This is a genomic window from Sphingobacterium sp. GQ94 (genome assembly GCF_059758715.1).
Genome location: NZ_JCAXEC010000019.1, coordinates 1 through 57,671, shown reverse-complemented (window position 1 = coordinate 57,671; position 57,671 = coordinate 1). Strand labels below are relative to the sequence as shown.

The following is a 57,671-nucleotide window of genomic DNA, read 5'->3' as shown; positions in this document are numbered from 1 at the left end:
GTAACCATTTCTTTGATCCTCTCTATAGCCTGTTCTCTCCAGGATTCATCGAAAGTTCTTAAAGTACCTGCAATACTCACTTTATCGGGAATGACGTTGGCAGCCCCAGCTGCAATCACTTTTCCAAAGGATAACACTGTTGGAATTCGGGGGTCAGCGTAGCGGGAGCAGATTTGTTGCAAACTGACGAGTATCTGAGCAGAAACAATCACTGGATCCTGGTTTAGTTGGGGTTGAGCTGCATGACCTCCTTTGCCTAGGATGTCGATGTATATCTCATCGCTAGAGGCCATGAATGACCCTGAGCGGAATCCAAACTCACCAACATGAAGTCCTGGTGCTACGTGCTGCCCTATAACACCAATGAGATTTTCTACATCCAGAACTCCTGAGTTGACAATTTCAATGGCTCCTCCTGGGATTTTTTCTTCTGCAGCTTGAAAGATGAGCAGGACTTGTCCGTCTAATTGATTTTCCATTTTTTTAAGAATGGCGGCAGTCCCTAATAAGTTTGCCGTGTGAAAGTCATGACCACAGGCGTGCATGATGCCTGGCTTTGTTGATTTATAGTCAAGGTCATTCTCTTCAACTATTGGCAGCGCGTCAATATCGGCTCTTAAAGCAATTGTTTTATTGGTTATTCCATTTCCCCTGATAAGTCCAATAACACCCGTTTTAGCCACTGATTTGTATTCAATATTTAACTCCTCGAGCCTTTCCTTAATAAAGGCAGTGGTTTGAACCTCATCAAAGGACAGTTCAGGATAACGGTGAAGGTGTCTGCGCCATTCAATGGCTTTCTTTAGGGATTCCTGTAAGTCTACCGGGTCTATTTGGAGTTGATTTTCCATGAGTATAAATGTATCAATTAAAAGCTTTTTTTTTGAGTAATTCTAAGAATAATTCTTTCCTTTTTAAAACCTAGCGCTGCCACGCTCATTCGTGCTAGAAATTTATGGTCTGTATCAACCAAGCGCTCACTAGTTTTGGCATTGGTTATAGGCGATAACTGGCCGTAAAGCAAGTTTTCAAATATTTTATTGAAAATAATTTGCTGTTATCAAAAATAATCATCAACTTCGGGTACGTACACAAAAGGTGTAAGTGATAGAACTAAATTATTCGTGGATAATAACCCCACGCCTTATAAATCTAATATGCAAGTAATCGATTATATAGTAATTATAGCTTTTTTTGTTACGCTCGTGGGAATAGGGGTGTATAGTTTTAAAAAGGTATCCTCTTCTGCTGATTTTTTTACCGCTGGAGGAAAATTACCTTGGTGGTTATCGGGAATTTCTCATCATGTCTCAGGATACAGTGGAGCTGTATTTGTGGCGTATGCTTCCATTGCCTACACCCATGGTCTGACCATGTATATCTGGTGGGCCTTGACCATCGCTGTTGCGATGATTGGGACAATCTTTTTTATTGCTCCTCGGTGGGCGCGCTTAAGAACTCAAACAGGTATTCAATCCCCGACCGAATATTTAGCAACTCGCTATAACATCCCTACCCAGCAACTCATGGCCTGGAGTGGTGTATTGGTCAAGCTTTTTGATGTGGGAGCGAAATGGGCCGCTATTGGAATCTTATTGAATGGTTTTACCGGAATTCCAGTTTCCTATGGTATTCTGTTAGCCGGAGTAATTTCGATGGCTTATGTGACTTTAGGCGGTTTATGGGCTGATGTACTGAATGATTTTGCATCCTTTGTTATTCAGGTGGCTTCCGGTTTGGTGATGTTTGTGATGATACTCATTGAACTCGGAGATGGCCCCTCAGGCGTATTTAGTATGTGGGACCGACTGCCACCAGAGAATTCCCAATTATTTAATTCCCCATACACAGCTGGATTTGCAATGGCTTTTTTGGTGATTAATTTCTTTAGTTATAGTGGAGGAACCTGGAACTTAGCGACACGCTTTATTTCCTCCTCTACAGGTAAACAAGCAAGAAAAGCAGCTATACTTTCTTCGGTATTGTACTTGATTTGGCCATTGATTTTGTTTTACCCGATGTTTGCGGCTCCTATCTTTTTTCCAGATTTGAGTAACCCTGAGCAATCCTATACAATCATGGCGATGAAGTTTCTTCCTCCTGGACTCTTGGGACTTTTAGTGGCTTCCTTGTTTTCAACGACTCTGACGATGACAGGATCAGATTCCAATACCATCTCAGCGGTCATCACAAGGGACATTCTTCCTGTCTTTTACAAAAAGATACGGCAATTTGATAAAAAGAAAATGCTCATTCTGGCAAGAATAACTACATTTAGTTTTATTCTTTGTACCATCTTTATTTCCTTTAATGCGGATAGATTTGGCGGGGTAGTGGGTTTGATTATCACCTGGTTTGCGGCACTCTTGGGACCAATATCTATTCCGATGATTTTGGGTTTACTCCCTGTCTTCAGACGAAGCGGAAGTACGGCCGCTTTACTCTCGATCATCAGTGGCCTATTCACCTTTATGGCGATTAAGTTGTTTGAAATTCAAGTGGGCTTGGCCCTGGAGTTATCAGCTCCACTAATGGTCTCATTAATCATTTATATAGGGTATGGTTTACTTAGTCGAAAGAAGGTTTCTCCCCAAGTCAACGCGTTGCTAGATTCTCTTGATAAGGATTAGGGAAGGAAAATTTTAGACATTAGATGGGCTAGTTTAAAAAAATAAAAAAACAAAAATAACCAAAATAGAAATCATGAAAAACGTTAATAGAAGAGATTTTCTGCGCTTAGCTGCTTTGAGTGGAGTTGGAGCTGGACTAAGTATGCCGTTATTAAGTCAGTCATTCCCAAGGAATCTAGGATCCATGAATGGGAAAAGGGTTGGAATTATTGGACTGGATACTTCTCATAGTCTTGCTTTTGCCAAATCACTTAATTCAAAGGAAGCTGGCGATCGTTTCAAAGGATTTAAAGTGGTAGCCGCTTATCCCCAAGGCAGCAAGGATATAAAGTCTTCTGTAGAGCGGGTGCCAAAATACATTGAAACCATTAAGGAATACGGCGTTAAGATCGTTTCTTCTATTGAGGATCTATTGAAACAGGTCGATGTAGTCCTGTTGGAAAGTAATGATGGAAGGGTTCATTTGGAACAGATAACGCCGGTTTTAAAGGCGAAGAAACCAGTCTTTGTCGATAAACCTATTGCCGCCTCCTTTAAAGATGCAAAAGCGATATTCGATCTTGCTGCAAAAAACAACACACCTATTTTTTCATCTTCCTCTCTTCGTTATATGGAAGCGATACAAACGCTCAAGTCAGGTAACATTGGCGGTGTTTTAGGTGCAAATACGTTTAGTCCGGCTCATTTAGAGGCTACCCATCCTGATATGTTCTGGTATGGAATACATGGTGTGGAAATGCTTTTTGCAATTATGGGAACAGGGTGTGAGTCTGTAACGCGTTTTCATACGGCTGATGCTGATCTCATTGTGGGACAGTGGAAAGACAACCGAATTGGTACCTTTCGCGGAACGCGCAAGGGAAAATCGGACTACGGGGGCACTGTGTTTGGTGAAAAAGGAAATGTGACTCTTGGTAACTTCAAAGGCTATGATCCTCTTCTTGAGCGAATTGTAGAGTTTTTTGAAACAGGTATTCCTCCCGTTGATCAAAATGAAACCTTAGAGATTTGTGCCTTTATTGAAGGGGCGGATATCAGCAAGCAAAATCAAGGACAAAGAGTGTCTTTGAGTCAATTTTTAAACCAATAATAAATCAAATCTTATGAAAAACTCAAGACGTGATTTTATAAAGAAAACAGTCATCGGAGCATCAGCTCTTTCCTTTGGTGGTATACTGCCAGGCTTTAGTGCGAAGAGTTATGGCAATATTATAGGTGCCAATGAGCGTATCAATATCGCCATGATGGGGGTAAATGCGCGCGGAAAGGCGTTAGCAAGTAATTTTGCAATGCAACCCAATTCAGTGATTACCCATTTATGTGATGTGGATTCCAGAGCGATAGAGAAGTGTATGGTATCGGTGATGGAGCGACAAAAAAGTCAACCAAAAGCGGAAGGCGATTTTCGCCGTGCGTTAGAGGACCCATCCGTAGATGCGCTGGTTGTAGCAGCTCCGGATCATTGGCATGCTCCTGCAGCAATTCTGGCCTCACAAGCAGGCAAGCATGTGTACCTGGAAAAACCGTGTAGTCACAATCCACGTGAAGGTGAACTATTGGTTCAGGCTGTAGAAAAATATAAGAACGTTATTCAAATGGGTAACCAGAGACGTTCTTGGCCAAATGTAAAGGCTGCAATTAGTGAATTACATCAGGGGGTTATCGGACGTGCATATTATGCCAAAACCTGGTACGCGAACAACAGACCATCGATTGGTATAGGTAAAGAAGTCGCCGTACCTGAATGGTTGAACTTTGATTTATGGCAAGGACCAGCGCCAAGACAGGCTTATAGAGATAATATTCTGCATTACAACTGGCATTGGTTTTGGGATTGGGGAACAGGAGAGGCCTTAAACAATGGAACTCATTTTGTGGACATAGCACGCTGGGGTCTTCAGGTGGATTACCCAACAAGGGTGAGCTCCACAGGTGGAAGATACCGATACCAAGATGATTGGCAAACACCTGACACCCAAAGTATCGGGATAGAGTTTGGAAATAAAGCCACCATTACCTGGGAAGGCAGAAGCTGCAATGGGTTAGCGAGTGAGGGTGCAACAGTCGGCGTTATTTTTTACGGTGAGAATGGATCACTGCAAATTGATTCTGGAAATGCTTACAAGATTTATGATCTTAAAAACAAGTTAATCAAGGAAGTTAAAAATGATGTCAAAGTGGACGCTACCAGTCTTACTAATCCATCTCAAACCTTAGACGCAATTCATATTCAGAACTTCTTTTCTGCTATAAAAGACGGTAAACCATTGAACTCTGATATTCTTGGAGGACATCAAAGTACGCTTTTGGTTCAATTGGGAAATATTGCTCAGCGAACAGGAAGGAGCCTGAAAATTGATCCAAATAACGGACGCATCTTGAACGATAAACAAGCGATGACGGATTTTTGGTCTAGAGATTATCAAAAAGGATGGGAAGTAAAAGTCTAATTCCCTTATGATACAGATATGACGCCACTCATTAAAATATACAATGCACAACTGATTACCGCTCATCAGGTGATTGATCAAGGGACTGTCCTGTTAAAGGATGGCAAGATTGATTACATCGGAGGTGAGCAGATCGATGTACCCCAAGGTAGCATAGAGATTGACGCGCGGGGACAGTATGTTTCTGCTGGATTTATTGACATCCATGTTCATGGAGGCGGCGGAGCGGATTTTATGGATGGTTCTGTAGCGGATTTTTTGACTGTGGCACAGTCTCATGCGCGTTATGGGACCACCTTGATGAATCCAACGACACTGACCAGTGAAAAATCAGGACTCTTTGACACGCTGGAGAATTATCAGAAAGCTCTGGAGTTAAATACCAAAGGTGCTTCTTTTATGGGAATGCACCTCGAGGGACCTTATTTTGCAAAATCTCAGGCCGGAGCTCAAGATCCTAAATACATTAGAAACCCAAATCCTGAGGAATACAAAGAGGTCATTTCGCGTTATGGTGGACTCATCAGCAGATGGAGTGCTGCGCCAGAACTGCCCGGGGCGTTAACTTTTGGACGTTACCTTATTAAACATGGAATTCTTGCTGCTTTAGCGCACACCGATGCAATCTATGAACAGGTCATTGAGGCTACAGACAATGGGTATTCTTTGGCAACACATTTGTATTCAGGGATGTCCGGGGTTACGCGCAGAAATGCCTTCCGTTATGCTGGAGTGATCGAGAGCGCTTTTTTAATCGATGAAATGGATGTGGAGATTATTGCTGATGGCGTACATCTTCCTGCACCTTTATTGAAACTGATTTACAAGATTAAAGGAGCGGACCGAATTGCCCTGATTACCGATGCCATGCGTGGAGCAGGAATGCCCCCAGGGGAGAGTGTGTTGGGGAATAAAGATACAGGTCTAAGGGTTATTGTTGAGGATGGTGTAGCGAAGCTTCCAGATCGTAGTGCTTTTGCCGGAAGTGTGGCAACGACCAACAGATTGGTTAAGAACATGGTTCAGTTGGCTGAAGTTCCACTAGTCCAGGCGATCAGGATGCAAACATTAACACCTGCAAGGATCATGGGGGTACAGGATACCAAAGGATCACTTACGGTAGGAAAAGATGCTGATGTGGTTATTTTTGATCAAGATTTCGAGGTTTTATGGACCATAGTCGGGGGTCGGATTGTCTATCAATCTACTTGATTTTTAAAGCCTTGATTGGAAGTTCAATATATTCGTTATTTTTGGTGATTCTGAATAAGCAATATTTATGGAGAAAGAGGAGAAAAAATTAGTAGGTGTCAAAGAAATAGCCCGTAGAGCGAATGTTTCCATTGCAACCGTGGATCGTGTTTTACATGAAAGAACGGGTGTTTCTGAGAAGACTAAACAAAAAATTAAGGACATTATTAAGGAATTGGATTACAAACCCAATATTCTTGCTCGTCGGTTGGCTTCTGCTAAAACGATGCACCTTTTCACCTTAATTCCTTCGGTATCTGAGGAAACAGATTATTGGGAAGTACCTCTAAATGGCATTATTCAAGCTGAAAATGAAATTAAATTGTATGATGTAGAAGTCACAAAACTCTTCTACGACATGAACAATAAGGAGTCTTTTATAAAGCAAACTGAGCTTATATTAAACCAAAAGTCTGTGGATGGTGTATTAATAGCACCGGCTTTTATCCCTCAGGCTATTGATTTCTCTCAAAGCTGTCAAAAAAGAAATATACCGCTTGTTTTTATAAACTCCGATATTCCTGATCAGAAGCGCCTGTGTTATTTTGGACCTGATTTATTTTACAGTGGATATTCAGCGGCTCATTTGGTTCATTACCTTTTAGCAAAAAAGGATAAAATTGTATTGATGAACATTGCCAAAGATATTGAATCGGATCACCACATTCTTCGAAAAGAAGAGGGTTTTTTGGATTACTTTGCAAAGAAAAACAGAACTATTTTAAAAAGAAACATTCGCAAAACCGATTACAAGTCGGTGCAGAAGAATTTGACAGAATTATTTGCTGAAGCCCAGGATATCCGTTTAATATTTATTACCAACTCCCGTGTTTCATTAGTTGCACAATATTTAGAATCTATCGGTAAACAGGATGTTATTTTAATTGGTTATGATTTTTTAAGTAGAAATATTGAATTTCTGAACAAAGGAATTATTGACTTCTTAATTTGCGAAAAACCCCAGGAACAGGCGTACAGAGGAATTAAAGCCCTTTACCGAAAATTGATGTTTGATGAGAAGAGTGAGCAAACCTATTATATGCCTATTGATATCATCCACAAAGAAAACCAAGGATATTACAGAAATTAAAAAAGTTCCCAACCTGTAATGGATACTATGTTTAAGTAACGGGTACCTACCCATTATTTATAGAGGGAATATGGCAGCGTTTTAGCTTTAATTTATTTAGGAAATGATAGTAGAAGAAAGAAAGATTGATAATTTATATATACGAAAATATGTTAGCCGCAGGGACCTGGGTCAGGATGCAGCCAGACTGGTTGGTGAAAAAATAGTTGAGTTGCAGGCTCATCAAGACCAAATACATATGATTTTTGCTTCTGCTCCTTCACAGAATGAGTTTCTAGTTGCTTTACTAGAAAATAAGACAATTGATTGGACGCGAATTGTTGCCTTTCATATGGATGAGTATATCGGATTATCGACACATCATGAACAGAGTTTTGGTGATTTTTTAAGAAAAAAGCTTTTCGATTTGGTGCCTATTAAAAAGGTACATTACATTCAGGGAGATGCTCAGGATATCCAGCAGGAATGTAGGCGCTATGAAGCGTTGTTAAAAAGTCATCCTATTGATTTGGTTTGTATGGGCATAGGTGAGAATACGCACATTGCCTTTAATGATCCGCATGTGGCTGATTTTGGCGACAAGCAACTTGTCAAAATAATTGACCTAGACATCAAGAGTCGTCAGCAGCAGGTCAATGACGCCTGTTTTGAGCGTATCGAACAGGTTCCAACTCACGCTGTAACCTTAACCATTCCGGCGTTATTCTCCGGGCGTTATCTTTTTTCGATGGTTCCCGGGACCAATAAAGCAAAAGCTATTTACCAAACTTTACACGAAGAAATAAGCCCTAATTTTCCATCCACTGTGCTTAGAAATCACCAGGATGCTATCTTGTTTATCGATGAACAGAGCGGAGAATTATTAGGACATAACTAATAGTCAAGTAAATCGGCACGGATTTCTGCATGCGCTGATCCTCAAAGAATTGTAGCTGAGCTTATACTCCATATAGGAGAGTTGTTGTATACTTTCAGTGGGATAAGCTCAATTCATCCTGCTCCCAAGCCCTTTACGCCAGGACCTGCTATCACGAATTATCGCGGTATTATTCGCTTAACCGGTCATAAGTATGTTACAATAGAGGAGTGCTATTGGGTGAATTTATTCCTTAAAATACGCCTGTAATTAGCCTGAATAATTTTATGTCTTATTCCATCGCATTCTTTACAATTAATCTGTAAATTGGGGGAATAAACCATATCAATCATATATTTCTATAGCTATCTCTGTTTACTATTTACTATTTCTTTGACTATGTATTCAAAAATAAATGCTGAAAACTTTAAAGAGGTGTTTTATACATACTATGATAGACTATATTCCGGATTTTATAAAAAAACGGAATCCCATGAAATTGCTCAAGATTTAACCCAACAAACGTTTATTAAATTTTGGAGGTATCGGGATTCCTATACTCCGGAGCTCTCGGTTGAAATTCAGTTGTTTCGAAAGGGGAAATTAATTTTTATTGATTGGTTACGCAAGGAGTCAAAAGACAGGCAAATGATCAATAACCTTAAACAGGAAAAAATTCCTCTCAATGAGCTCTCGCTTGAAATAAGGGATTCATTACACCATGCTATTGATGGGCTGTCACCTATTCGCAAACAAGTTTTTAATCTAGCTTACATTGAAGGTTTTAGTCATAAAGAAATTGCTGAAAGACTCAATGTTTCCGTGCGTACGGTAGAAACCCATGTCTATAAGTCTGTTAAACAATTAAGGAAGGTTCTGGCGCTTATTTTCATTCTGGCGCATCTTTAAAAATATTTTTTTTGGCTGGTACGTAGTTTTTGAGTTAGGAACGTATATACTGACAAAAGAACCTAATTAATACATTGTGAATCCGGATATTTTAAAAAAATTCTTATCCAATGAATGCTCCTACAAGGAGTGTGAAGCTGTTGCTGAATTCCTTGAGAATAATCAGCAAGCCTTGGACGAGATTGATCTTTTCGAAGATATCAGCCCGGATGAAATGATTCACGTCCTAGACTTTGAGAAACAAGAAGTTTTGGCCCAAGTCCTCAGGCGCCAGATTTTTACGCTGGGTATTAAACAGTTTCTTGTTGCCGCAGCCGTGTTAATTGTGGGCATTTTCTCTTTCTACAAAATTGGCCTTGAGGATTTTCGAAAGCTGGGATCAGATCAGCTTTCTTTTACCATTTCCAATACCACTGAGAACAGCAAATGGTATTTTCTTCCCGATAGTAGCCGGGTTAAGTTAGAACCTAATGCGCAATTGAGCTACCCTGCAGATTTTTTGGTGGATAGGGAGCTAACCCAAATTCAGGGGCAGGTAACCTATTATGTCTATCCGGATACCACGCGCCCATTTCGGGTCGTATATCAAGGGGTGCAGACGCAAGCCTTAGGTACTATATTTTCTATTCGCAATCATACCTCAGATAAACTGCTCATTGAGTTGCTGGAGGGTAAAATTCTTCTTGAGGATCACAAAAAAGAATTGAAGAACAAGATTTTTCTAAAAGACCATCAGGCGATTATCTTAAATAAGGAGGATATGAGTTATTCCCTTGTTGAGAAATCAAGCACTAATTACAAGGAGTCCTGGGATCTTGAAAAAAAGAAAAGCATTGTGAATTATCCAAAAAGCTCGATTGCCTGGTCTAATAAAATTGTTGTCTTCAAGGGGGTTTCAAATCCAGACCTCTTTAGCATTATGGAACGTTTGTATGCGGTTACCATTGATATCGAAAATAAGGAAATTCTGAACGGGAATTTTACCGGAGAAATCTATCACCAGGACAATTTAGAGGTGCTGCTTCGTAATTTTTGTCAGATCAATGGATGTGAATTTTCTATTGAAGGTGAGATAGTTGTGATTAAGTAAGTGTTTTTTAATAACCAATAACCATTTATAAATTAAACTTAATAACTATGAAGAGTAAAGTAATTTACCCATTGCTAATTTATGGGCTATTCACACTTTTTCATCAATCTTTTGCGCAAACCCATACGCGTGCAACAGGTAAGGTGATCTCAAGCGATGGCGTTGCTATCCCGGATGCGACGATAGAAGTACTTGATGTAAAAAGTCAGCAGAAAAAAACTTTTGGATCCGATGAACAGGGTATATTCAATCTGAATGACCTTACCGTTGATGGTGTTTATCATATTTATGTACATCATGTGGGCTTTGAGCGGGATTCAATATTGAATTTCGTGGCGAAAATAAATCAAACCAACAGCATCTTAGTTCGTTTAAAACCGGATGATACTCAGCTCGATGAGGTCGTTGTGATTGGGTATGGTACAGCCTTAAAAAAAGACGTAACGGGTGCAATATCTTCGGTAGAGGGGAAAGATATTGCGATTAGAAAAACAACCCAATTATCTCAAGCTCTTCAAGGTGCAATTCCTGGAGTGATGGCGACACGTTCAAACAGTGCTCCAGGTGCATCCACAACGGTACGCGTTCGGGGTATTACTACCATTACCGATGGTGGGCTGAATCCATTGGTGATTCTCGATGGGGTGCCTATCGGAAGCATAGATCAGGTAAATCCCAATGATATTGAGAATGTAACGGTTTTAAAAGACGCCGCATCAGCCTCTATTTATGGTTCAAGAGCGGCCGCTGGGGTTATTCTAATTACGACCAAAAGGGGAAAGGAAGGTCAGTTATCGCTGGATTACAACACCGATTTTGGCTTTGAAACCCCAACCGAACTTCCTGAATACGTTGGCGCTCAACGTTATTTACAATTAGTGAACGAATTGCGGTGGAATGATAACAACAACAATGAGAATGAATACCCCATTTATGCCAAAGACCTTGTCGATAATTACCTTTCTTTAAACAAAGAAAATCCAAATCTTCATCCCATTACTGATTGGCAAGATCTAATTTTAAAAGATCGAGCCAGTAGAGAGAGTCATCAGCTCTCGGTTGCCGGAGCTGGAAAACACCTTCAGACCCGGTTCTCATTAGGGTTTGATAATACGGATGCATTATACGTGCATCGTAATTATGAGCGGTTAACCTCAAGATTAAACAACAACATCATCGTCAATGATTTTCTATCTGCAGTTGTGGATGTTAATTTTAAACGGACCACCGACAACCGCCCTTATGTAAACCGGGTTTCTGCCGATGGTGAACCGATGTATCGAATGGGAATAACAGCACCAATCTATGCTGCAACCTGGGATGATGGAAGACTAGCCTCGGGTAAAGACGGGGATAACATTTATGGCATGTTGAATTTTGGGGGGAATAACAAATACCAATACAATCAACTCGGGGGAAAAATTGGCCTTGATCTTAAACCCCTTGATGGGTTGACTCTGACTGGCGTAATTGCACCCATTTTTAACTTCGATCGCACCAAAGAGTTTAAAACAAAGGTTCCTTATACTGCCTGGGATGATGCGGAACAAACTTTAGGGTATATCAATGGTCATGATGCAACCAAGTTAAATGAGGTAAGAGTTGAAAGTTACCAGTATACAACCCAATTTCTGGCCAATTATTTAAAGGGATTTGGTCAACATAATCTTAATTTATTGGCTGGTTATGAGTTCTTTTACTATTACAATGAAAACTTAAGTGCTTCCAGGGATCAGTACTTGCTTGATGGCTATCCGTATTTGAATATAGGGCCGTTGGAGTTTCGAGACAATGGTGGTTCAGCGTACGAAAATGCCTATCGTTCGTATTTTGGTCGGGCGATGTATAATTATGCGAATAAATATTTTCTTCAAGCAAACATCCGTTACGATGGATCATCTCGTTTTGCCAAAGAATACCGTTGGGGAGTATTCCCTTCGGTTTCCGCTGGTTGGGCCATCTCTCAGGAAAACTTCATGAAAAATATACCATGGTTGAACTTTTTAAAACTTCGGGCTTCTTATGGAACCTTAGGCAATGAGCGGATTGGGAATTATCCTTATCAATCACTCATCGAGTTCTCCAATGGAGCACTTTTTTACAATGGAAATGAACCGGTATCGGCTCAGTCAGCCTCCCAATGGCAATATGCCATTCGGGATATTACGTGGGAGAAAACAGAATCTTATGATGTGGGATTGGATTTTGCGGGCTTAGATAACAGGTTGAATGCCACATTCGATGTATACAACAAAATAACAAGCGATATGTTGCTCGCCCTACAGATTCCAATTTATATTGGCTTTGAAAACCCCAATCAGAATACCGGAAAGATGAGTACAAAGGGTTGGGAATTGGCTTTAGGCTGGAAAGAAAAGTTGGGTAAATTTAATTATGGAGTTTCCTTTAATATCTCTAATTTCAAGTCAGTGATGGGCGACCTTGGGGGTACAGAATTCTTAGGTAGCCAGGTGAAAATGCAGGGCAGTGAGTTTAATGAATGGTATGGCTATGTTTCTGATGGAATTTATCAAAATGAACAGGAGGTTAGCAATTCTGCGGTTTTAAATGCAAATGTAAAACCTGGTGATATTCGCTATAAGGATATTAGCGGGCCCGATGGAACCCCAGATGGACTAATTTCTCCAGAGTATGACCGGGTGTTACTTGGTGGTTCCTTACCTCAATATCTCTATGGAGGACAAATTAATATGGGTTACGCCGGATTGAATTTAAATGTTGTCGTGCAAGGTGTAGGAAAGCAAAACACACGTCAAACCACGGATATGATTCGACCATACCAACAAAATTGGGGAAATTTCCTTTCTATTTTAGATGGGAACACCTGGAGCCATTACAATTCTGAACAGCAAAATCAGCAAGCCAAATATCCCCGATATTCCAATACATCGGCCGGGAATAATTATGCAATGTCCGATTTCTGGATGATTAATGGAGGTTATTTCCGTTTAAAGTCTGTGAATCTTTCTTACCAAATTCCTGAAACATTTTTAAACAAGTACCATGTAAAAGGTATGGGCGTTTCTTTCACTGCAAATGATATATTGACGGTGAATAAATTCCCTAAGGGTTGGGATCCTGAGATGACCTCCTTCACCTATCCGATAACCGCTTCCTTTTTATTTGGTATTAATGTGAAATTTTAAAAGCATCCTCATGAAACTAAAATTAATATATATAGGCCTTTCAATCAGCATGTTCTCCTGTCAGAAATTAGACATGAACCCGCTGTCCCAAGGTTCAAGTGAAACTTGGAATTCCAATGCAGATGAATTGGTTATGTCCTTAAACGACCTTTACCGGGAAGCACTTTGGTTAAAAGATGCTGATGATTGGACGGATGATTGGATTTATCGGGACGGATTAACGGACATAACAAATGCCACCATTAACGGCCAATCTTCCTTTGTCATTACCAATTGGCAGAACACCTACAAGGCAATCTCTAGAGCAAACACGGTCCTACAGGATATGCATAGGGTAGAGGGTGTGCTCTCGGAAAATCAAATTAATGCCTATACGGCAGAAGCTCGTTTTGTGCGAGCATGTATGTATTCGTATTTGCTCAGTCACTATAGAAATGTGGTGTATTCCGATAAAACAATGAGCATAGAGGAGGCGTATGAAGTTGGCCAAATGGACCCCCAAGAGCTTTTAATGAAAATTTATGAAGATTTTGATTTCGCCAGCTCGAACTTGAAGGAATCGTATAGTTCCTCTGAATTAAAACGGGCAACAAAAGGAGCTGCCTTAGCGATGAAGGCAAGGATTGCACTTTACATGGGGGATTTTCAGACGGCAAAAACTGCCTCTAAAGCTTGTATAGATTTGGGTTTATATAGCTTACATCCTGATTTTTCGAATTTATTTTTGTCAAAAACAAAACAGTCTGCCGAATCGATTTTTCTTTTACCACGATCCATCACCTTGGGTGTGGCTCTTGGAGATCGTCAAAACTTTGTTCCCAGAAATAATGGAGGATGGGCCGCCAAGGATCCATCTTGGGATTTATTATTTTCCTTTTATTGCAAAGATGGGTTACCTGTTGATGAATCACCCTTTTTTGATCCTAAAAATCCTTTTCAAGATCGGGATCCTCGCTGCAAGGCCACCATTGCTGCCTTTGGTGAACCCCACTTAGATTACATCTACAATCCGCATCCGCTTGCCCTGACAACAAAAAGGATATCCACTGGTGCTCAGGTGAAAAACAATGACAATAGAGCAAATGCGCAATATGCCTCCTTCAACGGTTTGGTTTGGAATAAGGGGGTTGATGGGGATTGGATGTTAAATTCATTCCGTACCGAGCCGGATAATATTATTATCCGATATGCAGATGTTTTGTTGATTTACGCTGAGGCTAAAATCGAATTAAATGAGCTTGATGCCACTGTTGTAGACGCCATCAACCAAGTTCGTGCTCGGGCCTACAAGGTAGATGCTTCCTCGGCGCTCTACCCGAAGGTTCTCCTAGGCACCCAGGCGCAGATGCGTAAAGTACTCCGGGCCGAGCGAAGAATGGAATTCGCCCTTGAGGGGTTAAGGTATATGGATATAATTCGATGGAAGCTTGCCGAGAAGGTTTTAAATAAACCCAATTATGGTCTTTTGGATCCTGCGGACCTAGTGGCAAAAGTGGTTAACCCAGGAAAATGGTTTTTACCCTCTGCCCCCGAGATAGACCAAGATGGCGTTGCTGATTTCAGTCCTTTTTTCGCCCAAGGCCTAATTAAGCAAATTGCCATTAGAAAATTTGATGCCGATAAACAATACATCTGGCCAATTCCCTCAACAGAGGTGCTAACGAGTGGTTTAACACAAAATCCAAATTATTAAAAATGCGAAATAGAAATTATTATCACTGGACATGGCTTGTAGGTCTATTGTTGAGTCAAATGAGTCTATACGCTCAGCACAAAAGCTATAGTGGGATTTACCCAAACCTAGCGATGTATAACTTGGAGGGAGAATGTGGAACAGGCGCGCTGGTGAGCTGGAACGATAAATTATATGTGGTGACTTATGGACCACATCTTCCCTTAGGTTCCTCGGATAAATTATACATCATCGGCAAAAACAAGGACGTTCAGGTTTATGATCATTCGGTTGGCGGAACCCCCGCCAATAGAATGATTCATAAGGAATCAAAACAATTATTTATTGGTCCGTACATCGTTGATGCTAACAATAAGATCACTGTTATTGATCCAAAGGTGATGCCCGGACGCCTAACGGGCATGGCCAGACATTTGCATGATCCTGAGCATAAGGTGTATTATGCCACCATGGAGGAGGGGTTTTATGAATATGATTTAACAACCAAGAAGGTTACCGAACTCTATACGGATGTGAACCTAAAATCAGAGACTTACCGTTCTAAATTACCAGCGGAGCGAAAAGCACAAAAACAACACTTTGCAGATTTATTTGGTGTTCATGGTAAGGGCCTGTATAGCGGACAAGGGGTACTGGTTTATTCGAATAATGGTGAGCCAGGTGAGTTGGCCTTAAAGCAATACGATATCCCTGCTGGTTCTTTATCTGAGTGGAATGGTAAGGATTGGAAATTGATTCGCCGTAACCAGTTTGTTGAAATTACCGGACCTGGAGGAATCTACGGGAATACGAATTCTAAGGACCCGATTTGGGCCACAGGATGGGATCATAAATCCGTTATTGTGGGTCTAAGAGATCAGGACAAAGGATGGCAATTTTTTAGGCTACCTCGAGCGAGCCGGAGTTATGACGGGGCGCACGGCTGGAACACTGAATGGCCAAGAATTCGGGACATTCAGGATGGTTCCTCTGATTATTTAATGACCATGCATGGAATGTTTTGGAAGTTTCCTAAAACATTCTCGGCAAACAACACCAAAGGAATTAGACCCAGATCTTCGTATCTAAAAGTGATTGGGGATTTTACCCGCTGGAGGGACATGTTGGTCTTTGGAACTGACGATTCAGCCCAAAAGGAATTCTTAAATAAACGAAAAATTAAAGGAGACCTTCAAGGGGCTGGTCAATCGCATTCTAACTTATGGTTTCTTAAAGATCAGCAGTTAGATCACCTGGGATCCACGACCGCCGAGGGCGCTGTGTGGGTTGAAGATGAACTAAGCGATAAGTTGATCTCCGAACCTTTTTTAATTGCCGGCTGGAAACACCGAAATGCCTGGTTAAAGAACCACAATAATTTTCCCGTGGAATTTGAATTGCAGATTGATGCGCAAGGAACACAGGATTGGCGGTTGTTAAAAAAAATCAGCCTAGCTGCTGGAGGCTCTCTACAGGATGCTATTCCTGCAGATTTGCAGGCGGAATGGATCCGGGTAAAGGTGTCTGCTGCGGGCACGTATTCGGCTCTTTTCTCTTTTGAAGGCGAGCAGCAGGCAAAACTCGAATCGTCCTTATTCGAACATGTTTCCAGAGTGAATGAAGAGGCGTACTTAGGAGGGTATTTATATGCCTTGGGAGATAATCAGCGGAAGATGGGTGTGCTTGCGGGAGAGGTGGATAAAGACGAATTTAAGGTGTCAGCGTATTATGAACTTCAAGAGAACATGGAACTCATCAAGACAGAACATCCTGAAAATCAAAAAATAATTAAGGAGTCATTTTATATTCCAAAAGATGTAGTACAGATTGAAAAGAGTTCCGTTCTTGTTGTGGATGATTTGGGCCGCAGATGGCGATTTCCAAAAGGGGATCCAAAATTTGATAAACTTACCAACAATGGCTTAACCAGATTAGCGCGCGAGGTGGTAACGGAGCGAGATTTATTGAACCTACATGGCACCTTTTATGAGCTTCCAGCAGAGAATGCGGACGGTTTTGCAAAGGTAAGACCTATATCAAGTCACAATATGGCCATTCATGACTTTGCATCTTATCGGGGCTTGCTGGTCCTCTCTGGAATCGCTAAGCTCGGAAATCAGGAGCATGTTATTCGCTCTGGTGACGGCAAAGCAGCACTTTGGGTTGGCGCCATTGACGATCTATGGAAGTTAGGGAAACCCAAAGGTCATGGAGGACCTTGGTTAGAGACTAAAGTGGTTGCAAATCAATATAGTGACCCCTATCTTTTCGGGTTTTATGAACGTAAAAAAGTACAGTTGAAACATGATGGAAAATCAGAAATTCAGTTTACCTTAGAGCTAGATCCTTCAGGTAATGGGGAATGGATTACCTACAAAAAAATTAATGTCATGCCAACTGATGGAGTTTCATTTGAATTTCCACAGGGACTGCAAGCAAGATGGATTAGATTTTCTGTTAATAAACCGTGTAAAGCAAGTGCAATTTTAACCTATGAATAAACTACGAATCGGCATACTACTGCTCCTAGGCCTTGGGCCGCTACTGGTATGGGGACAATCCTGGGAAGATCTTAAGGTTGAGAAGAACCCAATTTTTGTGTTCACGGTTAACGATACTCTTAATTTCCCAGTTTTTGTTGTAGAAACTCCGGCAGATAGCATGCTATATTATGGAACGCAGCTAGAGACCAATGTATGTAATGATCAGGTCTGTTTACCGATTCAAGTTAATTTATTTTGGGACTTATTAGGAAATTTTCATCATTTCAGTAAAGAGAAACAGGTTCATTTTACCAAATTTGATCACCAATATTTTGAAGAGCACGATTACACCAGGTTACAAAGCATATTAATCGATAGTTTATCTCCTTTACGAGATTATCAGGTTGAAGATTTGCTTGATAAAAAGGCAGAGAAGTATTCTTTAGAGGTGGATGCGGTCACCCGGCCAACTTCAGCAATATTCTCAAATGTTACTGTATCAGGGGCCTTGTATACCGTTTATACCCTTTGGCATATTGTCAACGGTCCCATCAAACAACGCTTGAGAGAATTTGTAAATACCCATTATCAAGAGCGAAACTGGATTGCTTATTTTGCTGATTCATCCAATCCAGCTTATCAGGAATATTTTATTAAACACCTAGATTCAGGGATGCTTAAGAGGTATCAGGACAAGGTGGTTAATTTGCTTTTTGCAAAAGATGATTATGTACCGCATTACGCTTTAGAGGCGTTGCAGGGTGATTTTTTTAAAAATGCCGATCAATACAATACTGTTCTTAAACAGCTTGGTGAACTAAAAGCTCATGTAGTCACTGAATTATTAAATTCCATTTCTAATGTGAATCCACAAACTAAAATGATTTTGATGGATTTTCGAGATGGAAAAAATGCTTCTGCAGAACAAAAAGTTATCATCAATAAAATTTTAAATTATGAAGAATAATAGAAGAGATTTTTTAAAAGCCATAGGGATTGGCTCAGGTGCTTTACTGGTGGATCCAGTATTGGCAAGTACAATACAAAAACAAGATATAGGTACTCAGGATTACCAATTGAAGAATCCTGAATCTGTTTTTGCCGTTCGTAAATTAGAAACAGATTTTGTTGTTGCCGGAGGTGGAATGTCTGGCTTATGCTGCGCCCTTGCTGCCGCTCGAAATGGCTCAAAGGTTGTTCTAATTCAAAACAGATCTAGGCTGGGCGGAAATGCTAGTTCTGAGATTCGAATGCATATTTGCGGGGCGACCGCACTCGCTCAGGTGTGGCGTGAAACTGGAATTTTAGAGGAGGTTATGCTCACCGAGTCTCACACCAATCCGCAAAGATCCTGGGAGATTTTTGATTATGTCATGTATGATAAGGTATTATCTGAACCAAATATTACCTTGCTTTTTGATACCATGTTGTATGATGTGAAAACGAGCGCCAAAAAGATTGTAGAGGTTCAGGCGTATTGTTCCCAAACGGAGGAAATTTATCAGGTGAAAGCAAAGTTTTTTGCAGATTGTACCGGGGACGGCACCTTGGCGGCTTTAGCTGGAGCAGAGTTCATGCGGGGAAGAGAGGCTAAGTCTGAGTTTAATGAGCCTCTGGGTTTAGAGACACGTGATGATATCACCATGGGAAATAGTTTACTCTTTCAGTCCACCAAGCACGACAAGCCCATGCCTTTTAAAGCGCCTGATTGGGCAAGGAAGTACAAGTTTTCCGATTTTAAATACCGTAGGATAAATTCGTGGGAATTTGGCTATTGGTGGATTGAGCTTGGCGGTTTGGAAAATATTGTTCATGACGGTCAGAAAATCCGTCATGATCTAATGGGGGTTGTGTTTGGTGTTTGGGATTACATCAAAAATTCGGGAAACCATCCTGAATCTGAGAATTGGGCGTTGTCTTGGTTTGGGTCCATTCCAGGGAAACGCGAAAGCAGAAGGATTACCGGGGACTATGTTTTGACGCAAAACGACATCTTGAAAATGGAGAATTTTGACGATAGGGTTGCTTATGGCGGATGGCCGTTGGATGATCATCTTCCTGCGGGAATGGACGATACTTCGTTAAGCCCCTTCCGTTCTATTCCACTAAAAGGGCCATACTCCATTCCATTGAGGAGTTTGTACAGTAAATCCTTTGACAATTTGGTAATGGCCGGAAGAAATATTTCTGTCACTCACGTAGCGCTATCAACCACCCGTGTTATGGCAACCTGTGCCACTTTAGGTCAAGCCGCGGGAACAGCTGTTGCATTTTGTTTAAAAGAAGGTCTTACTCCTAGAAAAATTGTTGAGAATAAGGCAAAGCTCAAAGACTTTCAACAACTTTTATTGCGCCAAGATCAGTCTATCTTAAAAATAAAGAATGAGGATAAATTAGATTTGGCCCTGCAAGCTCAGGTGAGCGCTTCCTCAGAAATACCCGGATATGAGGCGAAAAAAGTAATTGATGGCTATAATCGTGATGTTCAGGATGGAGATTCGCATCAGTGGCGTGCCCCTTTAGGCTCATCCCCCCAAAGCATTGATCTTTCCTGGGCTAAAGCGCAAGCAATCTCTAGTGTTGAATTTACGTTTGATTCCGGTTTGAATAGATTTCTGCGTCTCTCAGGGGAAAATTCAGTGATGAAGAAGCAGGAAAGGGGACCTCAACCTGAAATTTTAAAAGAATATACAGTAGAATTGTATCGCGGTGATACCTTGGTTTCTAAACAGGATGTTCAAGATAACATCTTACGAAAGGTGGTTCATCAATTTGAGGGGGTTTTGGCTGACAAAGTTCGGTTAGTGGCTAAACAAGCGCATCGAGATGAAAATGTTCGAGTTTTTGAAATCAGATGTTACGCATAAAATAAATTTTCTATAAATTTATGTCTTCTGCAAAGGGTTGCCTTTGCAGAAGTTAACCTAAACTGTGATTATGATTGATTTAAATGGAATCAATGCACTAACATTGATTTTTGCTTCCTTGTTGTTATTTGCCATTGCCTATCGCTTGTATGGTGTTTTCCTAGCCAATAAAGTACTGCGCTTAAATGCGAAGAATGTTACTCCTGCCGTTGAGTTTGCGGATGGTCAGGATTACGTGAAAACTGATCGTAAAGTTTTGTTTGGGCATCACTTTGCAGCCATTGCGGCAGCTGGACCTTTGGTAGGTCCTGTATTGGCTGCTCAGTTTGGCTATTTGCCCGGTGCTTTATGGATTTTAATTGGTTGCGTCTTAGGAGGAGGGGTTCACGATATGGTCGTGCTTTTTGCGTCCATTCGGCATAAAGGAGAAAGTCTCGCCTCGATCGCCTCGAAAGAAATTTCTAAGACAATTGGGGTTATTACAGGATTTGCGGTATTGTTTATCTTAATATTGACTCTAGCGGGGTTGTCTTTGGCTTGTATTTCTGCCATGCACGAGGCTCCCTGGTCATTATTTACGATCATTTTAACCATGCCTATTGCCATCATTATGGGACTTATTATGCGCTATAAGGAGGGATCGGTCACCTTTGCCAGCATATTAGGAGGCATACTGCTTATTGTCGGAATTATTGCCGGTCATTACCTGATGGAAATTCCAGAGATTGGGAACCTGTTCAATTGGAGCATTGGTACGATCTCTATCGCCATTGCGGTGTATGGCTTTTTAGCTTCTGTATTACCTATTTGGCTGCTTTTGGTCCCTCGGGATTATTTGTCAACTTACCTTAAAATAGGAACTATCCTGATGCTAACGGTTGGAATTATTTTTGTTGCACCCACCATTCAAATGCCAGCACTCACCAGTTTTGTACATGGTGGAGGACCGATCATTGGTGGTCCAGTATTGCCTTTCATTTTTATTGTTATTGCCTGTGGAGCTATTTCAGGCTTTCATGCCATTATCGCCACCGGAACTACACCAAAAATGATTGGAAATGAGCGGGAGATCCTTTTTGTAGGTTATGGTGCCATGTTGGTAGAGGGTTTTGTGGCTATGATGGCTTTGATTGCTGCATGTACTTTGATGCCTGGAGATTACTTTGCAATCAATACACCGGTTGCTTCCTATGATCAGTTTTTAGCGATGTACCCTGAGCTTCATGCCGTAGACCTTCACTATTTCATTGATAAGATTGGCGTTGATTTGCATGGACGAACCGGAGGTGCTGTTTCTTTAGCTGTAGGTATGGCGCATATTTTTGATAAGGTTCCGTTTATGGGAAATATTATGGCCTATTGGTACAATTTTGCGATCATGTTTGAGGCTGTTTTCATTTTGACCGCAATAGATGCCGGGACTCGTGTAGGACGGTTTTTTTTACAGGAAATGCTGGGTGCCTATATTCCTGCTTTCAAGAATAAAAACTGGTGGCCAGGCGTTATTTTTTGTAGTTTGATCTTCACTTTTCTGTGGGGTTACCTCGTATATACGGGCAATGTGAGTAGTATATGGCCTCTATTTGGGATTAGTAATCAGTTGCTGGCTGCATGTGGTTTGATTGTCTGTACAACGATGTTAATTCGGATCAATAGAAAGCGTTATGCTCTTTGTGCGGCAATTCCGGGAATCTTTATGGCCATTATCACTTTTTGGGCAGGGTATGTTCAAATCAAAAGCATATACCTTCCTAATCAGCAATATTTATTGGCCACCTTAGCAGCTATTGCTATGCTGTTGATGAGTATCGTTTTCATAGGCACCTTCTTGCGCTGGGCTGAGCTATTTAAAATTAAAGAGACCAAAGTCGATTCGTATGGTGAACAGGTGAAGGAATTAGTTGAACGTTAAATTAAGTTTTTTACAAGCAAAGATAGCCTAGCGTGTAAACTTCCTATACATACGGGAGCTGGGTTGGAAAAGAATTCAAGAAGTGAAATCCAAATTTCACTTCTTTTTCAACTACAGGATTTGTTCTCAAACTGCAACATTGTTCGTGCTGAAATAATTGAATGAGATGTTTTTTTGATTAATTTTGAGAATGAAAATTGAAAGTATTGTTGTTTTTTGTGCATCTAGTTTTGGGAATTCTCCTGCATATGAGAAAACTGCTGCACATGTTGGAAAAGTCTTTGCAAGTCGAAAAATCCGTTTAGTTTATGGTGGTGGACGTGTTGGATTAATGGGAGCAGTAGCCGATGGAGCATTGTCTCTTGGTGGAGAAGTGGTCGGTGTGATTCCTGGTTTTTTGAACACCAAGGAGCGTGAACATACTGGGGTCACCAAGCTCATTACCGCGGACACCATGCATGATCGCAAGCGAATTATGAATGAATACGCTGACGGCGTGGTTGCTCTACCCGGAGGGTTTGGAACCTTAGAGGAATTATTTGAAATGGCGACCTGGGGTCAGTTAGGGTTACATCAAAAACCAATAGGATTGCTAAATACGGAAGGATATTATGATCATTTGATTCGTTTCATCAATCACATGACTGAGCAAGGACTGTTAAGGGAAGAGAATCGCGATATGCTCCTTGTGGCGGATAATATTGAAGAATTGCTCGAGAAGATGGAAGCGTATCAAGCACCTGATGTCACAAAATGGCTAAAAAAGAATGAAATCTAAAGAGTGTGATTAATCAATGGATAGCATTTTTTGATAATAAGAATCAATTTTGTTCCACCGATAAGGAATGAAATGCCATGCTTTAAAATACGTCCCTCAACAAATTGATCTATGTGATTTTTTCTACGATCCTTTTTGGGACACTTATCAGTTCTTGCACAGATCATTCAGATAGTGCACATCCAAAGTTTCGAATTATACACAATAACGACGGCACGGATGCCTTGTAATATGGATATGTGAAGCAACATGGCTATTTTTAGTACAGTTTGGACCAACGGGAAAATATAAGAAGGTGTTTCATAGATTTTGACCATGTTAAGGTTTATCCATATCTTCCCGTTAAGAAAAAGACCGACTCATCCGGTTTTTTTAATTTCTATTTTTAGAATTCAGTAGGATTGTTTATCTTTTGCGAGGAAATTTTTTTCGATATACTTAATTATGTTAGGTGTCTGTGTTAAAAATTTAAGTGTATTATTCTTTTATTAATCTTTTTTATGAAAACATTAGGTCGTTTATTCGGAATCCTAGCTATTATAGGAATGTTGTTAGGTATGATCCCTTTACTGGGTTGGCTCAATTGGTTTAATATTCCATTCGCTATTTTAGGCTTGGTCTTCTCTATTATAGGGAAATCTAAAGGAGGCATAATCATATGCGTTGTTGCAATATTTTTTGGTTTATTTAGGTTAATCTTAGGAGGCGGTATATTGTAGATTTCCATGAAGGGGGACGAAGGCCTTCTGTATGAATTTCTTTATTTGTTTTAATCTAATTCAAGAATTCTATGAAAATGAGGGGTTATTTATGGCAAGTCATTTTTATAAGCGTGTTTGCACTTACGAACTGTAGTGAACCGGATATACCTCCCCAAATACATCAGATCAATTTTAAATTTTCAGATTCGGATGGGGATAATATACTGGCTGGCATCCATGATGAACATTTTTTGGATTCAATCGTAGTTACCAGTGAGCAAGAAGAAAACCTAATGAATTCATTTCAAATTTCAGAAATTTTTGGGCAAAAATTTTTAACGATTCAATCAAGTAGTCCTTCAGGTGATTTGTTAAATAACCTTCGTTATCGTATTAAAGATAGGAGATTGACGGATGAGCATAATTTGACAATTAGTGCAGGTTGGAGTTTAGAAAAAAATAACCCAGCTCCTGTAATCGTGTCAATTGGTGGTTGGGAAATTCGTAACCAAATTATTCCTCAAGCAAATTTATTTTCGTATTTTGAGATTAGAAAGAGCAATCCCTAAATTATCTTTTAGGGGTATAGATTCTTCTAAGGCGTGGTGCTTTCTTTTTCAATGAAGAAATTAATTTTTTCCTTTAATGGCATTAATTCTTTTTCTTGTTGTTCTTGAATTCTGTCGGGGAAGAGGATGCCGTATAGATGATCAACTTCGTGTTGAAAGATGACGGCCGTGAATCCTTCGATTATTTCCTGAACTGTCTCTCCTGATTTACTGAGGTACTGTAATTTTATGGCATAGCTGCGGTTAACATCTTGTTTTAAATCAGGAATTGATAAACATCCTTCTGCACCTTGACGGATTAGTTTAGATCTCCAAATGATTTTTGGATTGATATAAAATTCAAAAGGAACCTCTTTCTTGTCGAGCCTTTGTACCCAAATTACATTTTTATTTATACCAACTTGAGGTCCTGCAATACCAACGCCTGCATGGGCGGTATCTTGAACCGTTAAAAGCATTCTTGCTGCTAACTTTTCCATCAAGGGATCGTCATGTTTGATGTCCAGGGAAGGGGTGCGTAATACTTTCAATTCTTCCTCGTTGGTAATTTGATAAATGTGCATCACGGTGTTTTGGTCTGCAGCATCTATTATTTTTTTTTCAGTTTCGCTAAAGTTCTTGGCCATATTTTTATTGACAGGTCTTTCGTTTTTTGATCCTTTATAGTTTTTCTCTCCTGCTTGAATTGCCAGGGTTATGTCGTTTTCTCTGGGTGGCTGTGGACACCGGTAGCCATTGCTATAGGCACAATACGGATTGTAGGCCTTATTGAAGTCTATCGCTATTTTTCCCTGCTTGATGTCTTTTATATCTAGGTCCAAATAGCGGCCCCCATCATAGCTTTCTGTCGAATTTGTTAAATCAGTGAAAGGGACGAACAGATGATCTTTATACATAGGATTTTGAAATAGCGCAACACTTTGGTAGGCCGTTAAGCTTACCTGTTTTCCATGTAAAACAAAGTGTAGAATTGCATAACGTTTGTATTCATTGGAGGTTCCGTCATAGGTTGGCATGCGAAAAGTAGGCTCGTTCAGTAAGGGTTCCACCTGAGCCTGAACCAAGTAGTTTATATCAACTGGATAGTAGGATAGGTGTTGGACTTGGTCCTTTTCAATGGGACCAAATTCACTTTTTTTAAACTCTTCTATCAAATTTTCCCTGTGCGCTTCTATTTGCTTGGTATGTTCTTGTCCCAGACCCATCAGAGGCAGCATTGTTAAAATCAAGTAACTTATAGTTCTCATGTTTGTAATTCTCTATCAAATGTATAGATATTTTGTGAAGATTAGAAGCCGAGTTAAACGAAACTTAACTTGAGATTTTTACTAAATAAGAAGACTAGGAGAGTATTGTACAAAAGATTTGTGCAGGTGTTCCCCTGGCGGTAAGACCTGCACAAACGAATACAGTTTAGCGATTCATCTTTCGTTTTTTGATTTCATCACCAATTTTTGAAAACGACTTGGCCCGTTTTCGTTTTTCATGTTCTGAAGTGGAAAAATGCCACGCTTCCCGGTGAAGTTTCAGATAACTTTCATACACTTTAGGCGCTAATTTACCTCTTTGCACCGCCTGGATCACAGCACAACCGGGTTCGTTTGTATGCGAGCAATCCTTAAAACGACATGATTCGGAATAGTCAGAAATTTCAAATATCATTGTTAATGAATCAGGATTATTAAGTGCTAACCCAAATTCCCGTACACCCGGAGTGTCAATTAGAACACCTGAATTATTCATTAATACCATTTCTCTACGGGTAGAGGTATGTCTTCCTTTGCCAATGAATAAACTGATATCAGAGGTGAGAAGTATCGGTTTTTCACAAAGGGCATTGATTAATGAACTTTTACCAACTCCCGATGAGCCTACGAATACAACGGTTTCTCCTTCCGAAATATACTCCCGTAATTGTTGTACTGTTTGGGGTTGATGAATGCTTGTTACGAACACGGACATGCGATGAGCGATATGTTTAATAGAATCCTCGATCTTTTGTCTATCATACGCTAAATCACCCTTGTTGAGGACCAATACAGGAAGAATGTTTTCTTCCAATAATTGAGACATAAAACGTTCTATCCTGCGAACATTGAAGTTACCGTCAAGACTTTGCACGATAAAGGCTTTATCGACATGCGATGCAATGGTTTGTTTATCAGCAATTGTTCCAATTTTCTTACGGTACAACCTTCGTTCACTGGGCAGCATATCAACGATAACTCCTTTGTCTTGGTCAGTGGGTTGAAAAATTACCCAGTCGCCCGTGCAAGGCAGCCCAAAGTCAGATTTGCCGAACATTAGATTACCGGTCAATTCACATTGAAATATACCATTTTCTGAAATGACCTCGTAGCAGGTCCTGTGCACCACCAATACACGACCATGAGAGAGGTTTTTATATGGCGTTTGCATAAAAGTGTATAAGGAGATTAGTTTTCTCTATTCCAAGTCCGATTTAGATCGTTACTTTAAAAGCTGTCAAGAGTTATGTATCTTTGTCCTCGAAACTGGTCTTCTTTCTTGAGTTTCTAATGATTTAACAATTTAATATTTTGATTGTCAATATGTTAATCGAATAGTATTTCAATTAAATTTGTGAAGTTTGGGGGCGTTATTTTTTTTATCCTGTAGTAAAAACACAAAAACATGAGATTGATGGCCTTTGATTATGGCACGAAAAGGATTGGTATTGCGGTGACCGATAATCTGCAAATCATTGCTACATCCCTCGCTACTATACACCCAGAAGAGATCTGGACTTTCTTAAATGATTATTTAGCAAAGGAACAGGTAGAAACTTTTGTGGTCGGTAAACCCCTGCAAATGGATGGGAGTCGTTCTGAATCTTTTCAACATGTATTGGGTTTTATTCGAAAATTAAAAACGAGTTATCCAGGGGTTCCCGTCATAGAAATTGATGAGCGTTTTACGTCAAAAATGGCCTCTAGGGTGATCGCTGAATCTGGAATGAAAAAACATAAAAGACAAGACAAGAAGCTGATCGATACAGTCTCTGCAACAATTATTTTGCAATCATACATGGAAAGTAGAGGAATTTAAAATGGCATTAAAAGATATTCAATTCTTCAGTGAGGACATTAGTTTCACCTTGAAGGAAAAGCAAAAAGTTCGCTTATGGATCCTGAGCACTATTAAAGCAGAGGGGTTTCATCGCGTTGGCGAATTAAACTTTATTTTTTGCTCAGACACCTATCTATTAGATATCAATAAGCAATATTTGGATCATGATACTTTTACGGATATTGTAACTTTTGATTCTTCAGAACAGGATGATGTTATTGCCGGCGATATCTTTATTTCAGTTGATAGAGTTGCTGAGAATGCAGAAAAATTTGGTGTGCCTGAGCGGGATGAATTGCACCGTGTTATCATCCATGGGGTTCTGCACTTGTGTGGATATTACGATAAGAAAAAACAGGATAAGGAGTTGATGACCCAAACAGAAAATAAGTACTTGGCTCTTCGAGAGTTCTAATGTTAGAAAGGACTCTGTTTTATTATTATTTTTTTCTCTGTAGGATGGGGGGATCCTGGGTGGGATCACAAGCTATTCTTTTTAATTCTCGCACCGATATATCTATAATCTGATTCTTAATTTCTAGGTAATTTAAGTAAACAGCGTCTTTGCTTAACTGGTGCGTGAGCGGAATTTCTTGAAGACTTAAGTCTTCGTTTTCTAGCTTTTTATGGTCATTGCGGATTTTAGAATGGAATTTTTTTAACGCGACGGGGTTTTGCGGATCATCGGCTACTATTCCCACAAATTCTCCTGAAGATAAACTGGAAACGGTTGAACTAGGAATGGCCAGATCAAGTTGATTGGATTGATTAATGGTCGTTCCATTGCTGTTAATGGAGAAACTTTCCTTCTCCTGCATGATTCGACCAAAGCGTTCAGAGAGTTGTCGGGCACTCTCGCCTGATACCTGACCACTAATAATGTTTCCGACAATGTTCACAATCACGTCTGCTTGGTCTCTCCCATAATCTTTTCGTAACTGACTAAAATCCTGAACCCCTAGGCAGCTAGATACTTTATTCGCTCTGGCTGTGGCAATCAAACTATCCATATTATTGATATATATTGTAGGAAATTCATCAAATATTAAACTACATTTTTCCATTCCTTTTTTGTTGACTTGTTTTATCAGGCGGTTGACATATAAGGATATTACTGCGCCATATATTTGGATTTTTTGGGGATTATTCCCCATGCAAACGATCTTTGGTGCCTGCGGATTGTTGATGTCCAAGGTGAAGTCATTTCCAGAGAGTACATAATAGAGTTGCGGAGAAGAAAGTCGTGCCAAGGCTATTTTTGCAGAGGCGATTTGCCCCTCTAGTTGGTCTATAGCATTGTTCATGTAGGCATTGATGAAGGGATTAATTAATACTTCTATTTCTTTCTGGCTCCTTAGCAAGGGAAAGAGTTGTTCATAGTTCAATTGCATCAGCTCTATTACATGCGGAAGTGTACAGAATTTGCCGTGCTGATAAAGCCGAAGATACCAGATAACAGCCGTTAGAAAGTTTATCGCCGATTCGACAAAGAAATCACCCTGCCTTCTGATCCATTCCCGGTTAAGGCCCATTAAGATTGTACGAGCAGACTCTGCGGCATCACTAATGTCTTTCATCCCGTTTGGTTCTAGGGGATTACAACGATGACTTCGATTCAGATCATCAAAATTAATACTAAAGAATTTACTAGGTTTAGCAGAACTTTTAATATGTTTTTTCCAATGATGATGAGTAATCCTTGTTAGATCATCGTATTTAAAATCATAGACGAACATGGTGAATCCCTTTTTTATGTGTTGGGAAATGATGTTCCGAATGACAAAATAGGATTTCCCTGAACCTGGATTTCCGAGCACTAAAATTCCGCGGAAGGGGTTATTTATATTGATCCATCCCTTCCTAAGTTGATCCTTCAAATAATACCGTGTAGGTAGATTGATAGAATATTCATTTTCTAGATATTCTTCTTGTTGAGGGAAAGTCTGGTTTAAAGAATTAAAAATGTCCTGTTGCATTAATTTTTCATGAATAATTCTCCCAATGAGCGAGAGCCCTCTGAGAGTCATTAAAAAACCTGCAGAGCATATGAGAGAGTATGAGATGAATTGAGATTCACGATCCCAATGGATTTCCCAAATGAATTCACTTGCAAAAAATAAACTACCACCTATGAGTAAATTTTTAGCGGCTAGCAGATAGCTAATTTTTTTCTCCTTTTTTCCGGTACTTCCTAGCTGGGATAAAGCGAGAAACCCTAAAGAAAATAATTTTGAGCTATGGTATTGATCAAATAGGCCGGTTTGTTCAATTTTGACTAATATCCAATCAACCAATATGTGGGATACACCCCAGGAAAGAAAAATCGAGTAACCTGTCCAGTAAAAATGAACGAATAAGAAGCAGACAGAAATTAAACGCGACATGTCGGTGATTTTCCTTAAGGCTTGTAGGTTCTCTCCTGTATTCATTTGAAATTTAAAATTGAAGCCTAGTTTTGATTTTTTTGACGTTTTCTGGGGTCGTCGTCTCTTGAATTTGGTTGTTGTTTTTTTTGCTGATTAAATTTTTTAGTTGATATTTTTCTGGCAGAATGCGTTCATCCAGGGCAATTCGATTTTTATGGTCTATGTAAACGATAACAGGAGCCTCATTTTTTGAAATTGTTGTTTCGACAGCTTGAATTCCAGCTAGATTAAGTTTTAACTCCAAAGATTCTTTACGAAAGTCTTGACTGAGGGAGAAAAGTTGTAATTCTAATTTTATGCTAGCAGCTAATCCAAGATGTCTTATTCTATTGATTTGATATATTTTCTCCAATTTTTCAACAGTGGGTTTTGTGTCGAGTTTCCCGGCTAATAATGGAACACCAATTCGTTTTCTAGCCGGGGTTAAAATGGAGTATAACAATCCTGGTTTTTTCCTAGTTTGATTTCGATCTAATAAAACCGCTTTCAAGTGGTAGAGGCCTAAAAGTGCATTCCATTCGAATAGGTTTGTGAAAGAGTACTTATTTATCAGAAAATCAACGACCCTTTCGATAGACTCCTTGGTGGGCTGCCCCCCATAGATGACTCTTTGTGTAGGTGGTTCGAGTTGAACCGGCTTTTTATTTTTGCCGTGAGAATGAGGTGTTAAGCCAAATTCAGATTCTATGATATTGCAAGAGGGCAATAGCTTTTTATACCCTATCCATGAAGTATCTATACGCTTTGCGTTTTCAAGAACATTCGTCGTGACAATATGCGCATGAGGAATGCTGGTATCTTTATGCCTGTAAACCAGATAGGGTTGCTTATGAAATCCGATTAACTCCATGTATCTCTTTGCAATTGATGACAATTGGGTGTGGAGTATTTCATTATCTTTTGGATGGAAACTTATACTCATATGCACACTGTTCGTTTTTACGTTCTCATTTAAGGTGGATCTTAAATGCAATAGATTTCGTTTCATAGTCAGATCTAGATGTTCTGCCTTCAGGATCATATTCCCTGAATAGATGCAATCGGCCAGTCCAATGTTTACTTTTTTTTCATTGTACATCAAGATTTTCTGGATGTCTTGAGTTAGGAATATTTTTGCGACCATAGTTTTAATAGTTGTTTCAACAAGTCGATTATTTCAGATGAAGCGTTGAGGTAGATTTGCGCATTTTTTTTTAATTCTTGCGTAATTTCACGCGGGTCGAGGAGATCTTCCTTTTGTATAATGGTATGAATGGTGGCGACCTCCGAGACCATATGATTTACTTTTGTACCTAGCAAGGTCATTAAATTAAGGATCCCTTCCTCCAATAAATCACGGGTGGTAATGGTATATGTTTCTGGGAAGAGCGTTTTACGAACATATTGACTTAAATTCGGACATGTTGTTGACTCCTGTTTAGTTTTTATTTCTGTATACTCTTGTTGACTGATATGGGTCGTCAGTGTTTTCAACTTCTGCTCGTCTATTGTTTTTTTTATTTTTTCCTTTTTCATGATGACATGTTGTTGGTAAATAAAATTCGATTGACTTTAAATATATCTTCTGGAAATGAAATAAAATAATCACATGGACGTGGGGTACAGGTATCAGCGAGATTTGTTTAGGACGGTATACATGTTTTTACAGCTTGAGAATTCTTGATATGAAGTTCAAAAGCCGCACGCACGTTTTTTAGAAGCAGATAACTCTAGTATACGGGGTAAAGTGTGAAGGTATGTTCGCTAGGTACAAGTTTTAATTATTTTTCAGTACCTGAGCTTTTGAAACGGAATGGTGTCTTTTGATCGGGAACTTGAAATTGTTTTACCAAGTGAACCTATAAATTGAAAAGCTATTCTTGGATGATTGATCCGATCTCTAATTGAATTTTTAGGTTGGCTCTTCGGAGATCCAATGGGTTCCAATAGATTCTTTGGCTACGGCAATAATGTCTTGCGGTATTTCTTTTATGATTACATAGAAGTAGGGTTTTGGCCCTCTGCTATTTTGATGACGTTCCTGTTTTTCTGTTTTTCTAACGTATTGGCCAAAGGTTTTTTTAAGCCGATCTCCAATTACTGAAGTATTCACTGGATCCTGTGGAAAGGCATCAATAATTTGGTTGGCAATTTCTTGAGTTAAAAATTCTTTGTCCTTCTTAAACGTTGATAATACGATAGTGATTTTATCATTTATATCTAAAGAGTTGTAAGTCTGTTCCACATGAGCTCCATTTTTTTTTCGGTATGCGATTCTCTCTAATGTTTTTATGGGCAGTTTTTTTTGACTTGGTACCGGGTGATTCGGATTGCCAAATTCATAATATGCCAAGTTGAATATATTGGCAATGGCCTCCATAGTTTCTAATCCTAGACTTCCTGTTAAGTCTAAAACAGATTGAATATTATTTTTAGTTGTTTTAGCTAAAAAAGCTATATCAACGGCTTCCAAGTGGAATCGGGTCATGTATTTTAACAGAATATCCCGATACACTTTTGAAGTTTTCGATCTTAGGTTAGGCATATATATTTTTTAATCGAAAAATTTTCTATTTTTCTATTATTATTTTTTTATCTTTGAGCCGTTAAGTAGTTTTATGAAGATAACGACTTGCGGCTTAGGTGAATATTATCTCTAGAGGAATGAATTCCAGACGGTAATAATCCTTATTGATCAATGAAACAATTGCCATATAAACGAAATGATTATGAACATCCTATTGACAGAATTCTTAGCCTTACAGAAAACTATTTTAGTTTCTAGGCCATGTCTATTTGTTGATATTTTTTTCAAGAACATAAAATGTCCCCCGTTTTAGAGCTAATCAAAAATGCAGAAATGTTGAAGGATTAAAATAGTTAAGCCACAGGTAGTTAAGTGTTCGGTCCTTGAACTTAATGACTCAATTCGTCCTGTATCTTTTCTAACCCTTTTATTCACTTCGCATACCAATAACTGTCGTATTTACGTGAATAGCTATTTTTAATCTTTTCCATTTTAAATCTATGCTATTTTTTTTTAATTGACAAGAGGAACATGTGAAAACACCAATAGATAATTTGGGGTATTAGATGACTGTATTTGCTTTAAAAGGAATGTACCCATGAGGTTTCAAACCATTCATACATTCAATTTGATTCCATGACAGTCGGTGCACAGTAATGTGGGAGGCAGATAATGTGTACCGTTGTTTTTTAAGATAGAACAGAAACATATTTGTTTTTGTTAAAGAGCGTTTCAGTTTGTTTAATAATCAGTTAATAACTCAAAAGCCCCGCGATCGCGGGGCAAATGAGCTTTTTGTGTTTTAATCCTTTTAGTGCCAGGATAGGATTGAATGATCTTTTGTCAGTTGACTCAAATTGCTCGAAAATATTTTCTTGAATGTTAATTAATTATTTGATCATTAGCAGTTTAAACCTTTTTTTAGGTCAAAAGGTCGTTTGCTAAGGATAAATCTGTATTTGCCCATGAATTGTTTGTTGACAGAGTTATTGATGCTACTTATAAGCAGAAGGAGAGTACTTGTTTTGATTCTAAATTTAGAAGTTTCAAATTTGAATTGATCGATCTAAAGTCTTCTAGGCCAGAAGCCGCAGGTCCGATGCGAGATCGGAAAAGGTATTAAAAAATTCAAAAATTTGAACAATGGAATTAACCCTATTCATGGATCTCTACGAAATGATTTCAGATTCTCCAATATCAATGGATGAAATGATGAACAGCCTCGCAGATAAATCTCCAGGCAGGAAATGCGTAATTGTCTTTCCTTTTTAAGTATCTATAACGTGCAGGATCAGCTTCTGCACGTTTTACATCCACGGATGAAATTATTAGGCTCCCTGAAAGAATGGTTATTTTGATGTTCCTAGAATTCAATAAGAACACTTATTATGAATTGCAAATTAAAGTCAATGTACCAAACCTTAAACACCAGAGAATGGAATGAATTCGCATATTTTTCTTCAAACGTTCGGCACATTCTTCCTTCTATAAATTTTAACCAAATAATCTCTGGTTTTGATGAACTCAAACGCTATGTGCAACAGCAAGCTGAATTAGATCTTCGTTTTGGTCTAAATCCTGAAACCAGCGATCAAAAATTAGTAAAATCCTTGCATGGAGGTTCAAAAATGATGGTGACGTTTCATTACGGATCATACCGAGCGCTTCCATTGAGGCTTTTGGCTCAAGGAATGTCCATTTCTGTTATCCTCTCTGATGATGTTTACCAGAGCTATAAAGATTATTATTCGGCTATATTAGGAGATGATGGTAAGGAAACACCCTTTAAAAGCATAGACACACCCTCTGGAGAACTATATCTTTTGCGCGCACAGGATCCAAATCTGTTTCTTGAAATTAAGAAAATGAAAAGTAGGGGTATTCATGTATTGGTGTATGTTGATGGAGGAGCGGGGCTTCAGCAGGATTTTGGAAACCTCAAGTTGTTCCCGGTTCAACTTCTAAATGCCAAGTTGAAAGTTCGTGCAGGTTTTTTAGATATTGCTTATTTACTGGACTTACAAGTTCATCTTTTGTTGGATGTAACGAAAAATATTGATAAACAGTCTGATGTTTTACAAGTCGCTTGTTACAATAGACAACCTAATCAAGCACGTAAAGAATTTGTTCAAGACACAATTGAAAATATCTATCATACTTTCGGTAGAAAGCTTCTAGAAAATCCCTTTCTTTGGGAGGTGTGGTTTTACCTTCACATGCACTCTATCCCGATTTCGAATGTTTCGGGGTGGACTATGAATGATCGTCTTTTTCCTTTTTTTCAGGGTGAAAATCAAGCGATGATAGACCTGTTTAGTTACCGGATTCACTCACTTAGCCCTTCACAATATCATGATTTACTAAAATATATTTTGTAATTCAAAGTTAACTTGGTAGTTTAATTTCTTGAAGATTAACAAAATTTCAATATATTAAACCTATTTCTTTATGAGCCTAATAGTTTACGAAAAGATAAAACACCACATATGGTTTTGGCTCAGTTATGCTATTTATTTTTATTTAATGAATAAGGTAGGCAGTGAATACGCCACTTTTGGAGTGGTTCTCTTATCCATCCCATTTTTTGCGATGATCTTTTATGTAGTTTCTTATTTACTGGATAAATATTTTAGTAAGAAAAGATATATAGTTGGTTTGGGTGCACTCCTTTTGTTTTACCTGGCAGCCACTGCTTTGATGTATTTATTTACCTATGGTTGGAATAATATTGGAGTTTTGTATGGAAGTTACCTTATAGAAGGACGTGCATTTAATCAAAGAGAGTTTATTCAGATATCTTTAATTCTTTTAGGTCACTTCACCTTTTTGGCTGTTTTTGGCTTTCAATATCGGGTTAAAAATCAGGCTATTCAAGAGAAATACGATGCTGTTTCCCATCAACTTCAGGAGGCCCTTAGACGAAAGGATTTTGAATTTAAGATTCTTGCTGCTCAAGCTTCTCCGCATTTTATTGTAAACGTTTTTCAAGATTGGCAACATAAATTGAATGATACGAATCTGGCCCTTAGCCAAGAGATAGGTGATACGTATGAGCTGATGAGGTTTTTTATGAATAGCTTAAATCCAGAAAGTTCTACGACTATTTTGCTTCAAGAGGAGGTGCTTGAGAGTAAGCGATACATTGCTATACAAGAACGGATGTATTATAAAGCATTGTTTATTCATTGGGATATTACAGGTAATCTTAGAAACGCAGTGATCCCCTCAACTAGCCTATTAACTTTAATTATGAATTTATTCAAACATGGGGATTTAACAGATCCTAATTTTCCAGCGCAAGTTAGAATTTGGATACAACCAGACCACTATGGCATTCAGGTCAAGAATAAAATCCCAAAACATAAAAATTCATTGAAATGTCACGGGGTTGGTCTGGAGAATCTTAGAAAAAGGATGTTAATGATATTTGGTGATGACTTTAATTTGGATATATCTTCTCATGCAGACGTTTTTGAAGTCAAATTAATTGTAAAGACTACTAATCTAATTTAATCATGAGAAAATGGAATGCAATCGTTGTAGATGATCAGAAAGGAAGTGTCGATCATTTGGTGAATTTGTTTAAGAAAATAGAGTATGTTCAAATTGAAGCTGACTTTCAAGATCCGCTGAAAGCCTTACAGTATTTACGTGTTAATCCGGTAGATCTGGTGATATTAGATATTGAAATGCATGAGATGAACGGATTTGAATTCATAAAGTCACTGCCTCGCTGCAATGCAAAAATTGTGCTTAATACAGCATTTATGAAGTATGAGGACCCTGGATATGATTTTAACGTAATTGATGTCATTTTAAAACCGGTAAGTTTTACTAGGCTCCAGGTCGCTCTTAGGAGATTGGACGATTCATTTCGCTTGGCCTTTCCAGAAGTAAATAATGATGACTCGCTCGATCACAGTTATGATTTTTTTCAAATCAAAGGTCCTTACCGCTATGAGAGACAGGCTCTTTGGTTTAAAAATATCATTTTTATAGAAACTTTTCAAGGAAAAGTGCTCATCCACCAAATTGACGGAAAAGATCCATTAATTTCGAATACAACCTTTCAGAAGGTTTTAGATATACTTCCAAAAAAATGGTTTAAACAATGTCACCAAGGCTTTGTTTTCAACATTAATTTCTATCAATCTTATTCAAAAAATGAGATAACATTAAAATATGTACGAAAAAAAATAAATGTAGGAGATTTAAAGATCTATACCGATTTTAGTGACTTTATTCGCAGCAACGTAATATAAATTATCCACTAACCTTCGATCAGCTTTACTTTATTACATAGGCAATTTCTAACCCTTTACTTTGGTTGGCAAGCTACGCCTATCTCTATCAGAGACCTATTTATGGGCTAAATTTGGCGATCGAACTAAACTGAAAATTGAAATGTCAAATAGTATAAATTATGAGTTAGTTTATTTCGATAAACTAGTTGGCAATCTAAACATCATGAATTGGTTAACCCTACATGAAAATGAAGCTGAACATGTGGAAACAATAGGTGTCCAGATCGAATCAGAAGCCAAGTTTGTCTTGCTGAGATTGAAAAATAATGTACTTTCTATCGGCTCCTCTTCGGAACTTCGTGCTTATATACAGTATAATTATCAACAGTTAATTCGAATATTGGATGTGCTGAGCAAGGAGCAGTCTCAAGAATTTGAAACATCTGAATCCAGAATGGTGATTGTTGATAAATTAAGGTTTTCTCTGCGTTACATCTGTGTCTTTTTTGAAGAGAATTATGAGAAATTTATTTTAGATGCGATAAAAATTCCAATAAAAAGTATGGAAATTGCCTTGGATACGCTTCGTTCTCGGGTGATCAAGCTGAAAACCATTCTTCCCAAATCCAAAACAACCGCTTTATTAATTACTAGACTGAATACTTTTGTTGATTCTCAAAAATTATCGTTCGAATTAACGAAAAGATCTATTTCATATAAATTGGAGTTGACAAGTCGATTAACAGATTTGAGTAAACCGGTAAATGAATCCTTTTTTACTCCAGTTGAGATGACCTTGATTTATATGAATTTTAACAGCAAAGAATTTATGGATGTTTTGATTAAGAGAATTGCCATGTTTATTCGTCGGTACAAATCGAGTGATGTTAAATTGATGAAAACCAGGGAAATATTTAAGGCTTTTAATCAGCTGCATCGCAAACCAAAAGTTGTTTTAAATCCTCAGTATATTTCTGTGGACTCCTTTGTTAAAAATTGGTTTGAACAGGAAATTACCTTCTACAATCAGTGTCATATAGATCAGCATTATCCGGATCATCAGGCCCTTCCGCCGCCTAAAGAAAAAGTGTTTAAAAAAATAGTTTGTGATTTAACCGTTGATCAATTGGCGATTTTCTTTCGAGCTGTCGATGAGCTTCGAATTGTTGAATTTAGATCGCTAAGTGAATGTTTTAAAGTCATCGTTCCGCACCTTTCGACTAAACATAAAAAATCTTTATCTCCTTCCTCCATGCGTTCAAAATCCTATCATCCTGAAAATGGAGATAAAGCTTTTGTGTTGGCTGTTCTTGAGGATATTGTTAAAAGAATCGGTAAATATTAGGGAGGTTAAATTTGAAGTTAATTTATTGTTAATGCCTTTCATTTTGCGCGACTTTTTGTAGCGTTTAATTGGTTAATTAATGTTAAAGGCAATTTCCTTTAAAGGATTTCGCTTTTAGATCCTTATCTTTAAGATATCCAATATACTATTAACCTAAAAGTGAAAAATAATGAAGAACATTTCTTTATTCTTTTTATTCATGATTTTCATGAGTCAACTCCATGCGCAAAACAATGCCGAACTTAAAGGGAGGGTTTTTGATTCCAAATTAAATCCTTTGGAAAAGGCAACAGTATCCCTAGTCTCCCAAGAGGATTCGTTGGTAATTAGTTACGCCTTGACCGATGTGAAAGGAGGTTTTGATTTGGTGCGCGTTCCCACTCAAAAACCTTTGATTTTATATGTCTCCCATGTAAATAGTTCTCCTTATGGGAAGAAGTTCCAATTAAAACCTGGTGAAAAATTGACTTTGGATTCAATTATTATGCGCGAGAATTCAATTGAAGAGGTCTTGATAACTGCGGTCGCTCCGATTCGATTAAACGGGGATACCTTGGAATATAAAGCAGACTACTTCAAAACAAGACCAAATGCATCAGTCGAAGAATTGTTGAAATTGCTTCCTGGTTTGCAGGTGAATATGGATGGGAGTATTTTTTATCAGGGAAGGGAAGTCTCTGGGGTCCGAGTAAATAATAAGGATTTTTTCACACAGGACTTAACAATTGCCACTCGCAACTTGGATGCCTCGTTGATCGACGTGGTTCAGGTGATTAAAGATAAAGGTGAATCCAAAAGAGAAGTCTTGGATGACAGGGACTTACCGATAGTCCTTAATTTGAAGATGAAAAAAGAGTTCCTGAAAGCTGATTTTGGGAAGCTTTATGGGGGAGCTGCCACACGTGACCGGTATGAGTCCGGAGCACTGCTTAACGCTTTTCGGGATACACTTCAGGTGAGTTTTATTGGTTATGGAAATAACATAGGTCGCTCAGGTTTTGATTATTCCGAACTTAGTCAGTATGGAGGTTACGGTAGGGGAGAAAATAACAATTATACGATGTATGGATCAAACGGGTTAATGAACCAAATATCGACTGGTGTGAACATCAATTACGATATAGCTAAGAAGTTAAAAACCAATTTATTGTATAACTTTAAACAGTTTAATTATTACAGCGAGGGCAGTAATAATTCAAATTCGGTTTACAATGAGATACAAGAGGAGTCAAAGGGGGAAAATCTTGGCGACAATTCCAATTATCAGCATGAAATAAGAGCCTTTGCCCGCTACCATATTGACACGACTTCGCAGATTTCCTTTGATGGGCGTTTAGGCACGCGCAATGGATCAGGATCAAATCAAGGAAATGCACAAAGTTGGCGAAATGGAAATATTCCAGTATCGGATAACATCTATAGCTCAAATTCATCCAATAATGGATTAAATTATAGACAAACGGTTTATGGGGAAAAAAAGTTCCAGAATAAATGGCTTTTATCTTTAAGGCATACATTGAGTAATAATGATAATGAGAGTGAGAGTCAAAGTTTCTCATTAAGGAAATTCTATTTAAATACCGATAGCCTGTTCGATCAGGAGAACCTCAGGAATTCCAATTCGGTAAATTTCAACATGGTACATCTGCTTAATTTGCAAATCCCCATTAATAAAAAGCTTAATTTTGATCTTTTTTCTGAACATAAATTAGATCACGTAAAAGACACCGAAGGGATTCTAAATAGATTAAACTCAGATGAATTTGTGAACCGGGAAGATGTTGCCAACAATAAGGGACTGGCAAGTCAGCAGACTTCTTTTGGAACACGCTGGAAGTTCAATCCCATTAAAGACCTCTCCTTGACAGCAGCAGTGAGATGGTTGAGTTTGGGTAATCATTTTGAGTATTACCAAAAGTTGGAGGATATACATAACAGGCAGGATTACTGGCTACCTGATTTTAGAATAGGGTACAAAGGAGGAAGTTTGGGTTATTCCAAGAATGTTTCTGCTCCTTCGTTTTATCAAATTCAAGTCGTGGATTCAGATCTTTACCCCAATCAACTAAATTATGCGAGTCCTTATTTCGAAAACGTTACCACAAATAATTATAGCCTTCAATTCAACAAATATTTTAATAAATCTAAGATTAGCTTCTCTGTTTATGGGAATTTTTCTAAAATGGATAAGTCTATTGGATATGAACGATCATATGACCTGCAGAATAGTTATTCTACTTCCAGAAACTTTCAAACAGGTCCGACTCAGAGTTCCTATCTTTCTGCAAATTTTTCAAAAACATTTATTCAGAATAAAACCTGGAAGCTATCCTACTCATTTCGAACGTATATAAATTCCAATCAGGATTATAGTAGAGTGAATCAAGAAGAGAATTTATCCAGTAGCTATTATGGCAATATTGGTAATACGGTCAATTTAAGTTATAAGGATTTGTGGAGCTTTAGCCCAACTTATGGAATTTCCCTAAGACAAACCAACTTTGAAAAGGAATCTGTTAATTTTAGGGATCTCAATACCAATGAACATAGCGTAGGGGCAAACTTGCATTTTCATAACATTAAAAAGTTCAAATTAGAGACTTCCTATACCTTGAAAAATCAGGTCATTGGTTTAGGCAACAATAGGCAGAATTTACATCTTGTCAATGCTTCCATCTATTACCCTGTTTTTGGTAAAGGAGAATTGAAACTCTCTGTATTTGACCTGCTTAATCAAAATATTTCAAACCATTTTTATTCCCGCGATAACACAACCGTTTACTCGAATCAATTAAGTCTTAGACAATATTTTATGTTTGGAATGGTGTATAAATTCTTAAATACTGGAAAGAAATGATCGGCTAGCGATTGAATAGTTTTCTTATTTTTTTAATCCACCCCTCATCAATCAATTGATTTTTTTGAAGGGTGGATTTGCTTTTAGGAGGTGCTTTTCTCTAGCTCTCGTACGAAATCGGCTCCCCAGAAATGGATGTCATAATGCTGAATTTGCTCCAAAGATCTGTTGATGCGTATGGTTGCCTCTTCTTCGTTCATAATCAATGCCTTCAACAAGGATTCAATCATGCTTTTACGATCATATGGATTAGTGGAAACAGAATAGGGGAGTTCCACTGAAGCGCCGGCGAATTCAGATAAGACCAGTACCCCACTTTGGTTTAAGAGTCCCTGGGTAGCTAAATATTCTTTGGCTACTAAGTTCAATCCATCTCTGAGCGGTGTAATCCAGGCAACGTCCGCTAAGGCGTATTGAATGAGAACCTCTTCAAAGGGTAAACTTTGGAAAAAATATTGAATAGGCGTCCAGTCTAGCGTGGCATACTTCCCATTAATTTCACCTACAGCCTGATTTACCTGATCTCGTATCTGATCGTATATTTTCATTCCCTGGGAAGGTGGAGTACAGACGTTAATCAGTTCTACTTTCCCTAAAAATTCAGGGTAGGTCTCTAAAAATTCTCCAAAAGCTTGTATTTTTTCTAACGGTCCTTTTACATAGTCCAGGCGTTCAACGGAAACAATTCGTTTGATCGATTTTAACTCTTTTTCTAATCGGTATTTTTGAATTTTTTCTTTGATTGGAGCGCTCTTTAACGTGTTTTTGATGTGTTCAAAGTTGACACCCACGGGCTGAGCACCAAATCGTATTTTGCGACCATCTACCTCGATGATTTTGGTCATCTGTTCAACTCCCAATGCGCTTGAATAGGTAAGAAACTGTTTGGCTACATTGATCTTCTTTAAAACTTTGAATGGTGTATGACTTCTTACCACATCGATAAAATTCTCCACATATCTGGGAATATGAAAACTGATAAAATCACAAAGTAATAAACTACCGATAATTTCTTTTCGCCAAGGTATTATGTTGAAAATATCAGCAGCCGGGAAAGCCGTATGGTGGAAAAATCCAATTTTTAAATCAGGTCTGAGTGATTTTAAATAAGCGGGTACCATCCATAGATTGTACTCGTGAATCCAAACCAATGCTCCTTGATCTGCTTCGGCAGCAATACGCTCTGCAAAAATTCTATTAATTTTTAGATAATGAAGCCAGTCATCGTGATTGAACTTTGCCTTATCAACAAATGAAAATATCATGGGCCAAAAGGCCTCTTTTGAGAAAACACGGTAGAACTGATCGATGTCTTTTTTTGTCAGTGAAATTGTTGCCGCAATCAAGTTTGGATATTTCTCTGTATCAATGAATTGATTTTTGAATTCTGCTCCACTTTTTTGCTGAATTTCCTCACCAATCCAAATTCCCGATCGTCCCTTTTCAAACAAACCTAGTAGAGAGGGAATGATGCCATTCGGGCTTTTGGGTGGTGTTACCATGAGCTTGCCATTCACTTCTTTTTGTTCAAAAGGAAGTCTATGGTATACCATAACTAACTGATCTTTACCAGATGAGGAAGCCGCTATTTTTTTGTGTTTTGGCTTTTTAAAATAAGTGGAGAATATTCGGGTGTTTTCCATGCATTCAAGGATGCCGCCAGCCCCTGGCCGGGTGGCCTGGAATGTATTTTTATTCTCCTTGGTTGCCAGAATTAATCCGTGTTCCGACTTACCCACGGCCACGCCCTGTAAGCCTATTTCGAACAGAGATAAATCATTTAAAGTGTCTCCGGCAACTAAAACTTTTTCTCTAGGCACCTTCAGCCAATCAACGAGTTTATTTAAGGTACTTCCTTTGTTTACACCCTGTGGAAGTAGATCAATATATTTGTCCACCGAGGTGATGATATCACATTGATATTCTTGGGCGATTTCCCTTACCTTATCCAAGTCGGTTTGTTGATCATAGTAATAAGAGCAGCGGCGCTGTTGAGGTACATCCTGATAATGTAAGTCAGGAATTTTGGATAAGGAATGTTGTATTTCGTAGACCGAAGGCCATTTACTTTCAATTTCTCCTTGGATGGGTTCAATTGCCTCAAGTGAGTGTCCGTTACTGATCGTGGCACCTACATCGGCTATAATATAATGTGGGGTGGGGATGATTGGATCATTCAACAATGGAATGACTGATTCAATACCTCTGCCGGTCACAAAGACCAACAATATATCTTTATTCTCCTTTATTAGACGATAAAGTTGGAGTCTATCCTCCATTTTTCCACCTAAAAATGTTCCATCTAAATCTGTTGCTAATAACATCATGCTAAGTTCCTTTCTAATAATTTAAATTCTGTTGCTACCGACATATGTTTATACAGAATACGGTAGGCGGTAAACAATATGGGGGTGTGTATTTTGAATTCCATGCTCAACTGGTATAATCCTTTGGTGGCGGGGTATCCCTCGGCAACCATTTTCATTTTATCCATCACCTCTTCGATTCCCATACCGGTTCCAATGAGTTCGCCAAAACTCCGGTTTCTACTGTGACTGGAGTATCCTGTTACTAATAAATCCCCTAAATAACTTGAGCTAGCTATTTGATTCTCCCCAATTCCAATCGCTTTCAGGAGTACCTGTAATTCATGGATTGCATTGCTCATCAGTACGGCTAAGAAATTATCTCCATAGTGAAGCCCTTTGGCTATTCCACTCATTATACCGATGACATTTTTATAGATTGAGGCATATTCAACACCGATTAAGTCCTCACTATGCTGCACGCTGAGATAAGGCCTGCAAAGATTCTTTGTGAGCTGCTGTAAAAGATTGGAATTCTTGCTACAAACAGTCATATAGGTTCTTTGACTGTTCCCAATTTCTTCAGCATGACAGGGCCCCCCTAAAATGGCAATATTGGATTCAGGAACGTTTAACTTCCTGCTCAAAAAATAACTGGGCAATTCATTTTTTGAACCTATTGTCCCTTTAATGGAGGTGACCAGGAATTTATTTTCAAGCCATTCTGGGTTTATTTGCTCTATAAAATGCGCTAATTGAGCACTGGGAATTAAAATGAAAATGATCGTTGAATTCCTAATGATAAACTCTAAGTCTGTACTCGGCTGAATTAAGTTATTATCCAGTCTGAGAAAACTCAAATATCTCGGGTTAATTCCAGTTTTTTTGATACTCTCTACTTGGTGGATTTTACGTAAGTACCATTTTACATGGGTCTTATTTTCTGTCAATATCTTAACGATAGCAGTAGCCCAACTTCCACCACCAACAACACTAATTTCCTTCAATTTTTCGTGGATTTTTGGACAGAATGTAGGTTAGGATTCTGTCTGTTTTTAATTATTACGGTGCAAATATACGTATAATTAAACTAATAAGCAAATTTACTTCATTTTTTAGCTTAAAAATATCGTAAAACCATGCTATCTCGCCCCAAATGAATATAAATCCCTTTATATTTCTGGAATGCTGTCGAATTGAATTGGAACTAAGGAGATATTTCAAGCCGCAAAGGATAAAAATGGCTTTCAACATAAAAAATCAAATACTTTATTTACTAATATTTTTAGTAGTTTTACAGCATGACAGTCCCCGCCTGGTTAAAACAAAGAAAAGAAACACCTTCAGAAGTGTTGACCCTGATCAAAACGGCCAGGACGAATTCTTGTTGGATATTTCACATTAAAAAGGGTGACTTTTATACGCCTGAAGAGTTTGAGATCTGTTGGCAAACGGTTGTCTCGAGCGACAATAAGCTGAATAATTTTGCGGAATTCAAGATCGTAACCCCCATATACGCGGTTCGTAGTTGTGCAATCTGGCTTAGAAATACCAACGAGAAGTTTCAAAAAGTGGTTGAAAAATTCGACCAGTATGAAGCTGAATTTAAAAGAAAGAAATAAAGAGTCATCCATAACAACCATTTCAGGTAAGAACGATATTTTCAAAAACAAGATATTTCCTCGTTTCTAGAGGTTTTTAGAACAAATTAACTAGGTTTTAACACCCAAATCAATTTTATTTTTGGTGGACTTGCTTAGCTAATAATTTTTCGAAGTCGGAAATAATTTCAGAAAATTCACTATTCTGTATTTTTCTATAGCTATTTTTTTATTTCAGACCAGCACAGATTTTTTGTGCCTACATTATTTTTCATTTCCTGAGGGCTAAAAATTCCACCCAGTCTATCGCTATACTCCATTTTTACGAGGTACAACATGAGGTACACTAATAACTTGTACTTGTGCAAGGTTCCGGCTTGGGTTTACTTTGGTGAAACAAAGGCTAAACATCGCATCGTTTACTGAAAGTATGTTTAGCGGTCATCTTAACAAAAGGAGGAAAAAATGTTTAGTGAAATTACTTGGGTGGAATTCCTGTTGTATACTACCGTATTAGTCTTGTTTTATTATCTGTGGATTTTAATATCATTTTATGGCAAGCAAATAAAAAAAATTCGATGGATCCAAAACATCACTCAAATAGGAGTCCCTTCTGAGTCTTTGTTTTATGATAAAAACCAACTGGCAAAAGAAGATGGAAATGACTATGAGCCAGCGCAGGACCCCGGAACTCTTGTAAAAGAAAATGATCACCAGGATTTTATCAAACAGCTCGGGTACTATTTGGAACCCTATAGAAACTCCTCGGTTAAGGCTCAGGACCTGATGGATGTATTGTGTGGTTTAATACAACAGAATCGCAGGTTGCATGACCTTAGCATTCGCCAGGAAATTAATGAAATCATTCTCAAAGAATGTCTGGAAAATGAATTGAATGTAGCGGGCTATCTGGACATGGAGAGTATCTGGGAGTTGATTGAATAACAAGCAATTTTTTTGAGTTTTTGGGCGGAACAAGAGGCATCTGCAATAGCGTAGCTAGGATGCTGTACGATTCAAATCAGATGATCTCTTCGTTCCGTTTTTTTGAGCAGTTTGGAAGGTTTACAATTAGCATAAATGATCATGGATAGACATAACAGAGAAAGTAAGAAAAGCAGATTTAGGAGTTCCTGGAAGATGTGGAGGTATAGCTTCGCCGTATTGCTGTATTGCACATTACCTGAGTGTTCTTTTGCTCAGGACGGGCTCGCGGGAATTAATCAGGCCAATCAGCAGATTAGAAGTTATTTTGATACTGGCGCTCAATTGATGTATGCCGTCGGCGCTGTGCTGGGCTTGATTGGGGCCGTAAAGGTTTTTCAGAAGTGGAATAATGGAGACCCAGATACCTCTAAGGTTGCTGCTGCATGGTTTGGGAGTTGTGTGTTTTTGGTTATGGTGACCTTGATTCTTAAGACCTTTTTTGGGGTTTAATTCAAATCTAATTATGGCAAATTCAGTGTATCGTATCAATAAGGGCATCAATAGACCGATTTGCTTTAAAGGGTTAAAGGCCCAATATATCGGTTATTTTGGAATTGGTTTAGTTGCATTGTTGCTACTTTTTAGCTTCCTGTATCTGCTTGGTGTGCCCATTTTAATCTGCCTGATTGCACTAGGAGTTTTAGGGACAAGCCTGAGCCTTTGGGTTTACCGAATGAGTAATCGGTACGGTCCGGATGGATTACTTAAAAGGATTGCTCAAGGCAGAATTCCTAAAAACATTACTTGTAGAACACGGATGGTCTTTAGAAAACTAGGCGGCTCGGATCTCTTAACTAAGAACTGATGGAAAAGCGCTTTGAAGATATCTTTCCAATTATGGATATAGAAAATGATTGCATTATCGGTAAACAAGGGGATCTCACGGTGAGTTTAAAAATTGAACTTCCTGAAATTTTTACACTCTCTTCTCAGGAATATGAAACCTTACATCATGCTTGGATTCGCGCGATTAAGGTGTTCTCCAAGCAGACCATTCTTCATAAACAAGATTGGTTTTTAAAAGAAAATTACCAGTCGGATTTTTTACGTACTGAGGAATCTTTTTTAGCCAGATCAAGTGAACGCTTCTTTAATGAACGTCCATTTTTAGATCACCAATGTTATCTAATGCTAACCAAGATGCCCGCAAAGCGGAAATTGTCCAATTCCTTGTTTTCTTCTTTAATTCGAGGTTCTTTGGTTCCCAAGGAAATTTTACATCCGGATTTTCAGGAAAAATTCTTGCAACAGTGCGCTCAATTTATTCAGATATTGACCGAAAGCGGGTTCATCAAAATTCAAAGATTAACACAAAAAGAGTTGGCAAGTGGTCGGGGGTATTCTGGCTTGATCGAAAAATATTGCACACTTGGGCATAAATTTGATGAAGTTGGTCTCTCGGACTACACTTTTTCCGATGGCATTCAACTTGGTAATAAGCAGTGTAACTTATTTACGCTAGGGGATGTAGAAGACTTGCCAGAGCTTTGTGGAAGTCGGATTAATTACGATAAATATTCTACGGATCATTCAAAATTTAGTCTGGGTTTTGCCTCAAGCCTAGGCCAACTTCTACCTTGCAATCATATTTATAACCAGTATATCTTTATTCAAGACGCTCAGAAAACAGTGAAGAGTTTGGAACGAAAACGGCTACGCTTGCAATCGTTGTCGGCCTATTCTCGAGAAAACGCAATTGCCAGAGATGCGGTAAATGAATTTTTGAATGAGGCTATTGTTCAAAGCCGACTTGCCGTTAAAGCACATTACAATATTTTGGTATGGGGCACTGATAAGGATGAATTAAAAAAAATAAAAACCTTGGTTTCATCGGGAATCTCTACCATGGATGCGGTTTGTAAAGAAGAAACCATTGCCGCTCCACAAATATTTTGGGCTGGTATTCCCGGGAACGCATCAGATTTTCCGGTGAACGATACCTTTGATACCTTTTTGGAACAGGCCGTCTGTTTCTTGAATATGGAGACTGGGTACCGATCCTCAATCAGTCCAGTAGGTATCCGTCTGGGCGACAGGTTAACCGGTAAGCCAGTCCATGTGGATATCTCAGATGAACCCATTAAACAGGGAATCTGTACCAATAGAAATAAATTTATTCTAGGTCCATCCGGCAGCGGGAAATCATTTTTTACCAATCACATGATTCGTTCTTATCATTTGCAAGGTGCCCATATTGTTCTAGTCGATATTGGTCACTCTTACAAAAGGCTTTGTGAATTAATTGGAGGCTATTATTTCACTTTTACCGAGAAAGAACCTATCCGCTTTAACCCCTTTTTCACGGAAATAGGTCAACAGCCCGATGCAGGTAAGAAGGAAAGCATTAAGACCTTACTGTTTGCCTTATGGAAAAAAGAGGGAGAGTCCGCCAGCCGCCTGGAATATGTAGCGCTTTCGAACATTATAAGTGCATACTATGCGCATGTTCAGCATGTTCAGGAACCTGTATTCCCTTGTTTTAATAGCTTTTACGAATTCTTGCAGGATGAATTTGTCTTGGTTTTTAAAAGTCAGGGGGTGAAAAGGAGTGACTTTGATATGCATAATTTCTTGTTTGTATTGCGGCCTTATTACCAAGGGGGTGAATACGATTACCTGCTCAACGCAACGGAAAATCTAGATCTGTTGCAAACAGATTTCATTGTATTCGAACTTGAAAACATAAAGGATAATCCCATTCTGTTTCCTGTAGTAACGATCATTATCATGGAAGTTTTTGTGAATAAGTTATTCAAATTGGACGGTGTCCGAAAAATGATTTTAATTGAGGAGGCCTGGAAAGCATTGATGAAAGACGGTTTTGCCCAGTACTTAAAATATCTCTTTAAAACCATTCGCAGGTATTATGGAGAGGCGATTGTCGTCACTCAGGAAATTGACGATATCCTGGGCTCAAATATAGTCAAGGATACCATTATCAATAATAGCGATTGTAAAATTTTATTGGATCAAAGGAAGTTTCAAAACAAATTTGATCAAATCCAGGACCTGCTTGGTCTGACCGATAAAGAAAAGGATTTATTGTTCTCAATTAATCGGGCGAATGACCCTGATGGTAAGTATAAGGAAGTGTTTATTAGTCTTGGGTCCCGCCTAAGTAAAGTATATCGGGTGGAGGTTTCCGCGCAGGAGTACTATTGTTATACAACCGAACAAACCGAGAAGGTCATTATTGAAGCCTATCTCAAAAAGTATGACGGTAATCTGCAACGGGCCCTTGCTATGCTTGCTCAGGATGAGAAAGATGGCAAATTGAAAATTTAATGTGATGAAAAAGAACATGTATAAAATCGGGATTTTAGTTATTTGTTCGCTCTTTATAGGGCCTCAAATAAAGATGCTTCAGGCGCAGGGGATCATTACCCAGGTTATTAAGGCAGGGGTGAGCCGGGCAATTAAGGCCGTTGATTTAAGAATTCAACGTCTTCAAAACAGAACCATTTGGCTGCAAAATGTCCAAAAGACATTAGAGAATACGCTCTCTAAATTCAAATTGGAAGAAATCGCGAATTGGTCGAAGAAGCACAAAGAACAGTATGCGCTTTATTATGATGAACTCAAACAGGTAAAATCCATCATTCGTCTATACGGCCGTATTTCCAAGATTGTTGAGAAGCAAGTCGCTCTGGTCAAAGAATACGGAAGGATCTGGAGACTTATACGCCAGGACCGTCAGTTTAGCACGCAGGAGCTTGAGTATATGGGTAGGGTATATTCTGGGATTTTGCAACAGAGTCTGAAAAATCTGGACCAACTTGATCTTTCCATCCGACCATCTTCTCTTCAAATGAGCGATGCACAACGGCTTGAAATTATTCATCAGGTGTCTTCAGGTGTGGATGATAATTATCGGGCGCTTAAAACATTTAATCGTCAGAATATATTGCTCAGGCTTTCCAGAGTACGCGATGGACAGGAGCGCCTCCGGGTGGAGCGTTTGTATGGGTTTCACTTGTAATTCCAGCTCTGATGTATCGATATTTTGCCTGTATGATCTTTTTTAGTCTGCTCTATCCCTTAGGCTGCAGTGCACAAAATTTTCAGGAATGGTTCAGTCAAAAAAAGACGCAAAAGAAGTATTTGGTTCAACAAATAGCTGCTAGTGAGATGTACCTGGGATTGGTCACCAAGGGTTACCTCATTTGCAAGGAAGGATTACAAGGTATGGGTGATATATACCAAGAAGAACAGGGTCTGCACCGTGCTTTTTTTAACACTATTCAAAATACAGCATCTTGGGTAAAACGGGATGTCCATTTTGGAGAAATTATCGATTTACAAATCCGGATTATCGAAGATTTTCACAAGCATAAGAATCAGCTTTTTAAATCGGACAATCAATTTTCATCCACTGAACTAGCCTATTTTCTTCGAGTTCGCTACCGGTTGCTTGATGATTGTTCACAGCTCTTAAGCAAGCTTCATGAATTAAGTAAAGATAAACAGCTAAAGATGGAACCTGGGAATAGATTAATGCGTATCCGCCAAATATACCTTGGCATGTTGAATAACCATGTTTTTAGCCAAGTCTTTTTTGAAGATTTTTGGCGGCTTGGCAAAGTTCGTTCTGTTCAACTCGAAGAGCTCAAAAATCAGCATAGAATTTTTGGAATTAATTAACATAACATGAGAAGAACGAGATGGTGGTTGCTGATTTTGCTGGTCTTTTTTCTGCCCAGAGAATCCTATTCCCAGAGCTCGCAAATAAGCCAGCTCTTACTCAATGTGGAAAAACTTGCCCAATATAAAGATATTCTAAGGCAGATGAAACAGGGGTATCAAATTCTATATGGGGGATATAAAACAGTGGAAAATGTAGCTGAAGGAAATTTTAGAATTCACAAGGTGTTTCTAGATGGTTTGCTCAAGGTGAGTCCGGCGGTTAGCGGTTATCAACGGATTTTAGAAATCTTGAATGATCAAATTCAATTGGTTCATAGATATAAAAAAGCCTATAAGCGGTTTCTGCATCTCGGGTATTTTGAACGAAGGGAGTTGACCTATATCCTGCTGGTTTATAAGAACTTGTTCAAACAAAGCCTACTTGCTCTGGATGAATTGACCTTGGTGATTACCTCTGGGGCACTTCGCATGAGCGATGATCAGCGACTGAAGTTTATTGACCGAATATTCTATGATATCCAGGATCGCTTATCATTCCTGGATTATTTTAATGCCCAGACAGAGATGTTAATGCTAGGACGAGCAAAGGAAAAGAAGGATTTGAACACCACTATCGAATTGTTTAGACAACAACCTTTTAAAAGAATTGAAAATGGAAAAGAGAATAATTAGTTTTTTGGTCCTTGTCCTTACCGTTGGAACTCTGGAGGTTAAGGCTGTGGCTCAAGGGTATTTAAATGAACTCAGTAGTATGCATCAGGTGCTCGAACAACTCTATCAGGAACTGATGCCTTTATGCCGCGAGTTAATGGGAGTTGGTCAAGGGATAGCTGGATTTGCTGCAACTTGGTTTATTGCCCACCGAGTGTGGCGACAAATTGCTCAAGCTCAATCGGTGGATTTTTATCCCTTATTCAGACCTTTTGTTTTAGGGTTTTGCATCATGATTTTTCCTTTGGTTTTGGATCTGATGAATGGAATACTTGAACCTGTTGTCCAGGCTAGTTCGCAAATGGTTCGTGGGTCGGATCAAGCAATTCAGGTCTTGCTTAAGCGCAAACAAGAGGCCATTAAGAAATCCGGAGCCTGGCAAATGTATGTAGGCCAAACAGGTCAGGGTGATCGTGAACAATGGTTGAAATATACCTATGATGAATCGACCAGTTCTTCAGAGGGTTTGCTAGATGGAATTGGAAATGATATCAAGTTCGCCATGGCCAAGGCATCTTATGGATTTCGGAATTCAGTGAAAGAGTGGATGAGTGAGGTCCTTAGCCTGTTGTTTGAGGCCGCTGCCTTATGCATCAATACGCTGCGAACCTTCCAACTTATTGTCCTTTCTATCTTAGGTCCTTTGGTGTTTGGGATATCGGTCTTTGATGGATTTCAACATACCCTGACAGTATGGATTGCTCGATATATTAATGTTTTTTTATGGCTACCAATTGCCAATATCTTCGGAGGAATTCTGGTAAAGATTCAGGAAAATATGTTAAAAATAGACCTCTCCCAGATTGATCAGACAGGAGATACATTTTTCAGCCGGACGGATAGTTCTTATTTGATATTCATGGTTATTGGAATTGTGGGATATTTTACGGTTCCCTCTATTGCAAATTACATTGTCCATGCATCCAGTGGAGCTAGCCCCTGGAATCAAAAAGTGACCAACGTGTTTAGCAGTGCGGGTAGTCTGGTGATTGGTAAGACTTCGAGCGGTGCAGGGATGGCCGTTGATGCGATGGGACATGCGGCAACGAAAATGTCTGGTGGCATGGGTTCGTCAGCTCATCATCAAGCTTATTTTCCTGAAAATAAACCTGGTGAATCCTCAGGGTATATGCAGGATAAACTCAAGGGATGATTCAGCTGTAGACTTATCAAATTTAAACCTTTAAAAACAAGAAGAATGTTTAAGAAAATTAGGAACATCGAAAGTGCATTTCGCTATGTACGGGGCTTTACCCTGCTGGTTGTTGTGGGAAGCATTGCAAGTAGTTGTCTTGCTCTCTATAAAAGTTATAACCTTGTTAAGGGCATGCAGGATAAGATTTATGTGCTTGCCGATGGTAAGGCCATGGAGGCTTATTCTGCCTTAAAGAAGGACAATATAGGTATAGAAGGTAAGGATCACATTGCAAATTTTCATCATTATTTTTTCACTCTAGATCCAGATGATAAGGTAATTAAACGGAATATGGAGAGAGCATTTTACCTAGCCGATGGAAGTGCTAAAGTGATGTATGATGCCCAGATAGAACGTGGGTACTATTCCTCTTTAATTGCTGGGAATATCAATCAAACTATTCAAATCGATAGTATTCAGTTGAACGAAAAAGTGTATCCCTATGAATTTGTATGCTATGCCACCCAGCGTATCATTCGCCCTGCAACAATGACTATTCGTCTTTTGGTTACCAAGGGATCACTCCGCCATGTTTCTCGGGGAGAGAATAATCCACATGGATTTTTGATTGAACGCTGGACTACCATAAAAAACGAGGATTTGGAAACTCAAAATAGATATTGAACAGCATGAAACAAAAATCCGAAAGTAAAAACAGGTGGTTTTATTTTAGAACAACATTCGCTGAGTATTTAAACCGACGGACTGAAACAGTGAATAAAAAACAATGGCATTGGATTCTTTCATTTTTTATTCTTTGCGGAGTTTGTTATAGTCTGGGCGTCGTGTGGGCCAGTGTTTTTTCCTCAGACCCTCCTTCCATAACTCGTAATCCGATGGGTAAGATCGAAACTGTACCCCTGCTGCTGAATGAACAGGATTCGAAGGCCTTTCCCCGAGACTTAGAGCCGTCAAAAATAGGATTGACTATAGAGTGTATAGTACCCCCAAAACATTCGAATTTTTCGGAAAACAAAGAGGCTATGACAGATGAAAGTCATGCTGTGGATTCCGCCAATTCTGAATTGAGAATTATTGATTAACCTTTAAAAAAGAATAAAATGGATACAAGCTTATTGAAATTTAGAACGAAACAGGAACGCCGGTTTATGTTGATTGTGCCCCTGATATTTATACCCTTCCTTTGCCTGATTTTTTGGGCATTTAAAGGAATAGAAGAGGACTCAGAGCATTCCGAAATAGGAGTTGACGTCCTGCTGGACTTGCCCGTTATCAATGATGAAAAGCAGATCGGAAACAGCAAGTTAGAACATTATGAGCTTGCTCAGCAGAAGCTTGAAAGGAAACAGGAGTTTAAAGAAAGAGATCCTTATTTTATGGAGGTTTATCGTAAAGAATTCCTTTCTGAGAGACCACACGATATTTTAAGAGATTCCGGATTCGCGCGAGTGAATAAGCAAAGTAATGGATTTCCGGAATCCAAGCAAGCCCTTCCTTTGGAAGAGATTTCAGAAGTCATGGAGCTGAATGAGCAAGAAATTTTCGATAAATTGGGTAAGTTGAATCAGGTCCTCAAAGCAGAATCGCACTTTTATGTCAACTCTAAGGATTCACCCGAGGTACCCATGCCATCCCTTGCTGCTGATTCTGCAGCCTCCTTGATTTCACAAAAAACTTTAGCCAAATCGGATGTTGATCGCCTGGAGGAATTAATGGATAAGGCAAACGACCCTGAGAGGGCCGATAATGAACTTTTTGTATTAAAGGATATGCTGGAGACCATAAGGGAAATTCAAGCTCCTGAACATTTGGCCTCAGAAAGACTTGGTTTTTCATCTGGATTATTGATGGATTCAGTCTATCAGATGTCCCCTGGATTATTCCCGGAATCTGCTTCTTTATTATCGGATTCTAGCGATGTTCCCTTCAAGGGAGAAAATGGTTTTTTTTCTTTAAATCAGCATGCGAATCGTTCATCTTTACCCACCGCGATTGCTGCGGTCATTCATCAGGATCAGAATCTTCGGAGCGGTTCATTGGTGAAAATAAGGCTTTTGCAAGCTGCTCAGGTAAACGGTATACCGATTCCAAAGGATAGCTTCGTGTACGGGGTGGTCAATTTGCAGCAAGAACGTCTTGAAATACACATCAAAAGTATCCGCCATGGACATTCATTGATTCCTGTTGCACTCAAAGTCTATGACCTTGACGGCATTGCGGGGATTCATATTCCAGGAGCAATTACTCGGGAAATGGCCAAGGAGTCCGTCAGTAGGAGCATTCAAGGAATCAGTCTTACGAGCTTAGATCCAACACTAGCCACCCAGGCAACCTTGAGCGCATTGGAAACGGCAAAAAACCTCATAAACCGAAAGGTCCAATTGATTCAGGTAAGCCTTAAGGCTGGCTATAAAGTACTGCTTGTAGACCAAAAGCAAAATCAACAACATTTTTAAATCTCATAAAAAAAAGTATGAAAATAATTTATCAACTAGTTCTTCTGATCCCGATATTATGTACACATACGCTAGAGTCCTTTGCTCAAAGCACGCAAGATGCGATGTACTCCATACCCGCTTGGAAGATTCAACTCTGTACCAGAAAAACGACTAATCTTATTTTTGCTCTACCTATTATGAGCGTGGATTGTGGGAGTGCAGATATTCTTTTTCAAAAAGTATCCGGGGCGCAAAATATCCTTCAAATTAGGGCTGTAAAGGAGGGTTTTCAACAGACTAATTTAAGCATCGTAACAGCAGATGGTAACTTCCATAGTTTCCTTGTAGACTACCATGCGAATCCCGATGAACTGAATTTGTCCTTCGTTGACCCTGTAGATCAAAACGGGATTATCCACTTTGCCAAAGGAATTTACAATCAGGCAGAGTTGGAAAAAATCGCGCATTTTGTTACGCTTTCTGATCATCATAAACCCTTTTTAAAAAAGCGTGATTTTAATATTCAATTGATTATAGACGGTGTTTTTGTCAAGGATGATTTGATGTTTTTCCGCCTGCGGTTAATAAATAAAAGCCCGCTGGTCTACGAAATCGATCAACTGCGGTTTTTTATCCAGGACAAAACACAACCAAAACGAACAGCCGTGCAGGAAATTGAAATTGAACCAATTCTTGTCCATAGAAAATTTCGAAAAGTCTCTCAGAACTCGGATGAAACTATGGTTATTGCGGTTCCCAAATTCACCATACCCGATTCCAAACATCTCACCATCCAAATTATGGAATTCTCCGGTGGAAGGCATTTGGAAAAACGGGTCCAAAATAGACATATTTTAAAGGCAGCAACTCTGTATTAACAATTCTTAAAAAGATTAAACATGAATATTAAAAACTTTGAATACTTAAAAAACCAGGTTTTTTATTGTGGATTTGGTGATTCCCTTGAGAATCCATTAAAAGAAGGGATGGTCCAAGCAGAGGCTAGTTTTAATTTAGAATACCGTAGCGGTGATCAATATGAAGAATTACTGGCTATTTTGAACTTCTCTAAGTCCAAGCAAAACGACATGTACTTTTTTAATTCATATACGCTTGAGATCAAGGAGAAAGCTTCTCAAGAGAAGTCCTCGCATCGGTTCTACATCAACGGCATGGATCGATTCACTTTAAAAGAGGCTTATAACTTACTGCAAGGAAGGGCTGTCCTTAAAAATCTGACTAGCAAAGAGGGGGAATCTTATTGTGCATGGGTCCAGTTGGATTTGAAAGAGATCCAAATTAATGGGAATTATAAATTTAAAAAATTCTATGAAAATTATGGGTTTGACCTATTGAAAGAACTTCAGAAATATCCCATTATTGAGCTTGATTATGAGGATAGCCGGACCTTTTTATTGGAGTCTTTAGCCCGAGGAAATCGCCAAATGGTGACATTTAATTGCCAGGAGGGACAATCAAAGATGTTCGTAGAGGTATCTCCCCAATTTAAAAACATCCTCATTTTTGATCAGCAAAATATCAGACGTGAATTCGATGATTCAAGTACTCAAACGCATACGGATCAAATTCAAGAGCAGTTCTCCGGAGATCAACAAAATATAGAAAGAAGTTTACCAGAAGACACTCCGCAAGATTCACCTGAGAATCAAAAAAAAAGAAAAAGGAGGAACTCGCTATGATTGGTCCAGAAACTTATCGTTCCCTTTTTGCCCTATTCCCTAGTTTTTTTTCAGATTTATCTGCAGATAGTAGATTAACTAATGCTCATTTGGCTGTATTTTTTGTCTGTCTGCGGAACAGCTATTTGACCGGGCTCCTTGGCGCTATACAAATTAAAGAAGAAGATTTTTCAGTCGGAGCTATGGTTTCTAAAGAAACTTTTTGGAACTGTATAAAAGATTTAAGAGAGTTAGGCTATTTATATTGTCAACCCACAATAGAAATGGAAAAAAAACCTGTATTGTTTTTGAGATTTCAATATGTAAAACGCTAGGGTGTTTTTGCTAGCAAGGCCAATATGTGTTGATTGGCCTTGTATTTATTGCAAAGGAGAGTATTCTAATAATTTGATAGTATACAATTAGTAATGGAAAAGGCTAAATATATTGACTTAACAAGTGATTTTGGGTTTAAAAGGGTGTTTTCTTCAGAACTTAATAAGGATTTACTGATTTCTTTTATCAATGAACTTTTTAATGGACGAAAGGAAGTAATTGATCTTACTTTTGATAAAAATGAATTTGTCGGTGACACAGAAGAGCTTGGTTCGGTGATTCTTGATCTTACCTGTACGGCTAAAAATGGAGAGCGTTTTGTTATCGAGATGCAGAGAACTACTCATGTCAACTTCAAACGGCGCATGCTCTATTATGGAAGTAAGCTGATTTCAGACCAAGCTCCAAAAGGCAAGCGAGCGGACTGGAGTTACAATATCAGTGAAGTCTATGTGATTGTGCTAATGGACGGATTTTCTATGCCAGGCGAGGAGCGTACAACACAGTATCTGCATAAAATCTGTTTATGTGACAGAAGTACAGGTAAAGTTTTCTTTGACGACTTGGAGTTTTTTTACATAGAATTGGTTAACTTTGTTAAGCAAGCGTCTGATTTACAGTCTAATTTGGAAAGTTGGCTCTATGTCTTAAAAAACATGAGCAAATTAGATAAAATTCCTGTATATCTACGTAAGCCAATATTTGAGAAGTTGTTCAATATTGCCCAATACAGTAAATTAACCAAAGAGGAAAAAGCCATGTATGATGTAAGTTTAAAACGCAGATGGGATAATAAAGCAGCAATGGATTTTGCTCATCAAGAGGGTGAAATGAAAGGAATTCAGATAGGGACTGAGAAAGGAATTCAAATAGGGACTGAGAAAGGAATTCAGATAGGGACCCAGAAAGAAATTCAGAAAAAT

At 38.8% G+C, this 57,671-nt stretch carries 50 protein-coding genes (1 of these 50 running past the window's edge); 41 read left to right on the top strand and 9 right to left on the bottom strand.

Annotation, left to right across the window (positions count from 1 at the left end; all coding sequences use genetic code 11):
* On the bottom strand, positions 1-851 hold the 5' portion of the coding sequence (locus AC6CHH_RS14720) for a M20 metallopeptidase family protein (RefSeq protein WP_498284207.1). 343 nt of this gene lie to the left of the window's left edge; the window shows 851 of its 1,194 coding nt (coding positions 1-851); the start codon lies at positions 849-851; its stop codon lies off the left edge, out of view.
* A gap of 306 nt (positions 852-1,157) precedes the next feature.
* Between AC6CHH_RS14720 and AC6CHH_RS14715 the strand changes: the two genes are divergently transcribed.
* The 17 genes from AC6CHH_RS14715 to AC6CHH_RS14635 all read left to right on the top strand — a co-directional run bounded on the left by AC6CHH_RS14715 (position 1,158) and on the right by AC6CHH_RS14635 (position 24,425).
* Positions 1,158-2,630: a sodium:solute symporter family protein gene (locus tag AC6CHH_RS14715; RefSeq protein WP_498284205.1), complete on the top strand. Its 1,473-nt coding sequence runs from the start codon at positions 1,158-1,160 to the stop codon at positions 2,628-2,630.
* 73 nt (positions 2,631-2,703) lie between these two features.
* Complete coding sequence (locus AC6CHH_RS14710) at positions 2,704-3,720, top strand: Gfo/Idh/MocA family oxidoreductase (protein ID WP_498284203.1); 1,017 nt, start codon at positions 2,704-2,706, stop codon at positions 3,718-3,720.
* Between the two features lie 13 nt (positions 3,721-3,733).
* Complete coding sequence (locus tag AC6CHH_RS14705) at positions 3,734-5,080, top strand: Gfo/Idh/MocA family protein (protein WP_498284201.1); 1,347 nt, start codon at positions 3,734-3,736, stop codon at positions 5,078-5,080.
* A gap of 18 nt (positions 5,081-5,098) precedes the next feature.
* Positions 5,099-6,292, top strand: coding sequence for an N-acetylglucosamine-6-phosphate deacetylase (gene nagA, locus AC6CHH_RS14700; RefSeq protein ID WP_498284199.1), 1,194 nt, complete (start codon positions 5,099-5,101; stop codon positions 6,290-6,292).
* A gap of 67 nt (positions 6,293-6,359) precedes the next feature.
* Positions 6,360-7,421, top strand: coding sequence for a LacI family DNA-binding transcriptional regulator (locus AC6CHH_RS14695; RefSeq protein WP_498284197.1), 1,062 nt, complete (start codon positions 6,360-6,362; stop codon positions 7,419-7,421).
* 103 nt (positions 7,422-7,524) lie between these two features.
* Positions 7,525-8,298, top strand: a complete 774-nt coding sequence (locus tag AC6CHH_RS14690; protein WP_498284195.1) for a 6-phosphogluconolactonase — start codon at positions 7,525-7,527, stop codon at positions 8,296-8,298.
* A 378-nt stretch (positions 8,299-8,676) separates the two neighbouring features.
* The gene (locus AC6CHH_RS14685) at positions 8,677-9,186 is read left to right on the top strand and encodes an RNA polymerase sigma factor (RefSeq protein ID WP_498284193.1); all 510 of its coding nucleotides are present in this window, start codon (positions 8,677-8,679) and stop codon (positions 9,184-9,186) included.
* A 76-nt stretch (positions 9,187-9,262) separates the two neighbouring features.
* Positions 9,263-10,276, top strand: a complete 1,014-nt coding sequence (locus AC6CHH_RS14680) for a FecR family protein (protein WP_498284191.1) — start codon at positions 9,263-9,265, stop codon at positions 10,274-10,276.
* Between the two features lie 47 nt (positions 10,277-10,323).
* The gene (locus tag AC6CHH_RS14675) at positions 10,324-13,443 is read left to right on the top strand and encodes a SusC/RagA family TonB-linked outer membrane protein (protein ID WP_498284189.1); all 3,120 of its coding nucleotides are present in this window, start codon (positions 10,324-10,326) and stop codon (positions 13,441-13,443) included.
* Positions 13,444-13,453: 10 nt separating this feature from the next.
* Positions 13,454-15,136 carry a RagB/SusD family nutrient uptake outer membrane protein gene (locus AC6CHH_RS14670; protein ID WP_498284187.1) on the top strand — a complete coding sequence of 561 codons (1,683 nt, stop codon included), beginning with the start codon at positions 13,454-13,456 and terminating at the stop codon, positions 15,134-15,136.
* Positions 15,137-15,138: 2 nt separating this feature from the next.
* The gene (locus AC6CHH_RS14665) at positions 15,139-17,616 is read left to right on the top strand and encodes a hypothetical protein (protein WP_498284185.1); all 2,478 of its coding nucleotides are present in this window, start codon (positions 15,139-15,141) and stop codon (positions 17,614-17,616) included.
* Entirely contained in the window at positions 17,609-18,565 is a 957-nt protein-coding gene (locus AC6CHH_RS14660; RefSeq protein WP_498284183.1) for a hypothetical protein, read from the top strand. The genes AC6CHH_RS14665 and AC6CHH_RS14660 overlap by 8 nt, the downstream gene beginning before the upstream one ends.
* On the top strand, positions 18,555-20,465 hold the full coding sequence (locus AC6CHH_RS14655) for an FAD-dependent oxidoreductase (RefSeq protein WP_498284181.1): 1,911 nt from the start codon (positions 18,555-18,557) through the stop codon (positions 20,463-20,465). Before AC6CHH_RS14660 ends, AC6CHH_RS14655 begins: the two co-directional genes overlap by 11 nt.
* Before the next feature lie 70 nt (positions 20,466-20,535).
* Positions 20,536-22,377, top strand: coding sequence for a carbon starvation CstA family protein (locus AC6CHH_RS14650; protein ID WP_498284179.1), 1,842 nt, complete (start codon positions 20,536-20,538; stop codon positions 22,375-22,377).
* A gap of 190 nt (positions 22,378-22,567) precedes the next feature.
* Entirely contained in the window at positions 22,568-23,155 is a 588-nt protein-coding gene (locus AC6CHH_RS14645; RefSeq protein ID WP_498284177.1) for an LOG family protein, read from the top strand.
* Positions 23,156-23,655: 500 nt separating this feature from the next.
* Entirely contained in the window at positions 23,656-23,874 is a 219-nt protein-coding gene (locus tag AC6CHH_RS14640; protein WP_498284175.1) for a hypothetical protein, read from the top strand.
* Between the two features lie 77 nt (positions 23,875-23,951).
* Positions 23,952-24,425: a hypothetical protein gene (locus AC6CHH_RS14635; RefSeq protein ID WP_498284173.1), complete on the top strand. Its 474-nt coding sequence runs from the start codon at positions 23,952-23,954 to the stop codon at positions 24,423-24,425.
* A gap of 26 nt (positions 24,426-24,451) precedes the next feature.
* Here the strand turns inward: AC6CHH_RS14635 and def are convergent, their stop codons facing one another.
* A complete protein-coding gene (gene def / locus AC6CHH_RS14630; protein ID WP_498284171.1) occupies positions 24,452-25,672 on the bottom strand; it encodes a peptide deformylase in 1,221 nt (406 codons plus the stop codon).
* Positions 25,673-25,838: 166 nt separating this feature from the next.
* On the bottom strand, positions 25,839-26,843 hold the full coding sequence (rsgA, locus tag AC6CHH_RS14625; RefSeq protein WP_498284169.1) for a ribosome small subunit-dependent GTPase A: 1,005 nt from the start codon (positions 26,841-26,843) through the stop codon (positions 25,839-25,841).
* Positions 26,844-27,077: 234 nt separating this feature from the next.
* On the opposite strand from rsgA, the gene ruvX reads away from it, so the two are divergent.
* Positions 27,078-27,491, top strand: a complete 414-nt coding sequence (ruvX, locus tag AC6CHH_RS14620; protein WP_498284167.1) for a Holliday junction resolvase RuvX — start codon at positions 27,078-27,080, stop codon at positions 27,489-27,491.
* A 1-nt stretch (position 27,492) separates the two neighbouring features.
* The gene (ybeY, locus tag AC6CHH_RS14615) at positions 27,493-27,927 is read left to right on the top strand and encodes an rRNA maturation RNase YbeY (protein WP_498284165.1); all 435 of its coding nucleotides are present in this window, start codon (positions 27,493-27,495) and stop codon (positions 27,925-27,927) included.
* 25 nt (positions 27,928-27,952) lie between these two features.
* On the opposite strand, the gene mobC is transcribed toward ybeY, so the two are convergent.
* The 4 genes from mobC to AC6CHH_RS14595 form a co-directional block, all read right to left on the bottom strand.
* Positions 27,953-29,941 carry a conjugal transfer protein MobC gene (mobC, locus tag AC6CHH_RS14610; RefSeq protein ID WP_498284163.1) on the bottom strand — a complete coding sequence of 663 codons (1,989 nt, stop codon included), beginning with the start codon at positions 29,939-29,941 and terminating at the stop codon, positions 27,953-27,955.
* Positions 29,942-29,948: 7 nt separating this feature from the next.
* On the bottom strand, positions 29,949-31,061 hold the full coding sequence (locus tag AC6CHH_RS14605) for a relaxase/mobilization nuclease domain-containing protein (protein WP_498284161.1): 1,113 nt from the start codon (positions 31,059-31,061) through the stop codon (positions 29,949-29,951).
* Positions 31,040-31,453 (bottom strand): hypothetical protein, encoded by a 414-nt coding sequence (locus AC6CHH_RS14600; RefSeq protein WP_498284159.1) that lies wholly within the window; start codon positions 31,451-31,453, stop codon positions 31,040-31,042. The genes AC6CHH_RS14605 and AC6CHH_RS14600 overlap by 22 nt, the downstream gene beginning before the upstream one ends.
* Positions 31,454-31,829: 376 nt before the next feature.
* Positions 31,830-32,462, bottom strand: a complete 633-nt coding sequence (locus tag AC6CHH_RS14595) for a hypothetical protein (RefSeq protein WP_498284157.1) — start codon at positions 32,460-32,462, stop codon at positions 31,830-31,832.
* A 1,125-nt stretch (positions 32,463-33,587) separates the two neighbouring features.
* Here AC6CHH_RS14595 and AC6CHH_RS14590 point away from each other — a divergent pair.
* The 6 genes from AC6CHH_RS14590 to AC6CHH_RS14565 all read left to right on the top strand — a co-directional run bounded on the left by AC6CHH_RS14590 (position 33,588) and on the right by AC6CHH_RS14565 (position 40,890).
* Entirely contained in the window at positions 33,588-33,716 is a 129-nt protein-coding gene (locus tag AC6CHH_RS14590; RefSeq protein ID WP_498284155.1) for a hypothetical protein, read from the top strand.
* 116 nt (positions 33,717-33,832) lie between these two features.
* On the top strand, positions 33,833-34,822 hold the full coding sequence (locus AC6CHH_RS14585; protein WP_498284153.1) for a hypothetical protein: 990 nt from the start codon (positions 33,833-33,835) through the stop codon (positions 34,820-34,822).
* Positions 34,823-34,967: 145 nt separating this feature from the next.
* A complete protein-coding gene (locus tag AC6CHH_RS14580) occupies positions 34,968-35,957 on the top strand; it encodes a histidine kinase (protein ID WP_498284151.1) in 990 nt (329 codons plus the stop codon).
* A gap of 2 nt (positions 35,958-35,959) precedes the next feature.
* Positions 35,960-36,706, top strand: coding sequence for a LytR/AlgR family response regulator transcription factor (locus AC6CHH_RS14575; RefSeq protein WP_498284149.1), 747 nt, complete (start codon positions 35,960-35,962; stop codon positions 36,704-36,706).
* 142 nt (positions 36,707-36,848) lie between these two features.
* The gene (locus AC6CHH_RS14570; RefSeq protein WP_498284147.1) at positions 36,849-38,033 is read left to right on the top strand and encodes a hypothetical protein; all 1,185 of its coding nucleotides are present in this window, start codon (positions 36,849-36,851) and stop codon (positions 38,031-38,033) included.
* Between the two features lie 169 nt (positions 38,034-38,202).
* Complete coding sequence (locus AC6CHH_RS14565; protein ID WP_498284145.1) at positions 38,203-40,890, top strand: TonB-dependent receptor; 2,688 nt, start codon at positions 38,203-38,205, stop codon at positions 40,888-40,890.
* 83 nt (positions 40,891-40,973) lie between these two features.
* Here the strand turns inward: AC6CHH_RS14565 and ggpS are convergent, their stop codons facing one another.
* Positions 40,974-43,217 (bottom strand): glucosylglycerol-phosphate synthase, encoded by a 2,244-nt coding sequence (gene ggpS / locus AC6CHH_RS14560; RefSeq protein ID WP_498284143.1) that lies wholly within the window; start codon positions 43,215-43,217, stop codon positions 40,974-40,976.
* On the bottom strand, positions 43,214-44,203 hold the full coding sequence (locus AC6CHH_RS14555; protein WP_498284141.1) for an NAD(P)H-dependent glycerol-3-phosphate dehydrogenase: 990 nt from the start codon (positions 44,201-44,203) through the stop codon (positions 43,214-43,216). The genes ggpS and AC6CHH_RS14555 overlap by 4 nt, the downstream gene beginning before the upstream one ends.
* Before the next feature lie 294 nt (positions 44,204-44,497).
* Here AC6CHH_RS14555 and AC6CHH_RS14550 point away from each other — a divergent pair, with 294 nt between their 5' ends.
* The 16 genes from AC6CHH_RS14550 to AC6CHH_RS14475 form a co-directional block, all read left to right on the top strand.
* Positions 44,498-44,818: a hypothetical protein gene (locus AC6CHH_RS14550; RefSeq protein WP_498284139.1), complete on the top strand. Its 321-nt coding sequence runs from the start codon at positions 44,498-44,500 to the stop codon at positions 44,816-44,818.
* Positions 44,819-45,262: 444 nt separating this feature from the next.
* Positions 45,263-45,742 carry a hypothetical protein gene (locus AC6CHH_RS14545; RefSeq protein WP_498284137.1) on the top strand — a complete coding sequence of 160 codons (480 nt, stop codon included), beginning with the start codon at positions 45,263-45,265 and terminating at the stop codon, positions 45,740-45,742.
* A gap of 195 nt (positions 45,743-45,937) precedes the next feature.
* Positions 45,938-46,234 carry a DUF4134 domain-containing protein gene (locus tag AC6CHH_RS14540; RefSeq protein ID WP_498284233.1) on the top strand — a complete coding sequence of 99 codons (297 nt, stop codon included), beginning with the start codon at positions 45,938-45,940 and terminating at the stop codon, positions 46,232-46,234.
* Positions 46,235-46,247: 13 nt separating this feature from the next.
* Positions 46,248-46,589 carry a DUF4133 domain-containing protein gene (locus tag AC6CHH_RS14535; RefSeq protein ID WP_498284135.1) on the top strand — a complete coding sequence of 114 codons (342 nt, stop codon included), beginning with the start codon at positions 46,248-46,250 and terminating at the stop codon, positions 46,587-46,589.
* Complete coding sequence (locus AC6CHH_RS14530) at positions 46,589-49,069, top strand: TraG family conjugative transposon ATPase (RefSeq protein ID WP_498284133.1); 2,481 nt, start codon at positions 46,589-46,591, stop codon at positions 49,067-49,069. Before AC6CHH_RS14535 ends, AC6CHH_RS14530 begins: the two co-directional genes overlap by 1 nt.
* A 4-nt stretch (positions 49,070-49,073) precedes the next feature.
* Positions 49,074-49,763 (top strand): conjugal transfer protein TraI, encoded by a 690-nt coding sequence (locus tag AC6CHH_RS14525; RefSeq protein ID WP_498284131.1) that lies wholly within the window; start codon positions 49,074-49,076, stop codon positions 49,761-49,763.
* A gap of 11 nt (positions 49,764-49,774) precedes the next feature.
* Positions 49,775-50,425: a hypothetical protein gene (locus tag AC6CHH_RS14520; protein WP_498284129.1), complete on the top strand. Its 651-nt coding sequence runs from the start codon at positions 49,775-49,777 to the stop codon at positions 50,423-50,425.
* A gap of 6 nt (positions 50,426-50,431) precedes the next feature.
* On the top strand, positions 50,432-51,100 hold the full coding sequence (locus AC6CHH_RS14515) for a TerB family tellurite resistance protein (RefSeq protein WP_498284127.1): 669 nt from the start codon (positions 50,432-50,434) through the stop codon (positions 51,098-51,100).
* Positions 51,081-52,292, top strand: a complete 1,212-nt coding sequence (gene traJ, locus AC6CHH_RS14510) for a conjugative transposon protein TraJ (protein WP_498284125.1) — start codon at positions 51,081-51,083, stop codon at positions 52,290-52,292. The genes AC6CHH_RS14515 and traJ overlap by 20 nt, the downstream gene beginning before the upstream one ends.
* A 45-nt stretch (positions 52,293-52,337) precedes the next feature.
* On the top strand, positions 52,338-52,958 hold the full coding sequence (gene traK / locus AC6CHH_RS14505; protein WP_498284123.1) for a conjugative transposon protein TraK: 621 nt from the start codon (positions 52,338-52,340) through the stop codon (positions 52,956-52,958).
* A 5-nt stretch (positions 52,959-52,963) separates the two neighbouring features.
* A complete protein-coding gene (locus tag AC6CHH_RS14500) occupies positions 52,964-53,377 on the top strand; it encodes a hypothetical protein (protein WP_498284121.1) in 414 nt (137 codons plus the stop codon).
* An 18-nt stretch (positions 53,378-53,395) separates the two neighbouring features.
* Positions 53,396-54,751: a conjugative transposon protein TraM gene (gene traM, locus AC6CHH_RS14495; RefSeq protein WP_498284119.1), complete on the top strand. Its 1,356-nt coding sequence runs from the start codon at positions 53,396-53,398 to the stop codon at positions 54,749-54,751.
* Positions 54,752-54,768: 17 nt separating this feature from the next.
* Entirely contained in the window at positions 54,769-55,611 is an 843-nt protein-coding gene (gene traN / locus AC6CHH_RS14490) for a conjugative transposon protein TraN (RefSeq protein ID WP_498284117.1), read from the top strand.
* A 21-nt stretch (positions 55,612-55,632) separates the two neighbouring features.
* Complete coding sequence (locus AC6CHH_RS14485; protein WP_498284115.1) at positions 55,633-56,433, top strand: hypothetical protein; 801 nt, start codon at positions 55,633-55,635, stop codon at positions 56,431-56,433.
* Positions 56,430-56,747, top strand: a complete 318-nt coding sequence (locus AC6CHH_RS14480) for a hypothetical protein (protein ID WP_498284113.1) — start codon at positions 56,430-56,432, stop codon at positions 56,745-56,747. Before AC6CHH_RS14485 ends, AC6CHH_RS14480 begins: the two co-directional genes overlap by 4 nt.
* A 93-nt stretch (positions 56,748-56,840) precedes the next feature.
* Positions 56,841-57,671: Rpn family recombination-promoting nuclease/putative transposase (locus AC6CHH_RS14475; RefSeq protein ID WP_498284111.1), on the top strand; the 831-nt coding region annotated here is incomplete at its 3' end.

Bases quoted from the DNA above. Each gene is read 5' to 3' on its own strand.
- AC6CHH_RS14675 (WP_498284189.1), top strand. From the start codon at position 10,324: ATGAAGAGTAAAGTAATTTACCCATTGCTAATTTATGGGCTATTCACA.
- AC6CHH_RS14500 (WP_498284121.1), top strand. From the start codon at position 52,964: ATGAAACAAAAATCCGAAAGTAAAAACAGGTGGTTTTATTTTAGAACA.
- AC6CHH_RS14580 (WP_498284151.1), top strand. From the start codon at position 34,968: ATGAATAAGGTAGGCAGTGAATACGCCACTTTTGGAGTGGTTCTCTTA.
- AC6CHH_RS14635 (WP_498284173.1), top strand. From the start codon at position 23,952: ATGAGGGGTTATTTATGGCAAGTCATTTTTATAAGCGTGTTTGCACTT.
- AC6CHH_RS14685 (WP_498284193.1), top strand. From the start codon at position 8,677: ATGTATTCAAAAATAAATGCTGAAAACTTTAAAGAGGTGTTTTATACA.
- AC6CHH_RS14485 (WP_498284115.1), top strand. From the start codon at position 55,633: ATGAATATTAAAAACTTTGAATACTTAAAAAACCAGGTTTTTTATTGT.
- traJ (WP_498284125.1), top strand. From the start codon at position 51,081: ATGGAAAAGAGAATAATTAGTTTTTTGGTCCTTGTCCTTACCGTTGGA.
- AC6CHH_RS14655 (WP_498284181.1), top strand. From the start codon at position 18,555: ATGAAGAATAATAGAAGAGATTTTTTAAAAGCCATAGGGATTGGCTCA.
- AC6CHH_RS14670 (WP_498284187.1), top strand. From the start codon at position 13,454: ATGAAACTAAAATTAATATATATAGGCCTTTCAATCAGCATGTTCTCC.
- AC6CHH_RS14525 (WP_498284131.1), top strand. From the start codon at position 49,074: ATGAAAAAGAACATGTATAAAATCGGGATTTTAGTTATTTGTTCGCTC.
- ggpS (WP_498284143.1), bottom strand. From the start codon at position 43,217: ATGATGTTATTAGCAACAGATTTAGATGGAACATTTTTAGGTGGAAAA.
- AC6CHH_RS14480 (WP_498284113.1), top strand. From the start codon at position 56,430: ATGATTGGTCCAGAAACTTATCGTTCCCTTTTTGCCCTATTCCCTAGT.
- traK (WP_498284123.1), top strand. From the start codon at position 52,338: ATGTTTAAGAAAATTAGGAACATCGAAAGTGCATTTCGCTATGTACGG.
- AC6CHH_RS14575 (WP_498284149.1), top strand. From the start codon at position 35,960: ATGAGAAAATGGAATGCAATCGTTGTAGATGATCAGAAAGGAAGTGTC.
- traN (WP_498284117.1), top strand. From the start codon at position 54,769: ATGAAAATAATTTATCAACTAGTTCTTCTGATCCCGATATTATGTACA.
- AC6CHH_RS14665 (WP_498284185.1), top strand. From the start codon at position 15,139: ATGCGAAATAGAAATTATTATCACTGGACATGGCTTGTAGGTCTATTG.
- AC6CHH_RS14565 (WP_498284145.1), top strand. From the start codon at position 38,203: ATGAAGAACATTTCTTTATTCTTTTTATTCATGATTTTCATGAGTCAA.
- AC6CHH_RS14590 (WP_498284155.1), top strand. From the start codon at position 33,588: ATGGAATTAACCCTATTCATGGATCTCTACGAAATGATTTCAGATTCT.
- AC6CHH_RS14585 (WP_498284153.1), top strand. From the start codon at position 33,833: ATGAATTGCAAATTAAAGTCAATGTACCAAACCTTAAACACCAGAGAA.
- AC6CHH_RS14645 (WP_498284177.1), top strand. From the start codon at position 22,568: ATGAAAATTGAAAGTATTGTTGTTTTTTGTGCATCTAGTTTTGGGAAT.
- AC6CHH_RS14715 (WP_498284205.1), top strand. From the start codon at position 1,158: ATGCAAGTAATCGATTATATAGTAATTATAGCTTTTTTTGTTACGCTC.
- traM (WP_498284119.1), top strand. From the start codon at position 53,396: ATGGATACAAGCTTATTGAAATTTAGAACGAAACAGGAACGCCGGTTT.
- AC6CHH_RS14600 (WP_498284159.1), bottom strand. From the start codon at position 31,453: ATGAAAAAGGAAAAAATAAAAAAAACAATAGACGAGCAGAAGTTGAAA.
- AC6CHH_RS14640 (WP_498284175.1), top strand. From the start codon at position 23,656: ATGAAAACATTAGGTCGTTTATTCGGAATCCTAGCTATTATAGGAATG.
- ybeY (WP_498284165.1), top strand. From the start codon at position 27,493: ATGGCATTAAAAGATATTCAATTCTTCAGTGAGGACATTAGTTTCACC.
- AC6CHH_RS14530 (WP_498284133.1), top strand. From the start codon at position 46,589: ATGGAAAAGCGCTTTGAAGATATCTTTCCAATTATGGATATAGAAAAT.
- ruvX (WP_498284167.1), top strand. From the start codon at position 27,078: ATGAGATTGATGGCCTTTGATTATGGCACGAAAAGGATTGGTATTGCG.
- def (WP_498284171.1), bottom strand. From the start codon at position 25,672: ATGAGAACTATAAGTTACTTGATTTTAACAATGCTGCCTCTGATGGGT.
- AC6CHH_RS14540 (WP_498284233.1), top strand. From the start codon at position 45,938: ATGTGGAGGTATAGCTTCGCCGTATTGCTGTATTGCACATTACCTGAG.
- AC6CHH_RS14535 (WP_498284135.1), top strand. From the start codon at position 46,248: ATGGCAAATTCAGTGTATCGTATCAATAAGGGCATCAATAGACCGATT.
- AC6CHH_RS14690 (WP_498284195.1), top strand. From the start codon at position 7,525: ATGATAGTAGAAGAAAGAAAGATTGATAATTTATATATACGAAAATAT.
- AC6CHH_RS14515 (WP_498284127.1), top strand. From the start codon at position 50,432: ATGAGAAGAACGAGATGGTGGTTGCTGATTTTGCTGGTCTTTTTTCTG.
- rsgA (WP_498284169.1), bottom strand. From the start codon at position 26,843: ATGCAAACGCCATATAAAAACCTCTCTCATGGTCGTGTATTGGTGGTG.
- AC6CHH_RS14695 (WP_498284197.1), top strand. From the start codon at position 6,360: ATGGAGAAAGAGGAGAAAAAATTAGTAGGTGTCAAAGAAATAGCCCGT.
- AC6CHH_RS14520 (WP_498284129.1), top strand. From the start codon at position 49,775: ATGTATCGATATTTTGCCTGTATGATCTTTTTTAGTCTGCTCTATCCC.
- AC6CHH_RS14545 (WP_498284137.1), top strand. From the start codon at position 45,263: ATGTTTAGTGAAATTACTTGGGTGGAATTCCTGTTGTATACTACCGTA.
- AC6CHH_RS14595 (WP_498284157.1), bottom strand. From the start codon at position 32,462: ATGCCTAACCTAAGATCGAAAACTTCAAAAGTGTATCGGGATATTCTG.
- AC6CHH_RS14660 (WP_498284183.1), top strand. From the start codon at position 17,609: ATGAATAAACTACGAATCGGCATACTACTGCTCCTAGGCCTTGGGCCG.
- AC6CHH_RS14650 (WP_498284179.1), top strand. From the start codon at position 20,536: ATGATTGATTTAAATGGAATCAATGCACTAACATTGATTTTTGCTTCC.
- AC6CHH_RS14605 (WP_498284161.1), bottom strand. From the start codon at position 31,061: ATGGTCGCAAAAATATTCCTAACTCAAGACATCCAGAAAATCTTGATG.
- AC6CHH_RS14550 (WP_498284139.1), top strand. From the start codon at position 44,498: ATGACAGTCCCCGCCTGGTTAAAACAAAGAAAAGAAACACCTTCAGAA.
- AC6CHH_RS14570 (WP_498284147.1), top strand. From the start codon at position 36,849: ATGTCAAATAGTATAAATTATGAGTTAGTTTATTTCGATAAACTAGTT.
- nagA (WP_498284199.1), top strand. From the start codon at position 5,099: ATGACGCCACTCATTAAAATATACAATGCACAACTGATTACCGCTCAT.
- AC6CHH_RS14710 (WP_498284203.1), top strand. From the start codon at position 2,704: ATGAAAAACGTTAATAGAAGAGATTTTCTGCGCTTAGCTGCTTTGAGT.
- AC6CHH_RS14705 (WP_498284201.1), top strand. From the start codon at position 3,734: ATGAAAAACTCAAGACGTGATTTTATAAAGAAAACAGTCATCGGAGCA.
- mobC (WP_498284163.1), bottom strand. From the start codon at position 29,941: ATGAATACAGGAGAGAACCTACAAGCCTTAAGGAAAATCACCGACATG.